Origin of the sequence: Brachybacterium hainanense, assembly GCF_042434575.1 — a bacterium.
Lineage (GTDB): Bacteria > Actinomycetota > Actinomycetes > Actinomycetales > Dermabacteraceae > Brachybacterium > Brachybacterium hainanense.
On the sequence record NZ_JBHLSV010000008.1, the window covers coordinates 1 to 55,432 of the forward strand.

Below are 55,432 nucleotides of genomic sequence, written 5' to 3' on the forward strand. Positions count from 1 at the left end.
GGGACCCGTCCGCGCCGCGAGCAGATGCACGCCGTCGACCTGCGGCAGCCCGGCGCGCAGCCGGGCGCCGTCCTGCGCCTCGAGCCGGCCCACGTCCGCCCAGGCACCGCCGCGGGAGGGCGGGGCCTCGACGAGCACGTCCAGGCCGCCTCCTGCGGGATCGGCGTCGACGAGCACGGTCGGGGCGCCTCGCCTGGCCATGGCCCCGGCCAGCGCGGCCGCGGTCGAGGAGGCGGCCGCCCCGGCGCAGCCGCCGACCACGCCGATCACGAGCGCGCCGCCGCGATCCCGCAGGGCGCGGCCCAGCAGGTCCAGCAGCGGACCGGAGTCCGCGGGCAGGCGCAGCATGGCGCGCACGCCCAGCTGGAGGCAGCGGTGCCAGTCCTCCTCGGCGAGCGGGCCATCCTCGGCGACGGCGAGCAGCGGGGCCGGTCCGGGGCGCTGACCGGCCGGCGCCCCGGACCGTCCCGGCGGTGCCAGCAGCGCCAGCGCATCGACCGTGCCGAGCAGGAGGGACGGCGGCTGCGCGGCGACCTCCTCCGGTGCGACGTCCTCGAGGCGAGCCCCGGCCGCGGCGACGTGGTCGGCGATCAGGGACCGCAGCGGCGGGGGACCGCCTGCCCATCCGACGCGGGGAAGGCGGGAGGCGGAGCTCGCGGGATCGGCGGGAGGTGCGGCGGAACGGTCCTCCCGCGGGGGCCGCAGCAGCGGGAAACGGGCGGCGGGCCGACGGCGTGCGGCATCGAGACCGGGGGACGGGGCCTGGGGAGGAGCGCTCATGCGCCACATCCTGGGCGGGCCCGGGAGGTGCGCGCATCGCCCGGGCGAGGAATGGGGAGAACCCTGCGCTGGGGAGGACAAGCGCAGCGGCCCCGCTGCGTCACCGCGCCGCGGGAGTCGTCACCCGGCGCGCCCGGGTCGAGCGCCGCGGAGAGGAAGCCCGCTCAGCGGTCGGCGGGCCTCACAGATCCACGTCGATCACGACCGGTGCATGGTCGGAGGCCCCCTTGCCCTTGCGCTCCTCCCGGTCGATGAAGGAGCCCGTCAGCGCGGCCTCGACCGCGGGGGTGCCCAGCAGGAAGTCGATCCGCATCCCCTCCCGCTTCGGGAAGCGCAGCGCCTGATAGTCCCAGTAGGTGTACACGCCGGGGCCGGGATGCTCGGGACGGACCAGATCGGCGTAACCGGCCTCGACGACCGCCCGGAAGGCCGCTCGCTCGGGCTCGGTCACGTGGGTCTTCCCCTCGAAGAACTCCATCGACCACACGTCCTCGTCCAGCGGGGCGACGTTGAAGTCGCCGCACAGGATCGCGCGGGCCTGCGGGTCCGCGGCGAGCTCGCGCGCGCCCTCGGCTCGCAGAGCCTCGAGCCAGCGCAGCTTGTATGCGTAATGCGGATGCTCCAGCTCCCGGCCGTTGGGCACGTAGAGCGACCAGATGCGCAGCCCGTCGCCGACGATCCCGCCGAGCGCCCGCGCCTCCACGACCCCGTCCTCCTCCGGCCACGTGGGCACGCCCGGCAGCTGGTCGCGGACGTCGGACAGGCCGACCCGCGAGATGAGCGCCACGCCGTTCCACTGGTTCAGGCCGTGCGCGGCGACCTCGTAGCCGGCAGCCGTCAGCGGGGCCAGGTCCAGCTGGGCCGGCTTCGCCTTGATCTCCTGCAGGGCGAGGACGTCGACGTCATGGCGCTCCAGGAACGCGACGACGCGATCCATCCGGGCTCGCAGGGAGTTGATGTTCCACGTGGCGATTCGCATGGCCCGATCCTAACGAAGGGGCACGACACGCGTCCGCCGCGGGCGCGGCGGTCCGTCGCTGGTGAAAGGCTTGTGCAGGCATCGGCAAAGGACCACCGGAGCCGCCGCGCCGGCCCGGTGCCCGTCGTAGCATCGGAGCATGACGCGCGCACTGGTCACCGGCTCCACGGCGGGTCTGGGCCTGGAGTTCGCCTGGCAGCTCGCCGGCACCGGCCACGACCTCGTCCTCGTCGCGCGCAACGAGGACCGGCTCCAGGCGATCGCCGCGCAGATCCGCGACGTGCACGGCGTCGACGTGCAGACCCTCGCCGCCGACCTCTCCGAGCGCAGCCGCCTCGAGGTCGTCGCCAAGCGGCTCACCGACCCGGTGGATCCCGTGGACCTGCTGGTCAACAACGCCGGGTACGGCCTGCGCGGCACGTTCCTCGAGGTCCCCGTCGAGGACCACGAACGGCAGATGGACACCCTCATGCGCGCGGTGCTCGTGCTCTCCCACGCCGCGGCCCGCGTCATGGTGCAGCGCCGCCGCGGCGCGATCCTCAACGTCTCCTCCCTCGCCGGGTACACCGCGACCGGCCCCTACGCGGCCTCCAAGAGCTGGGTCACCGTGTTCACCGAGTCCCTCGCGATGGAGCTCAAGGGCACGGGGGTGACGGCGACCGCGCTGCTGCCCGGCTTCGTCCAGACCGAGTTCCACGAGCGGGCGTCGATGAACGTGGAGGGGCTGCCCCGGGTGACCTGGCTGAAGGCGCCCTACGTCGTCGAGCAGGCGCTGCGGGACACCGCCCGCGGACAGGTCATCTCGATCCCCTCGGTGAAATACCGGACCGCAGGGGAGGTGGGCCGCATCGCGCCGCGGAGCATCGTGCGGGCGGTGACCTCGCCGCGCTGGCATCAGAAGCTCATGGAGAAGAAGGTGGCCCGCGCCCGTCGACAGGCCTCCCGGCGGGATCTGCGGGCGCCCTGGCGGCGGGACGCCGAGTAGGCCGATACCCTGGGCCCATGATCGATACCGTCGCCCGCGACCGCCTGCTCCAGCTCATCCGTGATCTCGCCGTGGTGCACGGCCGGGTGACCCTCTCCTCCGGTGCGGAGGCCGATCACTACGTCGACCTGCGCCGCATCACCCTCCACCACGAGGCGAGCCCGCTCGTCGGCACCGTCATGCTCGACGTGCTGCGCACGGCCGGGCTCGTGCCCGGGACCCAGGCCGTCGGCGGCCTGACGCTGGGGGCTGACCCGGTCGCCACCGCGATCCTCCACGCGAGCGCCGCCGCGGGCGAGGGCCTGGACGCCTTCGTCGTGCGCAAGGAGCAGAAGGCCCACGGGCTGCAGCGTCGCATCGAGGGCCCCGATGTCACGGGCCGCCGCGTCGTCGCCGTCGAGGACACCTCGACGACCGGCGGCAGCGTGCTCACCGCGGTCGAGGCGCTCCGCGAGGCCGGCGCCAGCATCGACGCGGTCGCCGTGATCGTGCACCGCTCGGAGGCCTCCCGCCAGGCGGTCGAGGCCGCAGGCCTGCGCTACCTCTACGCCTACGAGCTGAGCGAGCTCGGTCTCTGAGCCGATCCCGCCCCGGCGGCCCGACGCGGCCGGGGCGGCTCAGACCGGTCCTGACCGTCTGCTCTCCTCGGCACGGGCCTGCGGGACCCCTCGTGCCTCGGGGGCCTCCGGCCCGAGCCTCGTCGCTCAGACGTCGGCCGGGGAGAAGGTGTCGCAGGCCGCATAGGTGCCCTCCTCGTAGCCGCGCAGGAACCAGGTCTGCCGCTGCTGCGAGGAGCCGTGCGTCCATGTCTCCGGGCGGACCTCGCCGCCGGCGACCTCGCCCTGGATGTGGTCATCGCCCACGGCACCCGCCGCGGACAGGGCGCTGACCAGGTCCTCCTGCGTGAGCGGCTGCAGCATCGCGCGCCCCTCGTCGTCGACGGTGCTCGTCGCATGCCGGGTCCACAGCCCGGCATAGCAGTCGGCCTGCAGCTCGAGGCGCACGCCGTCGGACCGCGGCCCCGTCTGCCGGGGATCGATCCGGCGCATCGTGCCGTCGATGTTCTGGATGTGGTGGCCGTACTCGTGCGCCACGACGTACATCTTCGACAGCTGGCCGCCATCGGCCCCGTACTGCGCGGACAGCTCCCCGAAGAAGTCCGCGTCGATGTAGATGGTCCGGTCCGCCGGGCAGTAGAAGGGACCCACCGCGCTGCTCGCCGCCCCGCAGCCGGTCTGGACCTGCTGCGGGAAGAGCACGCCCTGCGGCTCCTCGAAGCGGATCCCCTCCGCGGGGGCGGCCTGCGCCCAGTACGCGTCCGCGGACTCGATCGTCGCCTGGACGAGGCAGTCGTCGCGGATGTTCGCATCGGCCCCGGTGCGGCACTCCTCGAGGGCGCCGCCGGCGACCGGGCCCTCCTGCACGGTGCCGTCCCCGCCGCCGAGCAGCTCGAGCGGGTTCCCGCCCGCGAGGGCGTAGACGAGGACGATGACCAGCAGGAGGCAGCCGCCGCCCCCGCCGAGGGCGAGCTTCCCGCCGGGGCCGCGTCCGCGCCCCGGCCCGCCGGGCAGGAGGCCGCCCCCGCCGGCCCGGGAGACGTTCCCGGAGCGGATCTCCGCGTTCGGATTGAAGGTCATGGGCACACCGTACTGCCGTCCCCGGCCCGGTGGCGGCCCTCTGCCAGGCTTCGCCCGGCGCGTGCCTCTACGATGGGCAGGACCCGCCCGCACCGAGAATGGGGAGCCGATGAACATCGTCGACTGGGCGGTGACCACGATGGACCGCTTCGGCGGCCTCGGGGTCGCCCTGCTGATCTTCCTCGAGAACGTCTTCCCGCCGATCCCCTCCGAGGTGATCCTGCCCCTTGCGGGGGTCGCCGCCGCCGGTGAGAACCACACCTACCTGGGCATGCTGGCGTTCTCCCTGCTCGGGTCGATGTGCGGGGCATGGCTGCTGTACGGGCTGGGCCGGGCCCTGGGGCCGGAGCGGCTGCGGGTGCTGTTCATCCGCCTGCCGCTCATCCACGTCGAGGACTACGACCGGACCGTCGACTGGATGGACCGCTACGGCACCAAGGGCGTGTTCTTCGGCCGGATGGTGCCGGGGGTTCGCTCGCTCGTGTCGATCCCGGCGGGCCTGTACGCCATGCCGATCGGGCGCTTCAGCCTCCTCACCCTCGCCGGCAGCGCCCTGTGGAACTCCCTGTTCCTGGCCTTCGGGTACCTGCTGGGCAGCAACTGGCACATCATCGAGCCGTACACGGACGTGATCTCGAACATCGTGTACGTGATCGTCGCCGGGATCGGTGTGTGGATCCTCGTGCAGCTGATCCGCCGCGAGATGCGACGCCGCGCCCAGGGACTCCCGGACCCGGACGCGGAGGAGATCGCGCGCCTGCGCGCGGAGCGGACCGAGCACGGCGAGCATGGCGGGGCCTGAGCCGTCGGAGGACGCGACGGCCGCAGCGCGCACGGTCGGCGTGGGTCCGCATCCGCGTCCCTGGCCGCAGGACCCGCGGCTGGACCCGGCGCTGCTGGAGGGCGGGGACCGCCGCAACGTCGTGGACCGCTACCGGTACTGGCGGCGGGAGGCGATCGTCGCGGACCTCGACCGTCGTCGCCACAGCCTGCACGTCGCGATCGAGAACCTCGAGCACGACGCGAACATCGGCTCGATCGTCCGCACCGCCAACGCCTTCGCCGTCGAGGCCTTCCACATCGTGGGCCGTCGTCGCTGGAACCGGCGTGGCGCGATGGTCACCGACCGCTACCAGCACGAGCTCCACCACCCCGATGCCGCGGACCTCGGGGACTGGGCCCGCCGGGAGGGCAGAGTCCTCATCGCGATCGACAACGTGCCCGGCTCCATGCCGCTCGAGACCGCGGTGCTGCCGGAACGGGCGGTGCTCGTGTTCGGGCAGGAGGGGCCGGGGATCAGCGCGGAGCTGCTCGCACAATGCCGTGACGTCCTCGCGATCACCCAGTACGGCTCGACGCGCTCGCTCAACGTGGCCGCCGCGGCGGCCATCGCGATGCACACCTGGGTCGGGGTGCACGCCCCCGCCCCCGGGACGGACGTCCTGTGACCTCCGTGCGTGCGCGTGAGAGAATCGGGCTTGCGTGGGCGCCCCATGGCGCCCGCACCATCTGACCCAGCGTGCAAGGAGCATCCATGCCCATCGCAACCCCTGATCAGTACGGCGAGATGATCGACCGCGCGAAGGCCGGCAAGTTCGCCTACCCCGCGGTGAACGTGTCGTCGTCGCAGACCGCCATCGCGGCGCTGCGCGGCTTCGCCGAGGCGGAGTCCGACGGCATCATCCAGGTCTCCGTGGGCGGCGCCGAGTACCTGTCCGGCTCGACCGTGAAGAACCGCGTCTCCGGCTCGATCGCCCTCGCGCAGTTCGTCACCGAGGTCGCCAAGGACTACGGGGTCACCATCGCCCTGCACACCGACCACTGCGCCAAGGAGAACCTGGCCAGCTGGGTCGAGCCCCTCATCGAGTGGGACCTCGAGAACCGTGTGAAGAAGGGCCTGGACCCGCTGTTCCAGTCGCACATGTGGGACGGCTCGGCCGTGCCGGTCGACGAGAACCTCGAGATCGCCGAGAAGCTGCTCGAGAAGTCCGTCGCCGCCAAGAAGATCCTCGAGATCGAGGTCGGCGTCGTCGGCGGCGAGGAGGACGGCTACGAGGCGGACGTCGACGAGGACAAGCTCTTCTCGACCCCCGAGGACGGCCTGAAGACCGCTGCCAAGCTGGGCCTGGGGGAGAAGGGCCGGTACATCACGGCCCTGACCTTCGGCAACGTGCACGGCGTCTACAAGCCGGGCAACGTGCGCCTGACCCCGTCGATCCTGCTCGACATCCAGAAGACGGTCGGCGACAAGTACGGCAAGGACATGCCGTTCGACCTCGTCATGCACGGCGGCTCGGGCTCGACCCTCGAGGAGATCCGCGAGGCCGTCGACAACGGCGTCATCAAGATGAACATCGACACCGACACCCAGTACGCGTTCTCGCGTCCGGCGGCGGGCCACTTCTTCACCAACTACGACGGCGTCCTCAAGGTCGACGGCGAGGTGGGCAACAAGAAGGCCTACGACCCCCGCGCCTGGGGCAAGCTCGCGGAGGCCGGCATGGCCGCTCGCGTCGTCGAGGCCTGCGAGAACCTCCGCTCGGCCGGCACCAAGGCCTGATCGACCGCTGCTCCGCCTGGAGCTCGCCCGAGGTACGAGGGTGAGCGCAGGGCGGTGCCGCCGTCGATCGGGCAGTTCGGACAGGGCCTGATCGACCGCTGCTCCGCCTGGAGCTCGTCCGAGGAGCTTCAGCAGCGAGGCCCCGCCCTGGATCATCGGATCCGGGGCGGGGCCTCTGCATCTGCCGGGCGGCGCGGGGCCCGGCTCAGTAGCGGTTGCGGCGGGCGCGGTCCATGACCTGTCGCAGGGCGGGCAGCACGTCGGCGAGGAACACGCCGGCGATCACGATCCCGACGATCACGAGCAGCATGTTGGAGCTGCCGCGACCGATCGGGTACGGCAGGGACAGGAATCCCAGGATCATGGCCGCGCCGGTCAGGACCATCCAGAAGGTCTTGCTGCGCTTCGAGGCGGCGACGTAGGCCGCGGGGGAGTAGCGCGCCGCGTTGATGAAGGCCCAGATCTCGACGCCGAAGAGCACGAGGGCGAGCACGGCGAAGATCCACGTCTGGAACAGTCCGATCATGCGGGGCAGGATATCGGCCGCGGCTGGGCGCACCTCGCGCGGTCGGCACCGCGGCCGGGCTCAGAGACGGCGGTCGGGGTCCGAGCGGTCCGCGATCAGGAGCTCGAGGGCCTCGGTCGTCGCGGGCGGTTCGATCGCCGCCATCTCGCGGGTCATCGGCCGAGGGCCGACGGTGTCGCCGTCCGCGGCGACGATGAGGCTGGGCAGGAAGCGCTTCGCGTCCCGCTGCGGCAGCCCGGTCGCCTCGAGCAGATCGATCGCGAGGGAGCGCAGCTGGATGACGAGCGTGACGCCCTCGAAGTGCCCGGCCCGCCCCGGCCGGAGCCCGTCGTCGCTGATCAGCAGGGTCTCCGGGGTGAGATAGGAGGAGAACAGGCGCAGCTGCCGCCGGGCGGTGGTGAAGTCGACCTCGTCCTCCACGCCGTCGCGGATCGCGGTGACGGCGTCGCGACCGGCCAGCAGAGCATCGGCGAGCGTCGAATGCGGCTCGCCCGCGACCACGGAGAGGAACTCGACCTCGCGCCGCGCGATGACGCGGGCGTTCCGCATCGCCCGGTCGGAGCCGATGAGCAGATGCTTCATCCGCGCCACGTCGTCGGCATGGCGCAGACCGGTGGGGGAGAAGGTCGCCATCTCGTTGGCGGCGTCGTTGGCGAGCTTCCACGCGTCGGTGTACTTCTGCGAGGTGCTGCGCAGGTTCACGAGCGCCGCCCGGGCGATGTCGGCGCTGCCCGAGCGGGCGGCCAGGGCGAGGGCGACGAGGGTGTCCTCGAGCTCCTGGAAGAAGGAGTCGGCGGCGCGGCGCTGGATCTTCCGCGGGTCCCCGGACAGCAGCAGGTGCACGAGGATCGCGATGCTCACGCCCGTGAGCGCATCCAGGATCCTCCCGCCGGGGGACATCGTGGGGGTGGCCGGCATGATCATCACCAGCAGCGACTGGATCGAGGTCTGGATGCCGAAGGTGATCCCCGAGTCCACGAGCCGCGCCAGCAGGCCTGCGCAGAAGATGACCACGAAGATCTGCCAGGTCCCGGAGCCGATGGTGGTGCGGGCCAGCTCGCCCAGCAGGATCCCCATCATGACACCGCCGGACATCTCGAAGACCTTGCGGACCTTCGCATCGGCGGAGAAGCCGATGATCACGAAGGCGGCGATCGAGGCGAAGAACGGGTGCTCGTGCCCCCACAGCAGCCCGCTGACCAGGTAGGCGACCGCGGCGGCGAAGGCGGCGCGCGCGATGATCAGCCAGTCCTTGCGGCCCCGGCCCACCCCGGCGCGGGCGCGTTCGGCGACCGCGTCGGCGAGGCGCCGCGCGAGGCTCGGCCGGTCCAGGGGGATCGCCCCGGTGCGGCTCATCCGCGCACCGGGTCGTCGAGCCGCATCCGCAGCAGATCCGGCAGGTCGAAGGACTCCCCGTCCCGGGCTCCGCGGCCCACGACGAGAGGAGCGTCGACGGGATCGGGGGTGGCGCCCAGCAGACGGGAGCGCAGGCCGCCGTCGACCCGCATCACGTAGTAGCGCGCTTCGGTGTCCACGGCCACGGTGCGGTCGGTCTTGAGGTACCAGCCGGTCAGGGCGGTGCGGATGGTGCCGCCGCCCTTGAAGGGCTTGGCGCGCAGCGGGATCGGGGGGATCCCCGCCTCCTCGAACCGGATGATCGCCTCGCGGATCAGCGCAGTGGCCTTCTCATGCTCGATGCGGCGCGCGGAGGCCAGGGCGCGCTCCTGCGCCCGGATCACCTCGGCCCGCTGCTGGGTCCATGAGGTGGTGGCTCCTGCGTCCTGTCCTGCGCTCGACGTCATGCCCCCATTCTGGCAGGTGCCGCCGGGACGGGGCTCAGAGCCGGGCGGTCCGGGGACGAGCGGCGTGGATCCGTTCGAGGACGATCGGCTCCTGCGTCGCATCGAGCCACAGCTGCGGGGCCGGCGCGTCCTCGGGCCGCGGCGTGCCCTCCCGGTCGTCCTCGAGGACCACGCCGACGCTCAGGACGGCGTCCACGGGCACGGCGCGTCGCACGACGGCGAGGGCGATGGGTCCCAGATCGGTGTGGATCGCGGCGGTCGTCACCGTCCCCACCTGTCTGCCGTCGGGTCCGCCCAGATGGACGGGGCCGCCGGCGTGGGCGGGCACGTCCTGGGAGCCGTCCAGGTGCAGCATGACCAGGCGGCGCGGCGGCTGACCCAGGTTCAGCACCTTCGCCACCGTCTCCTGGCCGCGGTAGCAGCCCTTGTCGGTGTGCACGGCGGTGCGCAGCAGGTCCAGCTCGTGGGGGATGCTGCGCTCGTCGACCTCGGTGATCAGCCGGGGCCGATGGTCCGCGATGCGCAGGGCCTCCGCCGCGTGCATGCCGGCCAGCAGCTCCGTGGTCCAGGCCATGGCCGCCAGCGGCGCCGCCGGCAGGATCGTCAGCACCCAGCCGGCGAGGTCCTCCGGATCGGGGCCGTAGGCCACATGACCGGCGGCGACCTGCGGCCACGGGTCGGTCCAGACGGCCACGGGGGCGGGCAGCCCGCGCTCGGCGAGGGCCGGGATCTCGGCGGCCGGACGGACCCCGCCGAGGGCGCGCAGGTCGTCGCGGTCGGCGATCTCGACGCGGGCGGCGAAGCGCATCATCTCCAGATAGCGTCGCAGACCCGCGCGGCGCCCGGGATCGGTGATCAGGAGCACGGAATCCGGGGCGTGCAGCGCCGCGGCGGCGAGATGCTCGACGCGGCCCTGCGGAGTCAGGACCGCGAGGGACAGGCTCGTGCCGACCTCATGCCCGGTGAGGACCTGCGAGGTGATCGTGGTCAGCCAGCTGAGGGCGTCGGCTCCGGAGACCTCGAGGATCTCGAGCTGCCCGAGGTCCACGACGGCCCGGCCGAGCAGGAGCCGACGCTGCTCGCGCAGCAGCTCGCCGTAGTGCGCGGGGACGGCGGCGTCCGCGCCCGTGCCGAGGATCGCGCCATGGCTCAGCAGCGGGCGGGACAGGGCGGGGGCTGAGGAGGGCTCAGGCACGATCCAGCTCCACGGAGAGATAGGGCGACAGCTCCCCCGGGGCGGACGGGTCCGTGGCCCGCTCCCACAGCCACATGAGCCGGCCCCCCACGTACCCGAACATCCGGGTCGCGTGCAGGGAGCCGTCGGCGGCGCGGGCATCGGGTGCGGTGCGCAGCGCGAGCTGGATGCGGGGCCCGCGCACCTCGCCGATCCACACCTCGGCGCCGTCCTCGCGGTGCACGGTCATCTCCAGGCCGTAGGAGATGATGCCGGCGGGGTCGCCGGGCTTCGCGGCGCGCGCCCGCTCGAGGTCCTGCCCCGGGAGGGGGTCCAGGACCCGCCAGGTGGCGCGCTCCTTCGCCAGGAGGGTCCGCTGGCCGGTGCCGGGGGCGGCCTCCGGCGCGCCGTCCGCGTCCTCGCGGGCGAAGGCGCTCGTCGGAGGCAGCGGAGCGGCCGTGTCGATCATCTCGGTGCGCGCGACCCAGGTCAGGGTTCCCTCGGCCGTGGGCTCGGCGCTGATGGTCTGCTCGATGCGTCGGGACTGCCCGGTGCCGTCCTCGTCGGTCAGCTGGATGGCGCCGAAGCCGTCCCAGCGGCCCACGATCCACGCGAGCGGGTAGAGGGGTTCGGGGAGCGAGGGGTCCAGCGTGATCGGCACGGCCTGATCCCGGGCCTCAGCGGTTGAACAGGCGGGCGACGACGAGGGCGGCGAAGGCGGCGGTGCCCAGGCCCACGAGGACGACCAGCGTGATGAAGAAGAGGGAGAGTGCGCTCATGCCCGCCAGTCTACAGACGCCCAGGCGGCAGCGGGGTGCTCAGGAGAGCAGGCGCACCGCCATCAGCACGACCACGCCGACCGTGCCGACCGGGGCCGCCGCGACGGCGAAGGAGGCGGTGGGCTCGCGGGCGACGAGGGTCGAGGCCAGCAGCTGGTGCACGCCGCCCGCGCCGAGGGCCAGCAGGAGCCCCAGCGCGATCGCGGGCAGCAGGGGGGCGGAGCCGAGAGCGGGGGTCACCAGGCCCGTGACGGCGGCGGCCGCGAGCATCGACAGGGGCAGGCGGAAGCGCCCGCGCAGGGGCGTCTCCTCGACCAGCAGCGCGAGGGCGAGCCCGGAGGCCGCGGCCACGGGGATCCCGGCCGCCGCGGTGCCCTCCGCCTCGCGGACCGCGAGCGTCCAGCAGCATGTCAGCACCACCAGCAGGGAGCCGCTCACGGTGCCGGTCAGCGACAGCGTGAGGGAACGGCGGTCCCGCCGCAGCATCTGCTGGACGAAGGCGGCCAGCATGCCCAGGGCCGCGACCACGGCGACGTCCCGGAGCACGGCGTCCTCCCGCGCGCTCAGCAGCGTCAGCCCCGCCCCGATGATGCCGATCGCGCCGATCACGATCCGCGAGCCGAGCGGATCGGGCAGCTCGAGCAGCTCGGTCCAGCCCACCGCCACCATGATGGACATCGCCGCGATGACGACGGCGGTCAGCTCCGGGGACAGGGATCCCGCGAGCGACGTGACCGTCAGCAGCAGGGCCAGGGCCGCTCCCAGGGGAGCCCGCTCCGGCGCGGTCATGGTGCCTCCTGGGGGTGGTCGGGAATGCCGCCCGGCTGACTGCATGGACATGCCGTGCCGGGCGCTACTGTGGCAGTCTACGAGCCGTTGCGCGTCCCGCGGCGCAGCGCTCGCCCCCGCGAGCCCGCTCGAGTGCCTCGGAAGGACCCCTGGGATGATCATCACGGATCGGCTCACACCCGCGATGCGGGACGCCGTGCTGCGCCTGCAGGACGACGCCGTGCACCATGACGAGGTCGGCCCCCTCGACGAGGCGGCGCTGCTGGCCCTCGAGCATGCCCTCGCCGAGCCGTCGGACCGCGCGGAGGAGCCGCGACCCCGGCACCTGCTGGCGCCCGCGGACGGGCCCGCGGGGGAAGCGGGCTCCTCCCTGCTCGGCTATGCGAGCATCCTTCCTGACGGCACCGTGCAGGGCATGGTCGACCCGGCGCATCGGCGCCGCGGGATCGGGTCCGCGCTCCTGGAGGCCGCCCTGCGCGAGCGGCCCGATGCCGCGGTCTGGGCCCATGGCGGGCTCACCGCGGCCCTCGCCCTGCTCTCCGCCCATGGCCTGGAGCCCGTGCGCACCCTGCTGACCCTCGGCCGTCCGCTCGCGGGCCCGGCGCTCGTGGAGGAGCCCGCCTCCCTCGCGCCGCTGGACCTGACGACCTTCGAGGCCGCGCGTGACGGCGAGGACTGGGTCGCGCTGAACGCGGTCGCCTTCGCGGACCACCCCGAGCAGGGCCGGATGACGCTCGCGGACCTGCGCGAGCGGGTCGCCCAGCCCTGGTTCCGCCCGGACGGATTCTTCCTCGCCCGGCACCTCGACGAGCTGGTGGGCTTCGTGTGGACCAAGCACGAGGCCGGCTCCGAGGACGGGGAGATCTATGCGGTGGGCACCGCGCCGTCCGCGCAGGGGCACGGCGTCGCCCGCCTGCTCATGGTCCGCGCCCTCGCCCATCTGAGCGCGATCGGCGCCCGACGCGCCGTGCTGTACGTCGAAGGGGACAACGCGCCGGCTCTGAGCGTCTATCGACGGCTGGGGTTCACGACCATCGGCCGGGACGTCCAGCTGCGTCGCGGCAGCCTGGCATGAGCATGCTCGCCGCCTCCGGGGCCCCGGCTCCCGTGCTCGCCGCCGGGGCGCTCCTGTGGCGCGAGAAGCGCGGCGGCATCGACGTCCTGCTCGTGCACCGGCCCCGCTACGACGACTGGTCCATCCCCAAGGGGAAGCTGGACCGCGGGGAGACCTTCCCCGCGGCGGCCGTCCGCGAGGTCGCCGAGGAGACCGGCTACCGGGTGCGCCTGCACCGTCCGCTGCCTGCCTCCGTCTATCTCCTGCCCGACGGTCGTACCAAGATCGTGCAGTACTGGAGCGCGACCGTCCGGGCCCGCTCGGGACCCGGCCCGCGGGACCGCCGGGAGATCGACCAGACCCGCTGGGTGCCGCTGTCGGAGGCCACGGCCCTGACCACCCGGCGCGGCGACCACGTGCAGCTCGAGGCGCTGCAGCGGTACATCGCGGACGAGGAGCTGGTCACGGCGCCGATCATCGTCCAGCGCCATGCGGCGGCCCTGTCCCGCGCGAAATGGCGCAAGGGGGAGAAGTCGCGGCCGCTGAACGGGAAGGGGAAGAAGCAGGCCAAGGCGCTGCCCGCGGTCATCGACGCCTTCGATCCGGGCACCGTGATCACCAGCCCGTGGAAGCGCTGCATCGACACCGTGGTGCCCTTCGCGAAGCTCGGCGGGCTGCGGATGGTGGAGAAGGCGGAGCTCACCGAGTCCGGCCATGCCGACCATCCCTCCCGCACCCGGGCCGTGGTCGAGCGGGTCCTGCACGAGGCGCGCCCCACGGTGCTGTGCACGCACCGGCCCGTCCTGCCGACGGTGATCGCCGCGGCCCGCGAGCTCGCCGTCCACGACGTCGCCCTCGAGCTGCCGCGCGCGGACCCGTACCTCGCCGCGGGGGAGGCGCTCATCCTCCACACCACCGCCGACGCCAGGATCGTCGCGATCGAACGTCATCAGCCCCATATCCTGTGAGCCGTCGGTCGTTCGGTAGCATGCACGGGGAGCGCGCCCGCCCGTGGCCGCCCAGGGAACGCGAGGAGCGGGGATGACGGACTCGGACGGCTACGGACGCTACAGCGCCCCAGGGCCCACGGACAGCGGATACTCCGCCTTCGGCGACGGCTCCCCGGCGGGCCAGGATCCCTACGGGGGCTACGCGGAGGGCTCCTCGTCCTCGGCGCCCGACCCGTACGCGACCTCCGCGCCGAGCGATCCGTACGCGGCGCCGTCGCCCGGCCCGCAGTCGGCTCCTCCCGGGTACACGGGCCCCGAGTTCGGCCAGGGCGCGCTGCCCTACGGCGGCCCGGTCCAGCCGGTCTACTACGCGGCTCCCCCCACGAACGGGACGGCGACCACGGCTCTGATCCTCGGGATCGTCTCGCTCGTCCTGTGCGGCGGTGTGCTGAGCCCCATCGCCCTGGTGTGCGGGATCCTGGGGATGAAGGCGACGGCGGACGGGACGCAGGGCGGCCGGGGTCTCGCCATCGCGGGGCTGGTGATGGGGATCGTCGGGACGGTGCTCCTGCTGCTGTACGTGCTCTGGTTCGTGTTCGTCATCGGCGTCGGGATCTGGGGATCGACCGCCAGCTACTGACCGCCGCCTCGCAGGTCCAGCGCCCCGGAGCTCGCCTCCGGGGCGCTTCGTCGTCCCCCGGGAGAGGGATGCCCGGCGGCGCCGGAACGGATGTGACCTGCCTGACGTAGGCCCCTGACCTGCGGTGATACCGGATGCGACGGGGTGTTCATCTGACGTTCACACCCGAGGGGGCGCTCGGTCATCTGCACTCCCTAGCGTCGCCGGCGGATGTCAGAAGACCCCATGCATCGACCGCGAGGGCCCCGGCCCCCGAAAGGACCAGCAGTGAACGCTCGCACGAACAAGCTCGTCTCGCTCGCCGCTCTCGGCCTCACCGCGGGCCTCGCCCTGACCGCCTGCGGCGGATCCGGCGACACCGGCGCGAACGGCGGCTCCGATGCCGGCGGCGCGACCGCCGCCCAGGCCTCCGGCACGCTCGCCGGCGCCGGCGCCTCCTCCGCGCAGTCCGCGCAGGACGCCTGGACCCAGAACTTCGCAGCCCTGAACCCCGATGCCCAGGTCACCTACGACCCGGTCGGCTCCGGCGCGGGCCGCGAGCAGTTCCTCGGCGGCGGCGTGAAGTTCGCCGGCTCCGATGCGGCCCTGACCGAGGAGGAGGTCGCTCAGTCGGCGCAGACCTGCCAGGGCGGCTCCGCCTTCGACGTGCCGGTCTACATCTCCCCGATCGCGGTCGTCTACAACCTCGAGGGCGTCGAGGACCTGCAGCTGTCCCCGGCGACCATCGCGGGCATCTTCGCGGGCACGATCACCACGTGGAACGACCCGGCCATCGCGGCCGACAACCCCGACGCGACCCTCCCCGCGACCGCGATCATCCCGGTGCACCGCTCGGACGACTCCGGCACCACGGAGAACTTCACCCAGTACCTGACCGAGACCGCGGGCGACGTGTGGACCCACGGCGAGGTCGAGACCTGGCCCATCGAGGGCGGCCAGTCCGGCGACGGCACCTCCGGCCTCGTCTCCGTGGTCGAGGGTGCCGACGGCACCATCGGCTACGCGGACGCCTCCAAGGCCGGCAACCTCGGCATCGCCAAGGTCAAGGTCGGCGACGAGTTCGTCACCTACAGCCCCGAGGCCGCCGCCAAGGCCGTCGAGCTGTCCCCGCGCGCCGAGGGGCGCGGCGAGAACGACATCGTCGTCGAGCTGGACCGCACCATCGACGATCCCGAGGCCTACCCGATCGTGCTGGTCTCCTACATGGTCCTGTGCGACACCTATGAGGACCAGGCCACCGCCGACCTCGTCAAGGCCTATGCCGACTACGTCGTCTCCCCCGAGGGCCAGCAGGCCGCCGGCGAGGCCGCGGGCAACGCCCCGCTGAGCGAGGCGCTGTCCTCCGACGCGCAGGCCTCGATCGCGCAGATCTCCGCCAAGGGCTGACCGGTCCCATCCGAGGGGAGTCCGGCCCGACATCGCGTCGGGGTCGGGCTCCGTCCGACGTCCCACCCGGCCACCGGGCGGAGGAGCTCCTCCGCCCGGCGGCCGGTGCCCCGACCGATCCTGAGGAAGGCCGCTCGTGAGCTCGACAGCCACGACCACCCCCGCGCCCGGCACGCCGGACGCCCCCGTCGACCCACCGGACGCCGGCGCCCCGCCTGCCGGCCCGGCCCGCACCGCGCGCCGCCCCGGGGACCTGATCTTCAGCGGACTCTCCATCGCCTCCGGACTGCTGATCTTCCTGACTCTGCTGCTGGTCGCCATCTTCCTCACGGTCCGATCGCTGCCGGCCATCAGCGCCAGCCGCGAGCTGACGGGGGATGCGGACGCGATCTCGCTCATCGAGTTCACCGCACCGCTCGTCTTCGGCACCGTCTTCGCCGCGATCCTGGCGCTGCTCATGGCCGTCCCGGTCGCCGTGGGGATCGCGCTGTTCATCTCGCACTTCGCGCCCCGCCGCTTCGCGACCCCGCTCGGCTTCATGATCGACCTGCTCGCCGCGGTGCCCTCGGTCGTCTTCGGCCTCTGGGGCGGCGTCTGGCTCGTGCCCCGCCTCGAGCCGCTGTACCTCTTCCTGAACCAGCACCTCTCGTTCATCCCCCTGTTCGGCGGCGTGGCCCAGCCGCCCATGCGCAACCTCGCGACCGCCTCGGTGGTGCTCGCCGTCATGATCCTGCCGATCATCACGGCCGTCTCCCGGGAGATCTTCCTGCAGACCCCGCGCCTGCAGGAGGAGGCCGCCCTCGCCCTCGGCGCGACCCGCTGGGAGACGATCCGCGCGGTCGTGCTGCCCTTCGGCCGCTCCGGCGTCGTCTCCGCCTCGATGCTCGGGCTGGGCCGCGCCCTGGGCGAGACCATGGCCGTGCTCATGGTGCTCTCGCCCGGCGCGTCCTTCTCGCTGAACATCCTCGTGGCGGGCCAGCACAACTCGATCGCCGCGAACATCGCCTCCCAGAGCGCGGAGGCCACCCCGGACGTCATGAGCCGCCTCATCTTCACGGGCCTCGTGCTGTTCGTGATCACCTTCGTCATCAACGCCATCGCCCGCGCGATCGTCGCGCGCAGCGCCAAGGGCTGAGAGGGAACCATGAGCACCTCCACCGTCCCCGCGGATCCGCGGTCCGCGCAGCCCGCGCTGCTGACGGGCACCGCGACCGCCGAGAGGCACCTGCCCGCCTACCATCTCCTGCTCACGGCGGCCGCGGCCGCCCTGCTGGCCGTGCTCGTGCTCGCGCTGATCGGCACGGTCACCGTGGGCGGCGTGGTCTTCCTGGGGTACCTGCTGCACCTGGGCATCGGCTACACCTATTCGCGGGTGCGCGAGGGACGGCGCTGGGCCAAGGACCGCTTCGTCACCCTCCTCGTGTACGGCGCCTTCGCCGTCGCGATGATCCCCCTGGTCTCCCTGATGTGGGAGGTGCTCTCCCGCGGCATCGGCCGGATCATCGGGCCCGTCCCGCTGCAGTTCTGGACCACGGACATGGCCGGGGTCATCGGCGGCATGGACAGCGGCGGCATCCTCCACGCGATCTGGGGGACCGTGCTGATCACCCTCGGCGCCACCCTGATCTCCGTGCCGATCGGCCTGTTCACCGCGATCTTCCTGGTCGAGTACGCCCGCTCCGGCGTCTTGCGCGTGCTGGGCCGCGGCATCACCTTCCTGGTCGACGTCATGACCGGCATCCCCTCCATCGTCGCGGGCCTGTTCGGCCTGGCCCTGTTCATCACGATCACGAACGATCCCGGCATCCGCATCGGCCTGATGGGCTCGGTCGCCCTGTCGGTGCTCATGATCCCCACGGTGGTGCGCTCGAGCGAGGAGATGCTGCGCCTGGTCCCGCTCGAGCTGCGCGAGGCCGCCTACGGCCTGGGCGTGCCCAAGTGGCTGACCATCATCAAGGTCGTGCTGCGCACCTCCATCGCGGGCCTGACCACCGCCGTGACCCTCGCCGTCGCGCGCGTGATCGGCGAGACGGCGCCGCTGCTGCTGACGGTCGGTACCGTGCTCACCGTGAACACCGACATGTTCGACGGGCGCATGCAGACCCTGCCGACCTTCATCAACACCCAGTACCGCAACGGCAATGCCGTCTGCAACTCGGAGGTCATGACCAACCCGATCACGCAGATCCAGCACGCCTGCTCGACCACCGTGAACTACGACCGGGCCTGGGCCGCCGCGCTCACCCTGATCCTCCTGGTCATGCTGCTGAACGTCTTCGCACGGCTGGTCAGCCACTACTTCTCGCCCAAGATCGGCCGCTGAGCCGCCCCGCGGCACGAAAGGACACCACCCATGGCCCAGGCCATCACTGTCGAGGACCTCAACATCTACTACGGCGACTTCCTCGCCGTCGAGGATGTCACCGTGACGATCCAGCCGCGCTCGGTGACGGCGCTCATCGGTCCTTCCGGCTGCGGGAAGTCGACGTTCCTGCGCACCCTGAACCGGATGCACGAGGTCATCCCCGGCGCGTACGCGACGGGGAAGGTCGAGATCGAGGGCGAGAACATCTACGGCAGCGGCGTGGATCCCGTGAACGTGCGCCGCCGCGTCGGGATGGTGTTCCAGAAGCCGAACCCGTTCCCGACCATGTCGATCCGCGACAACGTCCTCGCGGGCGTCAAGCTCAACAACCGGCGCATCGCACGGTCCGCGGCCGATGAGCTCGTGGAGAGCTCCCTGCGGGGCGCGAACCTGTGGGAGGAGGTCAAGGACCGCCTCGACAAGCCGGGCCTGGGCCTCTCGGGCGGGCAGCAGCAGCGCCTCTGCATCGCCCGCACGATCGCGGTGAAGCCGGAGGTCGTCCTCATGGACGAGCCCTGCTCGGCGCTCGACCCGATCTCGACCCTGGCGATCGAGGACCTCATCCACGAGATGAAGCAGGACTTCACGATCGTGATCGTCACGCACAACATGCAGCAGGCCTCGCGCGTGTCCGACCGCACCGGCTTCTTCAACATCGCCGGCACCGGCAAGCCCGGGCATCTCATCGAGATCGACGAGACCGAGAAGATGTTCACCAACCCCGAGAACACGCAGACCGAGGACTACATCTCCGGCCGCTTCGGGTGATCCGCGGGCGGTCGCCGGTCGCACGGCGCCGTCCCCCCACGGTCTGACGCCGGCCCCGGGAGTTCGATCCCGGGGCCGATGCGCGTCCCGCGGCCGGGGCGGGATCGTGGAGCCATGAACACGACGCATCCCTCCGCCATCCCGCAGAGCGCCCCCGTGCAGCCCGTCCCGCCGGCCCCGGTCGCGGGCCCCGCCCCCCAGCCGCAGGCCCTCCCAGCCGGGCCGGCGCCGGTCCTGCAGGCCCGCCGCCTGCGCCACACCTATGGGAAGTCTGCGAGCGCGACCCCTGCCCTGAACGGGATCGACCTGGACATCCAGGTCGCCGAATCGCTCGCCGTCATGGGCCCCTCCGGCTGCGGCAAGACGACCCTGCTGCACGTCCTCGCCGGCATCATCGCCCCGACCGACGGCTCCGTCCACCACGGGGGACAGCCGCTCCAGGACCTGTCCGACGCCGCGCGGACCCGACTGCGCCGCAGCGCCTTCGGCTTCGTCTTCCAGGACGGCCAGCTGCTGCCCGAGCTGACGGCGCTGGAGAACGTGATCCTGCCGCGCATGCTCGCCGGCTCCTCGCGCCGCACCGCGACCGCCGACGCCCGCGGTTGGCTGGACCGGCTGGGGCTCGCGGGTCTGCACGACCGCCGCCCCGGGCAGCTCTCCGGCGGGCAGGCGCAACGCGTCGCGATCGCCCGGGCGCTCGCCGGCCGCCCCACCGTCGTCTTCGCCGACGAGCCGACCGGTGCTCTGGACCAGGCCACCGGCCACTCCGTCCTCGAGGTCCTCACCGAGGCCTGCCGCGAGGCCGGGGCGAGCCTCGTGATGGTCACGCATGATCCGGCCGTCGCCGCCGTGTGCGAGCGCACCATCGCCATGCGCGACGGGCGCATCGAGCAGCAGTTCCGCCGTCAGGCCGCCCCGGAGGGACAGGTCCGATGACGCTCCTGAACGTCGCCCCCCTCGTCCTGCGCCGCCGCGGCGGGATCGCCGGGATCCTCCCGATCATCGGCTTCGCCGCCTCGACCGCGATCCTCGCCACCGTCCTCGGCGGTCTGGGTGCCTTCCTCGGCCGGACGGTCGCGGCCCCGGCCGGGATCGACTTCTCCGATCCGCGCGCCAACCTGCCGTTCCTGCTGACCTGCGCGGCGGTCGCGACGGCCCTGCTGGTCCCGAGCGCCATGGGCCTCGGCAGCGCGGCCGCGAAGCTGTCGCTCAGCCGCCGCGAGCGGGACCTCGCCTCGATGCGCCTGGTAGGCGGGACCTCGGCGCAGATCGGCACGATCGCCGTGCTCGACGTCGTCGTGCAGGCGCTGATCGGCTCCCTCGCGGGCATCGGCCTGCATCTCGCGGTGACCCCGGCCCTGACCGGTCTCGACTTCGGTCTGGCGCCCTTCACGGTCGGCGAGCTCATGCTCCCGGTCTGGGGCTATCCCGTGCTCGTCCTCGTGGTCGCGCTGCTGTCCGCGTTCTCCGCGGCGCTCGGTCTCCTGGGCGTGGTCATCTCCCCGCTCGGCGTGGCCCGCGATTCCCGGATCGTGCGCATGTCGGTGATCCGCCTGGCCGTCTGGGTGCTGCTCGTGATCGGCTTCGGCATCGCCTTCCAGATCGTGCCGCGCCTGGCCGGGAACGCGGACGACCCGCTGCTGGTGACGACCGTGGTGCTCGCCGTCTTCATGGCGGTCCTGGTGGGCAGCGTGAACCTGGTCGGTCCCTTCGTGGTGTGGCTGGCCGCACGCATCCTCTCCGCGGTGGCGCCCAGCCCGGCGCTGCTGGTGGGGGCCCGTCGCCTGGCCGCGGATCCCCGCGCCGGCTGGCGCAGCGTCTCCGGTGTCACGTTCGGACTGGTCATCGCCGGCTTCCTGACCCTGCTGACGATCTTCGGCCGGTCCACGGACCCGGCGGAGGCGGCGCTCATGACGGCGCTGAACACCGGCGGCTACCTGACCCTCGGCATCGCCGCGGTGCTCGCCGCCGTGTCCACCGGCGTCACCCAGACCGCGCGTGTCCTGGATCAGGCGAGCGTCTACCGCTCCCAGCACATCTCCGGCGCCCCGATCGCGGCGCTGCAGAGGGCGCGGATGGCGGAGATCGGGCTGCCGCTCGCGATCGCCGCGGTCATCGCGGGCGTGAGCGCCGCGGGGCTGATCATGCCGGTCCTGGGCGGGGCGGCCATCCTGGGCCCGCTCGTCCAGTACCTGCTGAGCGCGCTCGTCGCCCTGGGCCTGGTGGCGGTGAGCGTGCTGGTCAGCGCCCCGCTCGTGGCACGGGTCGCGCGCAGCGAGGCCTGACGCCCCGCCGAGCGGTCACCGCCGCCCCCGACGAGCGCGTGATGCGCCAAGCGCTCACTCGCCGAGTGGGGGATCTCATCCGCCTCACGAGCACGGAGGCGGACGGGATCCCCCACTCGCGGTGCAGGTCGTGGGTGTGGGGGTATGGGCGGTGCGTCGGCGTGGTGGCGGGGGCGTCCCGCGGCGACGGTCCGATCGCTACGCTGGACGGCATGAACTTCGAATCCGTGGCCCCGAACCAGGTGCCCGAGGGCGCTCAGCTCATCGACGTCCGCGAGCAGGACGAGTGGGACGCCGGGCATGCCCCGACCGCCCAGCACCTGCCCGCCAGCACCCTCCTGGAGAACCTCGACAAGCTGCCCGAAGACGGCGATCTGTACATCGTGTGCCGCAGCGGCGGGCGCAGCGCCCAGGTCTCGCAGTGGCTGAACCAGAACGGCTACGACGCGATCAACGTCGCCGGCGGCATGGACATCTGGTTCGAGTCGGACCTGCCGATGGTTTCCGACGGCGACGGCGACCCCTACGTCCTCTGATCCCCGCCGCGAGGACTGCGCGCCGGCCCGACCCGCGGTGGCCCTGTCCCGCGTGGGCCGCCCGCCAGGCTCCCGGCCCTGTTGCCATTGCCCGTCGATGAGCCAGATGCTCACGATCGCATAGCGATTGACCGTCGATGGCGCAGATCGGGGACCGTCTGCCACATCGAGGGGCAGCCGTGCGAGAAGATCAGCACGGGGGCGTTCCCGCACTCCCCGTGTGCCACATCGAGGGTCAGCCACAGAGCGAGGGGCGTCCGACCGGGCTCATCGGGGTCTCAGAGGCCCAGGACGTCCTTCAGCAGGGCGTAGCCCACGAAGGCCACCACGTCCAGCAGCGTATGCGCGATCACCAGCGGCATCACCCGGCCCGTCCGCCGGAACCAGCCGGCGAACACGACGCCCATGACCGCGTTCGCGATCCCGGGGCCGATGCCCTGGTACAGGTGATACGCGCCCCGCAGCAGGGCGGAGGCGGCGATGATCCGCCGCGGCCCCCAGCCCAGCGCCTCGAGCCGCCGCGCGAGGTAGCCGACCGCGATCACCTCCTCGATCACCGCGTTCTTCACCGCCTGCAGCACCAGCACCGGCACCGTCCACCAGTGCTCGCCGAGGGAGGCCGGCACCACCTCGAGCGTCGCCCCGAGCGCCCGGCCCGCGGCGTAGATCCCCAGCCCCGGGACTCCGATCACCGCGGCGAGCACGAACCCCCACAGCAGATCGCGTCCCGGCGCGCGCAGGTCCAGGCCGATGTCCCCGAGGGCCTGCCGCACCGATCCCGCGGTCAGCGCGAGCAGCACGATCGCGAGCGCCACCGGGGCCAGGGTGAACACGATCCCCGTCAGCTGACGGATCAGATCCATCCACGGCAGCTCCGAGGCGCTCGGGTTCAGCGCCGTGCTCTGCCCTGCGAGCGGACCGCGCGCGAAGGCCTCGGCCAGGGCGAGCACCGAGTAGACGGCGCTGCGGCCGAGCGAGAGGGCGAGCACGATCAGGACCTCGGCGCGCAGCAGGCGGGGCGGGATGGCGATGCTCACCGCCCCATCGTGCCAGCCACCCGGGTGCCGGGGCCGCATGGGGTGGAAGACTGGAGCCATGAGCGCACCGCATCCCGACCCCGCCCCTGCCTCCGATCCCGGACGCCGCCCCCTCGTCCTGGTCACCGGTGCGAGCCGCGGCATCGGCCGCGCCATCGCCGCCGAGCTCGCCGCCGATCACGACCTGATCCTGGGCGGCCGCGATCCCGAGGCGCTCCGGGAGCTCGCCGGGGAGCTCACCCCGGCGCGCACGCAGATCCTCGCCGCCGAGCTCACCGACCAGGTGGCCGTTGCCGCGGCCCTCGCGGAGCTGGACCTCGGGGAGGGCCTGGACGGCCTGGTGCACAGCGCCGGGATCCTCGTGTCCGGGACTGTCGAGGAGCTGGGCGCGGCGGACTGGGCGCGCTCCTTCGCCGTGAACGTCACCGCCGTCGCCGAGCTCACCCGCGCGCTGCTGCCGCCGCTGCGGGCGGCGCGCGGCACCGTGGTCATGATCAACTCCGGCAACGGCTTCACCGCGAGGGCCGGGGGCGCCGCCTATGCAGCCTCGAAGTTCGCGCTGCGGGCCCTCGCCGATGCGCTCCGCGAGGAGGAGCGTCCCCACGGCCTGCGCGTCGTGTCGATCCACCCGGGCCGCACCGACTCCGACATGCAGCGTCAGCTGCGTGCCTTCGAGGACGGCGCGTACCGTCCCACGGACTACCTGCGCCCGCAGTCGGTCGCCGCGACCGTGGGCCTCGCCCTGCGCATCGGCGAGGACGCCGCGGTCGAGTCCCTGTCGATCCGGCCCCGCGGCTGAGGGCGGGCGGCGCGGCCCGGACTCCGGTCAGTGGTGGAGGGTGAAGCTGTCCTCGAGCAGCTTCGCCCGGCCCGCCTCGAAGCGTGCGACCGGCACCCGGAACGGGGAGCAGGAGACGTAGTCCAGGCCCACGTGGTGGAAGAAGTGGATGGAGTCGGGGTCGCCGCCGTGCTCTCCGCACACCCCCAGCTTCAGGTCCGGCCGGGTGCCACGGCCCCGCTCGGCGCCGATCCGCACCAGCTCTCCCACCCCGTACTGGTCCAGCGACTCGAAGGGGCTGGTCAGCAGGATGCCGCGGTCCTTGTAGGTGAAGAAGAAGCCGGCCTCGACGTCATCGCGGGAGAATCCCCAGGTGGTCTGGGTGAGGTCGTTGGTGCCGAAGCTGAAGAACTCCGCGACCTCCGCGATCTCATCGGCGCGCAGGGCGGCGCGCGGCAGCTCGATCATCGTCCCGATCCGACAGGGCAGGTCCACGCCCTGTTCGGCGGAGACCTCGTCGCGCACCGCCCGGATCTCCCGCTCGATCTCCCACAGCTCGCGGATCGAGGACACCAGCGGCACCATGATCTCCACGTGCGGCGTGCCCCCGGCGCGGCGCACCTGCGCCTCCGCCTCGAGGATCGCCCGGGTCTGCATCCCGTACAGCCCCGGGATCGTCAGACCCAGGCGCACCCCGCGCAGCCCCAGCATCGGGTTCTGCTCGTGCAGGCGCCGCACCGCCCCCAGCAGGGTCACGTCCCGTTTCGACCTCTTCTTCCCGGTGGCCTCGCGCCGGGCGACCTTGACGCTCAGCTCGGTGATATCGGGGAGGAACTCGTGCAGCGGCGGATCGAGCAGGCGGATCGTCGTGGGCAGCGAGCCCATTGCCTCGAGAAGGGCGACGAAGTCTCCGCGCTGGACCTCGAGCAGCTCGTCCAGCGCCTCCTGGCGCTGCTCCTGGTCGGCGGAGAGGATGAGGTTCTCCACCAGAACCCGGCGCTCGCCGAGGAACATGTGCTCCGTGCGGGCCAGGCCGATGCCCTGCGCTCCCATCCGCCGTGCCCGGGAGGCGTCCTCGGCGGTGTCGGCGTTGGCGCGCACCTGCAGGGTGCGCAGGGAGTCGGCCGTGCCCATCAGGCGGTGCACGGAGCGGACCAGATCGCTCGCGGCCGGATCATCGGGCGCGAGGTCCCCCTCGAGGTACTGGACGACCTCGCTGGGCTCGACGGGGACCTCGCCGAGGAACACCTCGCCGCTGGTCCCGTCGATCGAGATGATGTCGCCCTCGCGAGCGATCACGTCCCCGCCCATGCGGATCTCCTTCGCCTTCTCGTCCACCTCGAGCGTCTCCGCCCCGCACACGCAGGTCTTCCCGAGGCCCCGGGCGACGACCGCGGCATGGCTGGTCTTGCCGCCGCGGGAGGTGAGGACCCCGGCGGCGGCCAGCATGCCGGCGAGGTCGTCGGGATTGGTCTCGCGGCGCACCAGGATCGTGGCGACATGGTCCCTCGCGAGCGCGGTCACGGTCTCCGAGTCGAAGGCGACCTGTCCGACGGCCGCGCCGGGCGAGGCGTTCAGCCCCTTCGTGATCGGCTGCGCCCCGGATCCCTCCGCGAAGTGCGGGAACATGAGCCGGCTCAGCTGGTCGCCGCCGACCCGGCGCAGGGCCTCCTCCTCGTCGATGACCCCCTCGTCCACGAGGGTCGTGGCGATGCGGAAGGCCGCGGCAGCGGTGCGCTTGCCGACCCGGGTCTGCAGCATCCACAGCGTCCCGGACTCGATGGTGAACTCGATGTCGCACAGGTCCCGGTAGTGCGTCTCGAGGGTCTCCATCACCTGTTCCAGCTGCGCGTAGCAGTCCGGCAGCACCTCGGCGAGCTCGGGCAGGGACCGGGTGTTGCGGATGCCGGCGACCACGTCCTCGCCCTGCGCGTTGACGAGGAAGTCCCCGTACACGCCGGCCTGCCCCGTGGCCGGGTCGCGGGTGAAGCACACCCCGGTCGCGGAGCGGTCGTCAAGGTTGCCGAACACCATCGAGCACACGTTCACGGCGGTGCCGAGGTCGTGCCGGATCCGCTCGGTGTTGCGGTAGACGACGGCGCGCGGCGCGTTCCACGAGTCGAAGACCGCGCGGATCGAGCGCCGCAGCTGCTCGCGCGGGTCCTGCGGGAACGGCTCACCGGTCTGCTCCACGAAAATCCGCTGGAAGCGGGCGACGGCCTCGGCCAGGTCCTGCGCGTCCAGCTCCAGGTCCGATGCGGCGCCGCGGCGCTCCTTGAGCTCGTCGAGCACCTCCTCGAAGCGTTCGCCGTCGATCTCCTCGACGGTGCGGCCGAACATCTGCAGCAGGCGGCGGTAGGAGTCCAGTGCGAAGCGCTCCGAGCCCGAGCGGGCGGCCAGGCCCTGCACCGTCTCGTCGTTCAGACCCACGTTCAGGACGGTTTCCATCATCCCGGGCATCGACACGGCCGCGCCGGAGCGCACCGAGACCAGAAGCGGGTTCTCGGGGTCTCCGAAGCGTCGGCCCAGCCCTGCCTCGACCTGCGCCAGAGCGGAGGCGACCTGCTCGGCCAGCTCCGGCGGGGTGTCGCCGTGGGACATGTACCAGCGGCAGGCGTCGGTGGTGATCGTGAACCCGGGCGGGACCGGCAGCCCCAGCCGCGTCATCTCCGCGAGGTTCGCCCCCTTCCCGCCCAGCAGGTCCTTCTGGTCCATCGAGCCCTCGTCGAAGGGGTGCACGTACGTGACGGTCATGGTGGGTCGGACCTTTCCGAACGGCTCCCTGGTGGGGAGCACCTGGCGGGAGGCGGCGTCGCCTGCCCGTCGCGGCGCGGATCGCCGGTGGCGCCACTGTAGGAACGCCGCCCGGGCCGGGGCCAGGGTTTCGCGGTGACCGGCCGATCGGTCGACCAGAGCGGCGGAATGCTGCCCGGGACAGCGTTGGACCGCGCAGGATCAGCCGGGAACGTCCGGGCCGGTATGACCCGGAACACGTCGGGGCGGTTGGGGCCGGCGGTGCGGGGCCGTCCGGACGGGAGGTCCCGGAGGCCACGATCCACGTCGGCTGCCTCCGTCGTGCCGGACCGTCGCCTCGGGAGCGGTCCCCGACCGGTGGTGAGCCGGACGGACGTCCCAGTCCGGTCTCTGCCCGGCGATGAGCCAGACGGGAGCATCGTCTCGATCGCTGACCGCCGACGTGCCTGATCGCCCGACAGCTGTGCCGTTCCCGGTCAACCATCCGCCCATGACGCTGCAGGCGCAGCTCGGGCCCTGCGGGAGGGCCGCCTCGCACGGTGCGCTGAGCTCATGGGCGCACAGCGCCCGCTCGATCGGAGGCTGCGGACGATGCCGCCTCGTTCAGCCCCGGTTGAGCTTCGCGGGCCCGGAGACCGTGGGGTCTCCCGCGACGCGGAAGCGCCAGGGGAACAGGTCCGGGTCGCTGGCCTCCTCGCGCAGGCCGATGCGGGGTCCGGCGGCGACGAGGGGCTCGGGCAGCGACGGATCGCGAGGCAGCAGCTGCAGGGGAGCGCGGCCGGAGGCATCGGGGGCGCACAGGTCCAAGCCGTCGTCGTCCCAGCTGACACCGCAGGCGACGGTCGCGCGGCCCGGCCCCTGGGCGAGATCGCGGTCGCGTCGGGTGACCCCGCGGGCGCTGCGGCGCTGCCGGGCGAGCTCGGCTCCGGCGACGACCTCGCCCGCGCGGATCAGGCAGCCGGTGCCGATGCCCTCCGCATCGGCGACGATGTTCATGCAGGTGTGCAGGCCCATGTGCCGGTACACGTACAGATGCCCGGGCGGGCCGAACATGCTCGCGTTGCGGGCCGTGAGTCCGCGGAAGGCGTGGGAGCCCGGATCCTCGGAGCCGACGTAGGCCTCGACCTCCGTGATCCGCAGCCGGATCCCGCGCCCCGCGAGCTCGCAGCCCAGCAGCACCGGGGCGAGCTCCAGCACCGGCCGATCGAAGAAGGCACGGGGCAGGGGTGCTCGCTCCGCCCGGACGGGCAGGTCAGCTTCCGGATCCGTCACCGCGCCCCGGTCACTTCAGCAGCCGCTTCACGACCGTCATGACCTCGTCCATCTTCGTGTCGATCACGGCCGGGTCGCCGGAGCGGGCGGCCTCCTGCACGCAGTGATGGATGTGGTCGTCGACCAGCCCTGTCGCGACGGACTCGAGGGCCTTCTGCACGGCGGAGACCTGGGTGAGCACGTCGATGCAGTACGTGTCCTCCTCGATCATCCGCTGCAGCCCGCGGACCTGTCCCTCCACGCGCCGCAGCCGCCGCAGGTAGGCGGCCTTGTCGTCGTGGTACCCGTGTACGCCCGCGACGTGGCTTCCCGGGGCGGCCGCCTCGCCGGGCACTGCGCCGCCGTCGCCTGCCGCGTCATCCGCGGCAGCGGCGGGAGGTGCTGCGGGGAGCTCCGAGCCGGTCACGACCGATCCTCGTCCGTGAGGTGCCGCAGCAGCCGCGGCCCGTAGCCGACGTAGGTCGCCGGGCTCAGGGCCAGCAGACGCTCCGCCTCCGTCTGAGGCAGGCCCAGCCCCTCGATGAACTCGCGCATGCCCTCGCCGGTGACGCGCTGGCCGCGGGTGAGGTCCTTGAGGCGCTCGTAGGGGTTGTCCATGCCCTGGGCGCCCTGCACGCCGAGGGTGCGCATGACGGACTGGACGGCCTCGCCGAGCACCTCCCAGTTGGCGTCGAGGTCCGCGGCCATCGCCTCGACGTCCACGTCCAGGCCGGCGAGGCCCTTGCGGAGGTTCGCGATCGCCAGCAGCGAATGGCCGATCGCGGGGCCGACGTTGCGCTGGGTGGTGGAGTCGGTGAGGTCGCGCTGCAGGCGGGAGGTGACGAGGGTCTGGCCGAGCACGTCCAGCAGGGCGCCGGAGATCTCGAGGTTCGCCTCGGCGTTCTCGAAGCGGATCGGGTTGACCTTATGGGGCATCGTCGAGGAGCCGGTGCCGCCTTGCGCGGACAGGCGCTGGCGGAAGTAGCCCATCGAGATGTAGGTCCACACGTCGGTGGCGAGGTTGTGCAGGATGCGACCGGCGCGGGCCACGTCGGCGTACAGCTCCGCCTGCCAGTCGTGGGATTCGATCTGCGTGGTCAGCGGGTTCCAGGTCAGGCCCAGGTGCTCGACGAAGGTGCGCGAGACCTCCTCCCAGTCGGTGCCGGGGACGGAGATCGCGTGCGCGGCATAGGTGCCGGTTGCGCCGTTGATCTTGCCGAGGTACTCGTCGGCGGCGATGCGGCGGGCCTGGCGCGAGAGCCGGTGCGCGAAGACGCCGATCTCCTTGCCGAGGGTCGTCGGCGTCGCCGGCTGGCCATGGGTCCGCGAGAGCATCGGCACCTCGGCCGTCTCGCGGGCGAGGGCGGCGAGGTCCGCGATCACGCCCTGCAGCGCGGGCAGCCACACCTGCTCGATCGCGCCCTTGACCATGAGGGCGTAGGAGAGGTTGTTGACGTCCTCGCTGGTGCAGTAGATGTGCACGATCTCCGCGAGGGGCTCGAGGGAGGTTCCGGCGAGACGGCGCTTGATGTAGTACTCGACGGCCTTGACGTCGTGCACGGTCTCGCGCTCGATCGCGGCGTGCTCGGCGATGCCCTCGGCGCCGAAGTCCTCCGGGATGGCGCGCAGCAGGGCGCGCTCGTCCTCGGTGAGGGAGCGCAGGCCCGGGATGGCGCCGTGGTCGAGGAGGTGGATGACCCACTCGACCTCGACGATGATCCGGCAGCGGTTCAGGGCGGCTTCGGAGAGGTGATCGACGAGCGGGGCGACCTGGGCACGGTACCGGCCGTCCAGCGGGGTGAGCGCGATCGGCGGGGTGAGGTCGGCGAAGGTATGGGCCATGGGGTCCATTGTTCCATCACCCCCGGGGCCCGGGGGAGCGGGGTCCGTCACGGGCCGAGGTCCCGCGCCCGGCGGTGGGCCGATGGCCTGCGCCCGACCGGGGGCCGATGCGTTCAGCCGCGCGGTCGCACCTCCAGCCACAGCACGCCGTGCGCGGGGATCACCGCACCCTCGCGCAGGTCGACCTCGACATCGGCGATGAGCTCGCGGGCCTGCGGATCGAGGCCGGACAGGGTCACCGGATCCACGGGGACGCCCCCGTCGCCGACGTTCGCGAGCACCAGGAAGCTCGTGACCTCGCCGGGGCGCTGGAAGCCGATGACGCTGCGGTGGGGGACGTGGAAGGGCACGAGGTCGTTCCCGGCCAGCTGCGGGGCGTCGCGGCGGACGGCGAGCAGGCGCCGCAGCCGCTGGTGGACGCGCCCGGCGACGGTGCGCTCGTCCTCGCGCACCGCATAGGCCTCGGCGGGGCGGTGCGGGCGGCCCACCCAGCGGCTGTCCTCCGCCTCGGCGGGACGGTTGCGGTAGCCGTAGTCGTTCATCTGCGCGACCTCGTCGCCGAGGTAGAGCACCGGGATCCCGCCGGTGGACAGGGCGATCGCGTGGGCCAGGACGACGCGGTCCTCGCCGCCGGCGTCGCCCTTCTCGATCCCCGCGAGGGACGCGGTGGTGCCGGCGACGCGGGCGTCCCCGGTGCGGGGGTTCTCCTGGAACGCGGCCCCGCGCGCGAAGCTGCCCACCGTGCGGCCCACGTAGTAGTCGTTGAGGAAGCGCCGGTGCGCATAGCCGTCGATGCCGAGCTGGGCGGCGTCCTCGTCGGCGAAGGTCCAGCCGATGTCGTCGTGGCTGCGCACGTAGTTCACCCAGGCTGTGCCGGCGGGCAGGGCGTGGCGCCGCTCGAGGGCCAGGTTCAGCAGCCGCGCATCGCGGGTGGCGAGGGCCTCCCAGGTCAGCGCCATCTGCAACGGGTTGTAGGAGATCTGGCACTCGCCGGGGGAGATGTACTCGATCACCTCGTCGGGGTGGACGATCGCCTCGGACGTGAACAGCAGGCTGGGCGCGGCCATGCGCAGCACCTCGACGCCCTGCGCGGCGAGGAACAGCATCTCCCCGGCCATGGCGCGGAACACCGCCGGGTTCGCGTAGTTCAGGTCCCACTGGAAGTGGTAGAAGGTCGACCAGATCCAGCGGCCGTCCTCGAGCTGCACGAAGGAGCCGCGGTGGTCGTCGGGGAAGATCTCGCGCGTGGTGCGCTCGTAGGCGTCGGGCATCGCCCGGTCCTCGAAGATGAGGTAGAAGTCCTCGTGCTCCGGGTCGCCGGCCACCGCCTTGCGGGCCCATTCGTGCTCGTCGCTGGTGTGGTTGAAGATGACGTCGACCACCAGGGAGATGCCGGCCTCGCGCAGGGCCGCAGCGAGGTCCGCGAGGTCCTCCATCGTGCCCAGGCGCGGGTCGACGCGGCGGTAGCTGCTCACGGCGTAGCCGCCGTCGTTGTTGCCCTCGGGCACCGCGAACAGGGGCATCAGGTGCAGGTAGATCAGCCCCAGCTCCTGGAAGTAGCCGATGTGCTCGTGCATGCCGCGCAGCGTCCCGGCGAAGCGGTCGACGTAGCAGACCCCGCCGAGCATCCGCTCGGAGGCGAACCAGCCAGGATCCGCGGCGCGCTCGGCATCGCGTCGCTTCAGCTCCTCGGGCCGCTCCCGCCAGGACGTCGCGGCCAGGACGAGGACCTCGACGAGGGCGTCGTCCCGGTCCGCGCGCTCGCCGTAGATGCGGCCGAACAGATCGCGCAGGCGCGGGAAGTGCTCCGCGAACCGCGCCGCGAACTCCGGGTCGAAGGGGCCCACGCGGGACTCGGCGAGGTCGCGCGCCCGCTGGATCGCAGGATCGGGGGCGGCCGGTGAAGTGGTCACCGTCACATGATCGGGGCGACGCTCGATCCCCGGGCTGATCAGGGCAGGTCGTAGGACCCGCTCGCCGGCGCGAGGGACATGCGGTCCTCGCCGGCGGTGCAGTCGACGGTGCCCTCCGCGGGCACCGCGCAGACCACGCCATAGGCGTAGATGCTCGAGCCCACGGGCAGCTGCGGCAGGTCCTCCTCGAATCCGCTGCCGTCCAGGCGGAACGGGATGAAGGCGGGGTCCCCGTACCAGTGCAGGCCGCTCGCCTCCTCGTCCCCCTCGACGAGGGCCGCGCCGTTGGGCTCGACCTGCTCGCCGGGGCCCTCGACGGGGTCGGCGCCGGGGAAGGCGCCCATGCAGCCGACCAGGCCGCGCCCGCCCTCGGGCGAGGGCTGGATCGAGCACACCAGATCGGTGCCGGGGACGGTGAAGGCGTACCAGTTCCCGCCGTCGGACTGCGTGAAGGCCCAGTCGCCGACGGGCTCGACGCCCACGCCCGGGAGCGGCACGGTGCCCGGTGCCCCGGCGCGCACCCGCTGGTCGTCCTTCGTGCACCGCACCGAGTCGGTGAACAGGTCCTGGCCGATGGGGGAGGGCCACATCTCCCAGCCGCAGGTCCAGCCGGCGACCTCGACCGGCCGGAGCACATCGTCGGCGGGCTCGTAGGCCGCGTACATGTCCTGCACCTCCGCGCAGTCGACCTCGCCCTCGAGCACGAGGATCACGAGCTCGTTCTCGCCCGTGGTGCCGCACTCCAGGGGCGGGGCCGCCGAGGAGGGGGATGCGGAACCGTCGGTGCCCGCGGCGCTCGGCTCCGGGGCGGGCGTCTGCGCACCGCCGTCGGATGCTCCTGCCGGGGCCGATGCGGTCTCCTCGGGGTCGGTCGGGCTCGAGCAGGCGCCGAGCAGCAGCACGCCCAGCGCGAGCACCGCCCCCGCGGCGCGGAGCGATCGACGTCGCGGCGCGTCGGGGGCGTGCCGGGGCGAGGCCGCGAGCGGCGAGGACGCCGGGGACGAGGAGGAGGAAGGACGCATGGGGGTGCTCCAGGGGAGGATCGGGGCGGGTTCTCCCCGGGTCAGCCGTCCTCGCGGTCCACGCCGATGATCCCCTCGACGATCGCGCTCAGGATGCCGATGATGATGCCGGCCAGCAGCGCCCACCAGAAGGAGTCGAAGTGCAGGGTGAGCCCGAAGAGGCCGGAGAGCCAGCTGGTCAGCAGCAGCATGAGCGTGTTGACGACCAGCTGGAACAGGCCCAGGGTCACACAGGTGATGGGCAGCGCGAGCAGGGAGGCGATCGGCTTGACGATCGCGTCCACCAGGGCGAAGACGAGGGCGATCGCGAGGATCGTGAGGATCTCGGTCAGGGCCGAGGTGCCGCCGCCTCCGAGGTGCATCCCCGGAAGGATGAGGGCGGTCAGCCACAGCGCGAGGCCGGTGACGATGAGGTGCACGAGGAATCGCATGTCCCTATCCTGGCACGCGGGACCGGAGAGGTGCGGGACGGGGCGTCCCGTCCGCCGACGATCGACCTACCCTGGGTGCATGTCCGATCCCGATGCTCTTGCCCTCGATGCCGCGCCCGTGCGCGAGCAGATCCGCCTGCGCTCCGCCCTCGACGCGCTGCCCGCCTACGTGCCCGGCCGCCCGGCGGCTGATGACGGCATCATGCGCTTCAAGGTCTCCTCGAACGAGTCGCCCTTCGCGCCCCTGCCCGCGGTACAGGAGGCGGTGGTCGCCGCTCTCGCCGGGGCGAACCGGTACCCGGACATGGCCGCTCTGGATCTGCGCGCGGCGCTCGGCGAGATGCATGGTGTGGCTCCGGAGCAGATCGCGGTGTCCACCGGGTCGGTCGCCGTGAGCGGCGACCTGGTGCGCGCCCTGGTGGACGAGGGCGACGAGGTCGTCTTCGCCTGGCGGTCCTTCGAGGCCTACCCGATCCTGGTGGGCAGCCACGGCGGCAGGTCGGTGACGGTCCCGCTCACGGAGACCTTCGAGCACGACCTGTCGGCGATGGCGGCCGCGATCACCGAGCGCACCCGGCTGGTGATCCTGTGCACGCCCAACAATCCCACCGGCCCGGCGCTCACGACGCAGGCGGTCCGGGAGTTCCTCGCCGCGGTGCCCGAGCACGTCGTGGTCGCGATCGACGAGGCCTACCGCGAGTTCCACGATCCCGGGACGGTGCTGGACTCGGCGGGGCTGTTCCGGGAGCACGGGAACGTGGTGCTGCTGCGCACCTTCTCGAAGATGCAGGCGCTCGCGGGGCTGCGGATCGGCTACGCGGTTGCGCACCCCCGGCTCGCCCGTGCCCTGGGCCAGGTGACGGTGCCCTTCGGGGCGAGCCTGCTCGCCCAGGCCGCGGCGCTGGCGACGCTCGAGCCCGCGGCCGCCGCCCAGCTCGAGGAGCGCGCCGCGCTCATCCGGAGCGAGAGGAGCCGGGTCCTCGCCGTCCTGCGCGCGCAGGGATGGCAGCTGCCGGACTCGCAGGGGAACTTCGTCTTCCTGCCGCTCGGGGAGCGCAGCGCCGAGTTCGCGGCCTTCGCCGATGCCCGTGGTCTGGTCGTACGCGCCTACGGCGTGGACGGCGTCCGCATCACGATCGCGGAGGTCGCGGCGAACGACCGCAGCATCGAGGTCGCCGGGGAGTTCCTCCGCGCCTGAGGCGGGATCAGCGGCGTTCGATCCTCCGGACCAGCTGCGCGGTCTCGTCGGGATCGAGGACCGCGGCCGGGTGCGGCCCGGCCGCGATCCATGCCGCCTGCTGGGCGGCGGGCTCGGCGACGGCGAGCCCGTTCCCGATCCCTACCACGAGGTTCCCCTCGGTGCGCAGGTCCAGCAGAGCCTCGGCGCAGAGGGTCCAGGCACCGCCGACTCCCGCGCGCTCGGCGGCCGTCTCGAGCTGCCGCGCCTGCCGTGCGAAGAAGCGCAGCCCTGCGTCGTCGCCGATGTTCACCAGCAGCGCCCCGCCCGGGGAGAGGTGCGCGATCGCCTCGTCGTAGAAGTCGCTGCAGGCCAGATGCGTCGGGGACTCCTCGCCGGTGAAGACGTCCAGGACGATGAGGTCGAAGCGGAGGCTCTCCATCCGGGCCAGCTGCTCGCGGGCGTCTCCGATCACGACCCGGAGGTCGGTGCCGGGCGGCAGCGGGAGCCGGTCCATGACGAAGCCCGGCAGCTCGCGTTCGATCTCGACGACGACCTGCGACGAGCCGGGGCGCGTGACCTGGAGGTAGCGGGCCAGGGTGAGCGCCCCGGCGCCCAGGTGGAGCGTCGTGAGCGGGGCGCCGACGGGACGGAGGGCATCGACCATGCAGGTCATCCGGGCGAGGTACTCGTGCCGGACGGTGCGGGGGTCCTCGAGGTCGACGTGGGACTGCTCGCGCCCGTCCAGCGCGAGGACCCAGCCGTGCTCGCTGTACCCGTCCCGGGCGATGCGGGCGGCGGTCCCCGACCAGCCGAGGTGGATCTCGCGGGGGCGGGAGGAGGCGGGGCTCATCCGGGCATTCTCCCAGCCGAGGATGGACGACCGCGGTGTCTTGCACGGCGCGGCGGGGTGACGTAGCGTTTCCCCGTCACTTAGTTTCAAGGAGGAAATATGTCGTTCACCCTCGGCATCATCGGCATCGGACAGTTCGGCACGCACTTCGCGGAGCTGTTCTCCGCGCACCCGGACATCTCGGCCGTCTATGCCGTCGACGCGGTCCCGGAGCGCATCGACGCCCTCGAGGAGCGCGGCCTGTCCTTCGCCGGCCGCTTCGACACCGTCGAGGACCTGCTCGCCTCCGACGTGGACGCCGTCGCGATCTTCACCCAGCGCTGGACCCACGGGCAGATCGCGATCCAGGCGCTGCAGGCCGGCAAGCACGTCTACTCCGCAGTGCCGATGGCGATCGAGGAGGAGGAGATCCGCGGGATCTGCGCCGAGGTCGAGCGCACCGGCCTCGTCTACATGATGGGAGAGACCAGCCAGTACAACGCCGCGGTCGTCCTCGCGCGCCGACTCCATCAGCAGGGCGTGTTCGGCGAGGTCTTCTACGCGGAGGGCGACTACGTCCACGACATGGACCTCGGCTTCTACGACGCGTACAAGTACTCCGGCGGCGAGGCCTGGAAGTCCACCGCCTCCTACCCGCCCATGCTGTACCCGACCCATGCCGTGGGCGGCGTGCTGGGCGTCCTCGGGGACCGCCACGCCGTGTCCGTCTCCTGCATCGGCCGTCCGGACACGCGCGGGGACGGCGTCTTCGACAAGGACGTGTCCATGTTCGGCAACGACGTCTCCAACGCCTTCGCGCTGTTCGAGATGGACAACGGCGGCGCCTTCCGCACCAACGAGCTGCGCCGCGTAGGCTACCCCAGCCACAAGCGCGAGTCCCGCTTCCGCTTCTTCGGCGAGGAGTCCAGCTTCGAGGAGACCATCGACGTCACCTACTGGCACGACAAGCGCGACGCCCTCGAGGTCACCGACCTGATCCGCACCGAGAGCACGATGAGCCTGGACGATCCGCGCCTCGCGGACGTCTCGCCGACCCTGCGCGACGCCTTCGTCGCCGGTGCCGCCCGTTCCCACCACCAGGCCCGCCTCCCGCAGGAGTTCCAGGGCATGCCCAACGGGCACGAGGGCGCCCATCACTTCCTGGTGGACGACTTCGCGCGCGCCGTCGAGGCCGGAGCCCAGCCCGTCGTCAACGCCTGGCGGGCCGCGCGCTACACCCTGCCCGGCATCATCGCGCACCGGTCGATGAACGAGGGCGGCGCGCGCCTGCCCATCCCGGACCTGGGCGAATGCCCGCTGCCGGTGCAGGATCTCGACGTCGACCAGGCGCCGCTGGACCTGGCGGCGTTGACGGCTGAGGTCGAGGCCGCCAAGATCGAGGGATGACCGCCGCGAGGACGCCCAGCTCGACGCCGAAGCTCTGGGCCTGGCAGGCGCGCCTGCTGCGCCTGGGGGCCTCTCTGCTCCTGCTGGGCGTCCTCGCCCTCGTCCTCGCCGGGATCGTCGTGGCATCGGGCGTGCGCGATGCGGGTACGCCATCGGCCGACGGCAGCACGTATCCGCAGGTCGTGGGACCCATGGAGATCACCCTCGAGTCGCCGGGGCTGATCGGCGTCTTCTACCCCGCGGGAGGGCCCTTCCCCGACGGGACGTGCACGCTGACCGACCCGCAGGGCGCCGACGTGCCGATGCGCACCGGGACCGATCCCCTCGAGACGATGCGGATCGACGGCGTGGATCACTACGGGGTGGAGAGCTTCGAGGCACCCGCCGGGACCTCGACGATCACCTGCGAGAACGAGGGCTGGCGGGCCGGGCCCGCCTTCTCGATCGATCATCCCGATCCCGGCGCCGCCTTCCGCTCGGAGCTCACCGCCTATGCGAGCCTCAGCGCCCTGGGGCCGATCCTCGCCTCCGGGCTCGGCGTTCCGGTCCTCCTGGCCGGCGCGATCCTCGCGATCCTCGCCGCCCCCGGGGCGCCCGTGCCCTCGCGCACGCGACGCCGTGCCGGCCGCGCCGCGGCGGTGTCGCTCGCCGCAGGCGTCCTCGCACTCGGCGGAGCCGTCGCGATCCTCCTCGTCGGGATCCTGGGGGCCGTGCAGATCGCCACGGGCGGATCGACACGGCCGCTCACGCTGCTCGCCGTGATCGGGCTCGTCGTCCTGATCGTGGTCGCACCGTTCGTCCTGGTCGCCGTGGCGGCGCTGCTCGTGCGCCGCCGTGCCCTGCGGGCCGCGGGCACCGAGGCGCCGGAGGAGCCCGATGCGGCAGAATCGGAGCCGATGGAGCCCGCGGCCGCCCCCGCCCGCGCGCCGCATGCTGAGGCAGGATCCCCACCGGAGCCGCCCGCGTCGTGACCGGGGCGGCCGCCCGGGCATCGGCCGGACAGGAGAGGCGGCAGCGCGCGTGAGGCCCTCTATCGTCTGGGGTGCGGGTCTGCTGGCCTACACCTCCGCCGTCCTGCAGCGCACGACCCTCGGGGTCTCCGGCCTCGAGGCCGCCGACCGCTTCGGCACCTCCGCCTCGATCGTCGCCACCTTCGTCGTGGTCCAGCTGCTCGTCTATGCGCTCGCGCAGATACCGGGCGGCGTGCTGCTGGACGCCTATGGTGCCCGGGCCACCCTCACCGCGGGCGCCCTGCTCATGGCGGGAGGGCAGATGGTGCTCGCCGTCTCCGACCAGGTGGGGATCGCGATCCTCGCCCGCGTGATCGTCGGCGCGGGGGACGCACTGACCTTCACCAGCGCGATCCGCCTCGTGCCCGCCTGGTTCCCGGCCTCGCGCGTGCCCGTGCTCACGCAGCTGACCGGGATCGTCGGACAGCTGGGGCAGGTGCTCTCCGCGGTGCCCTTCGTCCTGGTGCTCAGCCGCTTCGGCTGGACCCCGGCGTTCTCCGCGGCCGCGGGCGTCGCCGTGCTCGCCGCGGCGATCGCGCTCGCCGTCGTGCGGGACGCACCGCCCGGCACCGGGGACGCGCGCCGCCGACCCAGCGTGCGGCGCCTGCCCGCGGACATCGCCGCGATCGTCCGCCACCCCGCCACGCAGCTGGGCTTCTTCACCCACTTCGCCTCCGGATTCCCCGGCATCGCCTTCGCCATGATGTGGGGGTATCCGTACCTGACCGCCGGAGAGGGCCTCAGCCAGGGCCTCGCCGGGACGGTGATGACCGTGTACGTGCTCGTGGGCATCGCGGCGGGGCCGCTGATCGGGGCGCTCACCCAGCGGCATCCGCTGCGTCGCTCCACGCTCGTGATCCTGGTGATCCTCGCGAGCTCCGTGCCGCTGGTGGCCCTGCTCCTGTGGCCCGGGCCCGCCCCGCTGTGGCTGCTCCTGCTGCTGGTGATCGGCTTCTCCGTGGGCGGCCCCGGCTCCTCCGTCGGCTTCGACTTCCCGCGCACCTCCCTGCCCGGCAACCGTCTGGGCACCGCGACGGGCCTGGTGCTGACCGGCGGGTTCCTGGGCGGCCTGATCTGCATCCTGCTGATCGGCGTCGTGCTCGATGCGCTGCGCCCGGACGGGAACTACGACCTGCAGGCCTTCCGTCTCGCCTTCGCCGTGCAGCTGCCCTTCCTCGTCGCCGGGATCGCCGGGATGCTCGTGACCCGCCGCGCCCTGCGCCATCGCATGGCCGAGCACGGCATCCGCGTCCCCGCCTGGCGCGAGGTGTGGCGGGAGCGGCACCGGCGGCGAATCTGATTCAGCGCGCCCGCTCCCGCGCGGCCCGGATCCGTCCCCACGGCATGACCAGCACGCCCAGGCACGCGATGACGATCGCGCCGATCAGGCCGAGGGCGGTGTCCAGGAACAGGTTCAGCTGCGCCGCGGTCGCCTGTGTCGAGAAGATCCCGAGCATGGTGCCGAGGCCCGCGTTCAGCGCGGCGTGCGCGAAGGCCGCGGGGATCGGGTTCCCCTTCGCACGCTCGGTGATCGCCCCGAACAGCAGGTTCATCGCGATGCAGGGCACGAGGAACATGGCGATCGCCGCCGCGCGCGGTGCGCCGGGGTAGTTGTAGCCGATGAGCATGATCGGCAGGTGCCACAGCGACCAGATGATGCCGCCGAGCGCCACCGCGCGCGGCAGGCCCAGGGGCTTCAAGGCCGGCCACAGCCAGCCCCGCCAGCCGATCTCCTCGCCGAGGGCGGGCACCGCCGTGATGAGGATCCCGACCAGCATCGAGACGAGCATGACCGTGACCGCGGCGCCCGCGCCGATCTCCGTCCCGGCGGCCTCGCTCAGCTGCGCCGCCCCCAGCTGCGCCCAGCTGCGGCCCGTGAGATCCCCGGGCACGCCGCGCAGCACCATGATCACGGCCGCGATCGCATGGGCGGCGAGGACCAGCAGCGCCGCGAGCGGGGTCCACACCAGCAGGGCCTTCCATCGGCCGCGGAAGCGCAGCCCCACCCGGGTGCGCCAGGACGTCCTCTCGATCGCCTTCGCGACGATCAGCGAGGCGATCGCGGGGGAGAGCATGCCGACCGCGATCACGGGGGTGAACAGCGGATCGGCGATCCCGCGGGGCAGCCACCAGAACGGGAGCGCGAACACCCACAGCATGCCCCAGGAGATCGCGACGTAGATGCCGACGGCCTTCCAGGGGACGCGGCCGGCGATGTACGGCGGGACCGGGGTGCGGGGGAGGGGCGGGGGCGTGGCGGCGGCAGGACCGGTGATCGGCGAGGAGGTGTCCATGCCCCGATGCTCCTCCTGCCGTCAGCGCGGGACAACGAGCGCGCGCAGGCTCTGGACGATGGTCCCCGTCCGCCTCCGACCTTCGTCGCGGAGCGCCGCCGGTAGGCTCGCGACGTGATCACCGAAGGTCGAGGTCCCGGTCCTCTCCGCACGGTCCTGCGCGCCCTGCGCGAGGCCCCCTCCGGGGTGCTCGTCGCCCAGCCCTCGCTCGCGCTGGGGCACCAGCTCACCCTGTCCGCATGCCTCGCGATCGGGCTGCTGCTGATCGGGCGCGCCGATGTGGACCGGCCCGCCCTGTTCTACAGCGGCGACGTGATCGTGCACGCGCTGACCGTGCTGCTCGTGATCGGCGTGCTGATGGTGCGAGGACGATCGGCGGTAGCCGACCGAGCCGGTCGCTGGATCCTGGTGCTCGTGCCCGTGCTGGACCTGCTCGCGATCGGGGTCACCCGCTGGGGCTACCTCGACGCGCCGGTTCTGCGCGGCAGCCTCATGACGCTGCCCGCGGTGTGGCTCGCCGCCCAGATGCGCTACCGGGGCGTCGCCCTCGGAGCCGCGGCGTGCCTCCTGTCGATCCTGGCCGGGCTCCTGCTCGTCGAGCCCGAGCGCGCTGTGTCGGTCCTCGCCCGCGGCGTCTCCTCCCTCCTGCTCGTCCTCGCGCTGGGCATGGTGGTCGCCTCGATCGTCTCCCGGCTCGAGGAGACGAGCCGGCGCAACGCCCTGATCGCCGATGCCATCGGCGCCGTCGAGGTGGTCGTGGAGACCGACGGGAGCCTGCGCACCCGTGGTCGGCTGACCGGTCCCGGTCGCGGCGTGCCCATCGAGGCGCTCCTGGCCGACCCCGTGTTCTCCGAGAACGGCCGCAGCCCGGTGCGCCCGGAGCGCAATCCGCTGCGCCGGGTGCGGGAGGGGGTCGAGCTCGACGGCCAGGCCGTATGGACCCGTGCGGGCGGCGATCGGATCGCCCTGTCGGTCTCCTCGACACGCCTCGACGACGGGAGGATGCTCATGGTCGTCCACGATGTGACGACCTCGCTCGCCGCGGTGCTGCAGGAGGAGCAGTTCCTCGCCGGGATCTCCCACGAGCTGAAGACGCCGCTCACCTCGATCGCCGGATACGTCGAGCTGCTCGAGGACGAGGCGGAGGAGAGCGCGGAGCAGGGGCGGGGGATGCTCGATGCGGAGCTCGTCCGCAGCCATCTGGCGGTGATCTCCCGCAATGTGGTGCGTCTGCGGAGCCTCATCATGGGTCTGCTCGAGACGGCGCGCACGAGCACCGACCACATCGGATCGGCGAGCGCCCCCGAGATGCGCACGAGCCTCACCCGGCTGGTCGACGAGCAGCTGCAGGCGATCGCCCCGCGCGCCGCGGCCCGGCACCTGCGCATCGAGCGCCGCGGCTTCGAGGAAGAGGTCGAGCTGGTCAACGTCGACCCCGAACGGCTGGGTCAGGCGGTCGACAACCTGCTCTCCAACGCGGTCACCTACTCCCATGAGGGCGGCACGATCACCCTGAGCCTCGCGATCGAGGAGGGTCAGGCGCGTCTGCGCGTGGCCGACGCCGGCATCGGCATCGACTCCGCAGACCTCGACTCCCTGTTCACCCCGTACTTCCGTGCCCGCAGCGCGACCCGTGCAGGGATCTCCGGCAACGGGCTGGGCCTCATGATCACCCGTCGCATCCTCCGCGCCCACGGCGGAGAGGTCGAGGTCAGCTCCGTCCTCGGCGAGGGCACGACCGTCTCCCTCGTCCTGCCGCTCGCCCGCACCTGAGCCGTCGCGGCTCAGGGCGTCGATGTGAAGCCGGTGCGCGTCATCTCGCCCCACGACGGCGCCGAGCCGCGCAGCGCCTGCCACCATCCCTGCAGGCGCCACAGCGCGGTGAGCTGGCGGTAGCCCAGGTTCTCCAGGACGGCGCAGGCGAACAGGACCGCGAGGTCCCTCCCGCGGGTGCTGCGTCGGTGCGCGGCCTCCTCGATCAGCACCGCCGCGACGCTCACGAGGATACCGGCGCCCAGCGAGATCCCGAGCGTGACCAGGGTCAGGACCGGGTCGATCGCGGAGACGGCGAGGGCGAGGACGATCAGGAGCAGGCCCACCAGCTCGAACAGCGGCGCCAGCAGCTCGAAGAGCCAGAACACGGGCAGCCCCAGCATGCCGATCCGCCCGTAGCGCGGGTTCAGCAGCATCCCCCGATGCTTCCAGAGCACCTCCCACAGGCCCCGATGCCAGCGTGAGCGCTGCCGCTTCAGCACGGCGCGCGTGTCGGGCACCTCGGTCCAGCAGGTGGGCTCGGCCACGAAGACCATGCGGTAGGGGCGCCGCCGGCTCCGGCAGCGGCGATGGATCGCGAGGGTCAGCTCGAAGTCCTCCCCGATGGTGTCCGCGTCGAACCCGCCGACCTCGAGGAGCACATCCCGGCGGTACACGCCGAAAGCCCCGGAGATCAGCATGAGCGCTCCCATCCGCGACCAGCCGGCGCGCCCCAGGGAGAAGGCGCGGAGGTACTCGAGCACCTGCAGCCGGGCGAGCCAGGATCGCGGCATGCCCTGCGCGGTCACGCGCCCGGCCACGACGCGGCAGCCGTTGACGGCGCGGATGTTCCCTCCCGTGCACACCATGCGCAGCGGATCGTCGAGGAAGGGCTGGACCGCGAGCAGCAGCGCATCGGCGTCCAGGACGGAGTCGGCGTCGAAGAAGACGACGAGGTCCTTGGTGCTCGCGGCGAGCCCGGCGTTGGAGGCATCGGCCCGCCCCGAGTTCTCGGTGTCGAGGACGATCAGCGGGATCGAGGGGTCGCGGGCCTCGAGCACACCGCGGATCGCGCCGCGCACCGCCAGGCTGCCGCCCGGGCTGACCTGGCGCTGACTGGGCACCAGGTCGTAGGTGCGCCGCAGCACCTCGAGGGTGTCGTCGCGGGAGCCGTCGTTGACGACGATCACCTCGTGATCGGGATAGTCGAGCGCGAGCACCGAGCGGACCGATTCGGCGATCACGGCGGATTCGTTGTACGCGGCCATGACGACGCTCAGCCCCAGCGACACGGGAGCGGTCGCCGTCTGACCGATGTCGAGCACCTCGCGGCGCGCGGTCGAGGAGCGCATGTCCCGCCAGCCGGCGAGGACCAGGGCCCCGTGCAGCACGCTGATCGCGAGGAAGTACAGCAGGGTGGGGACGGCGGTCCACAGCAGGACGGCGCGGACGATCGCGGCGGCGTCGAGGTCCGAAGGGCCCATCGGTTCAGCTCCTGTCCTGATCATCCCGCTCGGCGCGGCCCGGCAGCAGCGGGGCGAGCAGCGGGTCCTGTCGCCGGGCGAGCTCGGCCAGCGGCGCCTCGGTGAGATCGCGGGGGAGGGCCAGCAGCGCGAGCGCGGACTGCAGACGGACGGGGCCGAGGCGGGAGCGGGTGCCGCCGACCAGAGCGGGCACCGAGCTCGCCCGGCCCACGCGGCGCAGCGCGGTCGCCGCGGCGAGCTGGACGTCCCCGGCGGGGTCCACACGCAGCAGCTGCCCGAGCTCGGGGGCATCGGCCGTGCTGGTCAGCTCGCCGAGCGCCTGCGCGCAGGCGGCGCGCACCCGGGTGGTCGGGTCGGAGAGCCCGGAGCGGATCAGGGCCAGCGCCGCGGCGTCACCGGCTCCCTGGTCGATGAGCGCGTTGACCAGCACCAGGTGCGGGATCGCGCCGCCGGTGCGCAGCAGCTCGAGCACGACCTCGGTCGAGGCCGGGGAGGGATGGGCTCCGAGCGCCCGCACGGCCACGGCGGAGACGACGGGGGAGGGATCCCGGGCGGCGCGCCGGAGCTCCTCGCGGTCCGCGGGCAGGGCGAGGGCCCCGAGGGCGCGGATCGCGGACGCGCGCACGAGGTGTCGGGAGGAGCGGGCGCGCCGGCGCAGCCGCTGCGGATGCCCGCGGTCCACGAGCAGGGTGACGATGCGCTCGCGGGCGTCGCCGGTGAGCGTGCCGAGCAGTGACAGGAGCCTCTCGTCGATCCGGTCGCCCAGGGCACCCTCGGCGCCTCGCAGGGTCGCGCGCAGCTCCGGGTCCTCGGCATCTCCCTCGGCGAGGACGAAACGGGTCACGAGCGGCCGGGCCTGGCCGTCGAGGCGGTCCCTCCGGCTCTCGGCGCGCCGCTGCAGCAGATGCACGGTGAACGCCGCCAGGGCTGCGAGGAGGACGAGGGCCCAGACGGCGGCGAGGACCGTCCACAGCAGGGCGGGCGAGAGCAGCGCGGAGATCATCGGCGTCCGAGCAGCGCCTGCACGCGGACGGCGAGCTCGCGAGGGGAGAAGGGCTTGGTGAGGTAGTCGTCGACGCCCGCGCTGAAGCCGCTCACGAGGTCGCGCTCCTGGCTGCGGGCCGTGAGCATGAGGACTCGCAGCGTCGAGCCCTCGGCGCGCAGCGCGCGGACGAGGTCGGTTCCCGTCATGCCCGGGAGCATCAGGTCCACGACGGCGAGCTCGATGTCGGGATGGGCTGCGAGGGCGTCGCGGGCGAGCTCCCCGGAGGCGGCGGCGGTGACGCTGTGGCCGGCCGAGCGGAGCTTGAGCGTGACGAGCTCGAGGATGTCGGGGTCATCGTCGACGACGAGTATGTGGGCCATATCGCCATCGTGGCATGGGAGCGCGGAGGGTCGAGGCTTCGCCTCGCAGGTTTCGCGATCGTTTCGGGAATCCGCGGAGCCGCTCCGCGGCGTCGGAGCCTCCGGATGTGATCGCGGCGGCTCGCGCGGCGTCGCCCTTGACGTTACGGTCCCGTAAGTTACGCTACCGTCGTGAGCGTCTTCCGAACCACGATCCCCGCCGTCGCGGCCGATGAGCCCATGGTCCAGCTCCTCGCCCCGGACGGCACCCGCAGCCGGCACGAGGAGTTCGACGCCGTCCTGGAGGCGGGCTCCCTGGCGACTGACGAGGCCCTGCGCGGCTACTACCGCGACATGGTCATGATCCGCGCCGCGGACCTCGAGGCGACCAGCCTGCAGCGCCAGGGCCAGCTGGGGCTCTGGGCCAGCGCACTGGGCCAGGAGGCCGCTCAGATCGGTGCCGGCCATGCGGCCAGGACTCAGGACTATCTCGTCCCCACCTACCGGGAGCATGGCATCGCCTGGGCCCGCGGGATCGAGCCCTGGCGCCTGCTGGAGATGTTCCGCGGCATCAGCCACGGCGGCTGGGACCCGCACGAGCTGCGCACCCATCCGTACATGATCGTGCTCGGGGCGCAGGCGCCGCATGCCGTCGGCTACGGCATGGGCCTGCAGCGCGACGGGCTCGTCGGCACCGGGGACGCCGAGCAGGACACGGCCGTGCTCGCCCTGTTCGGCGACGGCGCCTCGAGCGAGGGCGAGGTCTCCGAGTCCTTCACCTTCGCCGCCTCCTTCCAGGCCCCGGTCGTCTTCTACACGCAGAACAACCAGTGGGCGATCTCCGTGCCGACCGAGGTCCAGTCCCGGGTGCCGCTGGCCCAGCGCTCGCGCGGCTGGGGCATCCCCTCGGTGCGGGTTGACGGCAACGACGTCCTCGCCGTCATGGGCGCCGTGCGCATCGCGCTGGACGCGGCGCGCGCAGGGGAGGGGCCGCGCTTCATCGAGGCCCTCACCTACCGCATGGCCGCCCACACCACGAGCGACGACGCCTCCCGCTACCGTCCCGGCTCCGAGGAGGAGGCGTGGGCCGCGAAGGACCCGATCCTCCGCCTGCGCCGCCACCTCGAGCAGCTGGACGCGATCGACGAGGACTACGTCGCGACCTGCGACGAGGAGGCCCACGACCTCGCCATGCAGCTGCACCACCACATCCATGGCATGGAGGATCCGGATCCGATGGTCCTGTTCGACAACGTCTACACCGAGCCGCATCCCGTGGTGGAGGCCGAGCGCGAGGCCTACGCCCAGCACCTGGCCCAGTTCGAGGACGAGACCGAGGAGGTCGGCCGATGAGCATCGTCCAGCTCCCCATCGCCAAGGCCATCACCGCGGGCCTGCGCGATGCGATGCGCGCCGACGAGCACGTGATGATCATGGGCGAGGACGTGGGCGTCCTCGGCGGCGTCTTCCGCGTCACCGACGGCCTGCACGCCGAGTTCGGCTCCCAGCGCGTCGTGGACACCCCGCTGGCCGAGGCCGGGATCGTCGGCACCGCGGTCGGCCTCGCCTTCCGCGGCTACCGCCCCGTGGTCGAGATCCAGTTCGACGGCTTCGTCTTCCCCGCCTTCAACCAGATCACCACCCAGGTCGCGAAGATGCACTATCGCACCGGCGGGCGCGTGCGGATGCCGATGGTCATCCGGATCCCGCACGGCGGCGGGATCGGCGCGGTCGAGCACCATTCCGAGAGCCCCGAGGCGCTGTTCGCGCACACCGCGGGCCTGCGGATCCTCGCCCCGGCGACCGCGCACGACGCCTACTGGATGACCCGACAGGCCATCGAGTCCGACGACCCGGTGATCGTCCTCGAGCCCAAGCGCCGGTACTGGATGAAGGGCGACGTCGACACCGATGCCCGCCCGGAGCTCTCCCCGTGGCAGGCGCGCGTCGCCCGTCCCGGCACGGACCTCACGCTGCTCGCCTGGGGACCCAGCATGCCGCTGGCCCTGGAGGCCGCCTCGGCCGCGTCCGAGGACGGCACCGACGTCGAGGTGATCGACGCGCGCTCCCTCGCCCCCGTCGACATGGAGACCATCACCGCCTCGGTGCGCCGCACCGGCCGCCTGCTGATCGTGCACGAGGCCCCGGTCCTCGGCGGGATCGGCGGGGAGATCGCCGCGCGCGTCGCGGAGGAGTGCTTCTACCATCTGGAGGCACCGGTGCTCCGGGTCGGCGGGTTCCACACCCCGTACCCGCCTGCGCGCACCGAGCATGCCTACCTGCCCGACCTCGATCGCGTCCTGGACGGGGTCGACCGGGTCCTCGCCCACTGACGGTCCGCCGTCCTCGCACATGAAAGGATCCGCACCATGACCACTCTCGTGCTGATCACGCTGACCGATCCCGGCGAGGGCCTCACCGAGGCGGAGATCATCGACGTCAAGGTGAAGGTCGGCGACTCGATCGCCATCAACGATCCGGTGATCGAGGTCGAGACCGCGAAGAGCGCCGTCGAGCTGCCGAGCCACGTCGCCGGCACCGTCACCCGGATCCTGGTCGCCGTCGGCGACGAGGTGCCTGTGGGCGCGCCGCTGATCGAGGTCGACACGGACGGGGGTCCCGCTCCGGACGGCCCCGCCCCCGCGTCCGAGGCGGCAGGTGCCACCGTGCCCGCCGAGGCCCCCGGGAGCCCCGCGCGCTCGGCATCGGCGCCGCCCGCTGCTGAGCCCTCTCCTGCTGAGCCCTCTCCTGCTGAGCCCTCTGCCGCCGCGCCCGCCCGCGGCGAGGACGAGCCGAAGATGCTGGTCGGCTACGGCGCCTCGAGCACCCCGCAGCGACGCCGCCGCAGGCAGGTCCAGCCCGCCGCGGACACGCAGGTCCCCATCGACCGGATCCTCGCCAAGCCGCCCGTGCGCAAGCTCGCCCGCGACCTCGGCATCGCGCTCGCCGACGTCTTCGCGACCGGCCCCGACGGCACCGTCACCCGGGAGGACGTGCTGGCCGCGCAGCAGCGCGCGATCGGCGGGGACGTCGTGCACGGGCACGACGGGGACTACTTCCCCGATGAGTCCCCGCAGGCGCCCGAGCACCTCGCGGGCGCCATGAAGTCGAGCTCCTCGCAGCCGTTCTCCGGGGTGACCAGCGACGAGCGCACGACCCGCGTGCCGATCCGCTCCGTCCGCAAGCGCACCGCCGAGGCGATGGTCTCCTCCGCCTTCACCGCCCCGCACGTGACGGTCTTCAACGAGATCGACATGACGGCGACGATGGCGCTCGTGACGCGGCTGCGGGCCTCGCGCGAATGGGCCGATGTGAAGATCTCGCCGCTCGTCGTGGTCGCGAAGGCGCTGCTCGTCGCGATCCGTCGCAATCCCGAGGTCAACGCCTCCTGGGACGAGGCCGCCCAGGAGATCGTCTACAAGCACTTCGTGAACCTCGGCATCGCGGCGGCGACCCCGCGCGGGCTCATCGTCCCCAACATCAAGGATGCGCACCTGCTGACGCTGCGGGAGCTCGCGGTCGGGATCAACGACCTGGCCAAGACCGCGCGGGCCGGTCGGACCCCGCTCTCGGCGACCCGCGAGGGCACGATCACGATCACGAACTTCGGCGTGTTCGGCATCGACTCCGGCACCCCGATCCTCAACCCGGGAGAATCCGTGATCCTCGGCATGGGAGCGGTCAAGGAGAAGCCCTGGGTGGTGGGAGGCCAGATCGTCCCCCGCCAGGTCGCCCAGCTCGCCCTGAGCTTCGACCATCGCCTGATCGACGGGGCCCTCGGCGCGGAGCTCCTGCGCGACGTCTCCGCCGTCCTCGAGCAGCCCGAGCTGGGTCTGGTCTGGGGCTGATCGACGAAGGCTCCGGCCGGAGGTCGCGCGAGGTACGAGCGGGCCCGGAGACCGGTGGTGAGGAGATCAGCGGGGCTGGGAGAGGCGGGGGAGAGGCTGGGTACCCTGGTCCGGTGACCTCTCCGCCCACGCCGCGCCGCCGTGACGACCCGCGCATGCAGACCGTCGAGATGGCGGCGCTGAGCATCGCGGACGCCTCCGCGGTCCTGGGGCCGGAGCAGGCCCGCTCGCCGCTGCCGCGCTGGCAGGTCGCCCTGCTCGTGACCGGCGGCGGAGCGGTCGGCAGCCTGCTCCGCTTCGTGCTGGACCTGCTCATGCCCTCGACCGCGACCCCCACGCTGTTCGAGCTGCCCTGGTCGACCCTGGTCGCGAACGTGGTGGGCGCTCTGGGGCTGGGGCTGCTCGCCGGCGGCCTCGAGGTGCGCCGCGATGCCCCGGACTGGCTGCGCCCCGCACTGGGCATCGGGGTGCTCGGAGGGTTCACAACCTTCTCGACGGTCGTGCTCGAGGGCTCGGCGATGGTCGGAGCCGGCTTCCCGCGTCTGGCCTTCCTGTACGCGAGCACGACGATGCTCGCCGCGCTGGTGGGCATCCTCCTCGGGCTGATGATCGGGCGGGTGGCGGCGCGTGCCCGCGGCTGGGCGCGGATGGGCCCGCACATGCGCCCGTCGAGCAGCCGCCCGGCGCGCGTTCCCCGCCCCACGGTCGCACGCCCGCGCCGGCGCACGGGCGGACGCACCAGCCCGTCCTCCGGCGAGGACGAGACCCCCGTCGACGACTCCTCGAAGGATGTGCGATGAACCCCGCGCTCGCCCTGCTCCTGGTCTGCATCGGCGGAGGTGCCGGAGCCCTGGCCCGCTGGGGCATCGCGGAGGGCTGGAGATCGCTGCGCGCACGCGATGAGCGCCCCTCGATCCTGCGGGACCTGGTCCCCTGGCCCACCTTCCTCGCCAATATCCTCGCGACCTTCCTGCTGGGCGTGTTCGTCACCCAGCTCGGCGCCGCGAGCGAGGGCATCGCCCGCTACGCGTACCTGCTGCTGGGCACGGGGCTGTGCGCCTCCATGTCCACCCTCAGCACCGTCGCCTTCGAGGTCGTCGACCTGGCTCGCGGACGGATGCCGGTGATCGGCGTCGGATACCTCGTCCTGAGCATCGGCTCGGGCATGGCGGCCCTGTGGCTCGGCCTGGTCCTCGCCTCATGAGCGCCCCGTCCCGTCCCGTCCCGCCCCGCCCCGCCCTGATCCTCGGGGTCGTCCTCGCGATCGGACTGCTCTGCGCGCTGTCCGCCGTCACCGCCTCACGCGCCGCGGGCGCGAACATCGTCCTCGTCGACGCGGGCGTCCTGGCCCGGTACGGGGCGCCGGCCGCGGCGGTCGTCGCGGACCTGTCCGCCGCTCTCGCCCTCGGCGGCAGCCTCATCGGCGGCTGGATCGTGCGCGGGGACGCCGCCCGTGCCCGCGCCCTGCTCGTCGCAGCGATCTGCGCGGGGGTGTGGACGGTCAGCCAGTCGCTCGCGCTCGGCTTCTCCTACGCGATCGCGACCGGACAGCCGCTGGGCTCCGAGCGCTTCGGCTCCGACGCGGCCGTGTTCCTGGGGACCGACCTCGGGGTGTGGCTCATCGCCGGCGTCGCGATCGCCGCGCTGACCACCTCCGTCGCGCTGCTCGGCTCCTCCCGGCCGCTCGCCCGTACGGTCGCGGTCCTCACCGCTGCGGGACTGTTCGCCAAGGCGATGACCGGCCACGCCTCCGGGGACGCGAACCACGAGGTCGCGACGTCGACGATGCTCGTGCACCTGCTCGCCATGGGCATGTGGATCGGCGCGCTCGCCGTCCTGCAGCTGCTCCCCGCGGACGAGGAGCGGGACTCCGCCGCCGTGATCCGCCGCTTCTCCCACCTCGCGCTGATCGCCTGGACGGCGCTGCTGCTCAGCGGGGTATGGGCGCTCGCGGTCCGCATGACCGGTCCGGGGGACCTTCTGACCAGCATGTACGTGCAGATCGGGGTCGCGAAGGCCGTCCTGCTCGGACTGCTGGGCCTGTTCGGGCTCCGCCAGCGCCGCGTGCTCGCGGACCGGGTCCGGGCCGATGCCGCCGCGCCCGCGGCCGCTCTGCGACGCGGCGGGGAGCGGGACGGGGCGGAGCGGGCCGGCATCGCCGAGTACCGGCGTCTCGCGGTGATCGAGCTGGGACTGATGGGCCTCGCCGTCGCCCTGGCCGCCGCCATGTCCAGCTCGCCTCCTCCCGCCCAGGACGCCCCGCCCCTGACCAGCCCCGCGGGCATCCTCAGCGGGTATCCGCTGCCGGGCGCGCCGACCGTCCCGACGCTGCTCGCGACCTGGCGGCCGGACGCCTTCGCCCTCGCCGCGGCCGCGGCGCTGCTGCTCATCTGGTGGCGCCCCTCGGGGCCGGTGCGGCCGATGCGTTCGACCCGGCTGCTCCTGGGGGCGTGCGCCGCGATGGTGCTCATCACCTCGAGCGCCGTGGCGGTCTACGCGAAGGTGCTGTTCTCGGCGCATCTGCTCGAGCACGTGCTGCTGCTCCTGCTGGTGGGGCCGCCGCTCGGCGCCCTCCTCACGCTCCCCGAGACGCTGCGGTCCCGATGGGCCCCGGTGCCCGGCGCGCAGCCGTCATGGCCGCGGGTCCTCGTGACCGCGGGCCTCGGGACCGCGCCGCTGCTGGTGCTCGCCGGGATCTACGCCACGCCGCGGCTGCTGCGGCCTGCGCTCGAGGGGCATGCCCCGCATCTGATGCTCTTGCTGCTGGCCACGATCGCGGGAGCCGCGCCCGTGCTCGCGCTCCGCCTGATCTCGGGCGGAGGCGCACCCGCCGGGGCGGGGCCCGTTGCCTCCCCGGTGCCGGACCGCGGGCGCGCGCTGCTGATCCTGGGCCTGCCGCCGATGGTGCTGATCATCGGAGGGAGCCTGCTCGCCGTGGGCGGGGACCTGATCCTCGCCAGCTGGTTCGGCGCCATGGGCCGCACCTGGCGGACCGATGCCCTCGCCGACCAGCATCAGGGCGGCGCGATCGCCGCGGCCCTCGGGGTGCTCGCCCTGGCCGGGACGGTGATCGCGACCCGGCGGCGCCGTCCCGTCCTCAGCTGAGGACGGAGCGGGCGGCGCGCAGGCGCTCGAGCAGCTCGTCGCGGTCCACGAAGGGCACGAGCCCTTCGGCGACCCCGGAATCGGGGGCCGGAATGCGACGCCGCGCCTCGGAGGCCGTGTCCAGGGCGCCGCGCAGGCGCCCCAGCAGACCCTGATCGGGCACGGTGCGGCGGCGCACAGAGGCATCGGCTCCGCTGCGAAGGCGGCGGAAGGCCTCGGCCGCAGGGGCGTCGTCCCGGACGGCGCGCAGGAACAGGGCGGCCACGTCGGCCTGCTCGACGAGCACCGGCAGCACACCGCCGGTCACCCGGACCTGGCCCAGCAGCACGAGGTCGTCGCGCGAGCGGGGGAAGGCGCCCAGGAAGAGGTCCGGACTGCCCGAGGCGGTGCGGGGCAGGAGGTCATCGGACAGATAGTCGGCGCCCAGCTCGTAGCCGGTCGCGAGGATGACCACATCGGCCGCGAGCACGGACCCGTCGGCGAGGCGGAGCCGGCCCTCCTCGTCCACGCCGACCACGTCCGCGGCCGGGGTGATGCGGCCCTCGCGGATCCGGTCGGCGACGTCGTCGGAGACGATGGCGCGGTCGTCGAGGACATCGGCCGCCGGGCGCGGCAGGCCCAGGTCCGCCGGATCGCCCACGGCGCGCTCCGCCACGAGATCCGCGATCCGGGCGTTCACGCGGCCCAGCAGGGCGGGCTCGCGGGAGGCGAGGACGTCGCCGGGGACCGGGCCGATGCGACGCGGGAGGATCCAGTGGCCGCTGCGCACGGACCAGTGCACCCATCCGGCGCGGCGGGCCGCGTCGACCGCGATGTCGGCGGCGGACTGGCCCGAGCCGACCACGACGACGCGCAGGCCCTCCAGGCCGTCGCCCCCGGTCCAGTCGCGGGCGTCGAGCACCCGGGTGGTGCGCGGCAGCTCGCGGGCCCACGCGGGACGGTGGGGCCGCTGGGAGATGCCATGGGCCGCGATCAGGGCCCGGTACACGTGGACCTGGCCGTTCGACAGCTCGACCTGCCAGGTCCCCTCCCCGAAGGGGCGCGCGTAGCGCACCTCGGTGCGCGGCTGGAAGTGCTCGGTCAGACGATGCTTCGCGGCATAGGCGCGCAGGTACTTCGCCATCCGGACCGGGTCGAGGAAGCTCGGATAGGAGGCGGGCTGGATCATGTCCTCGAACTGCGTGAAGTCCCGCGAGGACACCATCTCCAGGGCGGGCCACACCGGGGAGTCCTCCCGGTCCGGGTTCCAGATCCCGCCCACGTGCGCGGCCCGGTCGACCAGGTCGAAGGGGACCTCGAGGGCCTGCAGGGCGGCGGCGGCGGCGAGTCCGGCCGGGCCGGCGCCGACGATCAGGACCTTCTCGCGCGAGGGGATCTGCTCGTCGTGGAGCGTGGACATTCGACGACCTTCCGACACGGGGAGTTCTCCGCCGCGCGCACGCGCACGGCACACCACGTCATCCTAGTGCGGGACGTTCAGGTGAGAGCGGTCAGCACCACGGACACGGCCAGCGAGATGATCACGGTGCTCATCACATGGGCGAGCACCGACTGGGCGCGCACGGCCCGCCGCGCACGCCGGGTGAGGCCGACCGGACCCGTCGGCCCCGAGGTCGTCTGCACGAGCACCGCCATGTCGAGGTACTCCTCGTAGCCGCGCTCGGCCGCGGGGATCTCCGGGAGCAGCAGGGCCGTGCCGTCGCCGTCCTCGGCGGCGTACTCCTCCGCGAAGCCGACCACGCAGCTGATCCAGGTGGCGACCACCGCGCCCGCCGTGATGACGAGGGGAAGGGCGACCGGGATCTGCGGGGGGCGCAGCAGCAGCACGATCACGGCGATGGCGCAGGTCGCGAGCATCTGCTGCGCCTCCGAGCGGGCGCCTGCGCGGCCGTAGGCCCACCGGTACCAGCGCACGGCGAGCTGCGCTCGGCGCAGCCGCACGAGCACGACGAACTCCCGGCGGTCCAGATGCGAGTACACCCAGTGCGCCAGTCCCGTGCTGATGAGCGTGTACAGGGTGATCACGCTGATGACGAGGGTCCCGATGGTCGCGAGGACCTCGGTGCGGGGAGCCTCGACGCCCCCGCGCACGCGCAGCGTCTCGAAACCGGGCAGGGGCAGCAGCAGGAAGTAGGCGAGCAGCCCGCCGAGCATGGCGACGACGGTGCGCCGTGACTCCGGCAGGAACCAGGCCCACAGCCCGCGCTCGCGGACCGAGAACCGGCGACCGCGGGCGGAGGCACGACGCGCGCGGGAGCGCGCGATCCACCCCGACCGGAGGGCGAGGGCCTGCTCCGCGAGATGGGCGGCAGCGCGTCGGGCGGCCGCCCCGGCCGCCCGCGCCCACGTCACCGGTGCGCTCAAAGGCCCAGCGTCCTCTGCACAGCGCGCAGCGCCTCGGCGGACGCCTCGAGCTTGCGCAGCTCGGCCGCGTCCATCGGCGCGTGCAGCTGGCGGATCACACCGGCGCGTCCCACCACGCTGGGCACGCTCATGGCGACGTCGTCGATGCCGAGGTGGCCGTCCAGCGGCGTCGAGACCGGCAGCACCGCGTGCTCGTCGCTCAGGATCGCCTCGACGATCCGGGCCGCGGACACGCCGATCGCGAGACTCGTCGCGCCCTTGCCCTCGATCACCGGGTACGCGGCGTGCGCGACCTCGTGCTCGAGCCGGGCGAGGTCCTCCTCCGACAGGGCGCGCTCACCGTCCGCGTCGACCCATTCGCGCAGCGGCACCTCCCCGATCGAGGCGCGGGACCACAGGGCGAACTCGCTGTCGCCGTGCTCGCCGATGATGCTCGCGTGCACGGAGCGGGAGGAGACGCCGAGCCGCTCCGCCAGCCGCCGCCGCAGGCGCGAGGTGTCCAGCACCGTGCCGGAGGACATGACCCGGCCCGCGGGCAGGCCCGCGATCCGGTCGGCCGCGAGGGCGAGGACATCGGCCGGATTGGTGACCAGCACGAAGACCGCCTCCGGCGCCTGCTCGAGCAGCGGCGGCAGGATGCTGCGCAGGATCGCCACGTTGGTGCCGGCGAGATCCAGACGGGTCTGGCCCGGCTTCTGCTTCGCGCCCGCGGTGATGACGACGACGTCCGCGCCGGCGACGCAGGAGATGTCGTCCCCGCCGATGATCCGGGCGGGGGAGGTGTGCGGGGAGGCGAGGGAGGAGCCGTGGGCGAGGTCCAGGACCTCCGCGTCCACTTTGGCCGTGGCGATGTCGTACAGGGCGATCGTGTGCGCGCTCCCGCGGAGCATCGCGGCATAGGCGACGGAGGCGCCGACGGCGCCCGCTCCGATCACGGCGAGCTTCGAGGTGCGGGGCGCGGAGGCGGGGGAGGACGGAGTGCTCATGCCCCCAGTCTGGCCGATCCCCGGCCCGCCGCCCAGGACCTTCGTCGGCAGAATCCGATATTCGCTGGTCGGGGCACGCACGATCCCGTACGGTGGGGGCCATGTCGAGCTGATCAGCGTCCCGCTGCCCGCATCCCGCGATCCTTCAGGAGCTGATCCATGCCCTCGACCCCTCTGCACCTGCGCGCCGACGGCGTCTCCCTGTCCTTCGGCGACCGCCGTGTGCTCACCGACATCACCCTCACGGTCCCCGCGGAGCGTCCCACCGGGCTGCTCGGCGAGAACGGGAGCGGGAAGTCGACCCTGCTGCGCATCCTCGCCGGGCGTCTCGCGCCTGATGCGGGGAGCGTCCTCGTGCCCGGCCCGATCGGTCTGCTTGATCAGGAGATCCCCTTCTCCCCGGGGACCCGGATCGAGGAGGTCGTGGCCGATGCGCTCGCGGCCGCCCAGCGCCTCGAGGCGGAGCTCGCCGCCGCCGGGGAGGCGCTCGCCGCCGATGCCGGTCCCGCGGCCACCGCCGCCTATGACGACGCGCTCGCCGCCGCGGTGCTCGCCGACGTCTGGGGCGCCCCGGCCCGCGCCGAGCAGGTCATGACCGGGCTGGGCCTCGCGGGTGTGGACCGCACCCGCACGATCGCGGAGATCTCCGGCGGGCAGCGCGGACGGCTCGCCCTGGCCCGCCTGCTCATCGCCCGTCCCGCGACCCTGCTGCTGGACGAGCCGACCAACCACCTCGACGACGACGCCGCCGGCTTCCTCGCGCAGATGCTCGCCGAGCATCCCGGACCGGTCCTCGTCGCCAGCCA

Annotated in this window: 53 protein-coding genes (1 of these 53 cut by a window edge); 28 read left to right on the forward strand and 25 right to left on the reverse strand. The window is 72.9% G+C overall.

Annotated features, from left to right (window positions below; genetic code table 11):
* Window positions 1–780 (reverse strand): CpaE-like family protein (locus ACFFF6_RS08140; protein ID WP_512700204.1); only part of this gene is annotated, 780 nt, incomplete at its 3' end.
* 181 nt (window positions 781–961) lie between these two features.
* A complete protein-coding gene (locus tag ACFFF6_RS08145; RefSeq protein WP_376979862.1) occupies window positions 962–1,759 on the reverse strand; it encodes an exodeoxyribonuclease III in 798 nt (265 codons plus the stop codon).
* A 139-nt stretch (window positions 1,760–1,898) separates the two neighbouring features.
* Between ACFFF6_RS08145 and ACFFF6_RS08150 the strand changes: the two genes are divergently transcribed.
* Window positions 1,899–2,744, forward strand: coding sequence for an SDR family NAD(P)-dependent oxidoreductase (locus tag ACFFF6_RS08150; RefSeq protein ID WP_376979863.1), 846 nt, complete (start codon window positions 1,899–1,901; stop codon window positions 2,742–2,744).
* 17 nt (window positions 2,745–2,761) lie between these two features.
* Window positions 2,762–3,322 (forward strand): orotate phosphoribosyltransferase, encoded by a 561-nt coding sequence (gene pyrE / locus ACFFF6_RS08155; RefSeq protein WP_376979864.1) that lies wholly within the window; start codon window positions 2,762–2,764, stop codon window positions 3,320–3,322.
* A 126-nt stretch (window positions 3,323–3,448) separates the two neighbouring features.
* Here the strand turns inward: pyrE and ypfJ are convergent, their stop codons facing one another.
* Entirely contained in the window at window positions 3,449–4,381 is a 933-nt protein-coding gene (gene ypfJ, locus ACFFF6_RS08160; protein ID WP_376979865.1) for a KPN_02809 family neutral zinc metallopeptidase, read from the reverse strand.
* A 109-nt stretch (window positions 4,382–4,490) separates the two neighbouring features.
* Between ypfJ and ACFFF6_RS08165 the strand changes: the two genes are divergently transcribed.
* The 3 genes from ACFFF6_RS08165 to fbaA all read left to right on the forward strand — a co-directional run bounded on the left by ACFFF6_RS08165 (window position 4,491) and on the right by fbaA (window position 6,941).
* The gene (locus ACFFF6_RS08165) at window positions 4,491–5,183 is read left to right on the forward strand and encodes a DedA family protein (RefSeq protein ID WP_376979866.1); all 693 of its coding nucleotides are present in this window, start codon (window positions 4,491–4,493) and stop codon (window positions 5,181–5,183) included.
* Window positions 5,170–5,829: a TrmH family RNA methyltransferase gene (locus ACFFF6_RS08170; protein WP_376979867.1), complete on the forward strand. Its 660-nt coding sequence runs from the start codon at window positions 5,170–5,172 to the stop codon at window positions 5,827–5,829. Before ACFFF6_RS08165 ends, ACFFF6_RS08170 begins: the two co-directional genes overlap by 14 nt.
* Before the next feature lie 86 nt (window positions 5,830–5,915).
* On the forward strand, window positions 5,916–6,941 hold the full coding sequence (fbaA, locus tag ACFFF6_RS08175; RefSeq protein WP_376979868.1) for a class II fructose-bisphosphate aldolase: 1,026 nt from the start codon (window positions 5,916–5,918) through the stop codon (window positions 6,939–6,941).
* Window positions 6,942–7,146: 205 nt separating this feature from the next.
* Here the strand turns inward: fbaA and ACFFF6_RS08180 are convergent, their stop codons facing one another.
* The 6 genes from ACFFF6_RS08180 to ACFFF6_RS08205 form a co-directional block, all read right to left on the reverse strand.
* Window positions 7,147–7,467, reverse strand: coding sequence for a DUF2516 family protein (locus ACFFF6_RS08180; RefSeq protein WP_376979869.1), 321 nt, complete (start codon window positions 7,465–7,467; stop codon window positions 7,147–7,149).
* Window positions 7,468–7,527: 60 nt separating this feature from the next.
* The gene (locus ACFFF6_RS08185; protein ID WP_376979870.1) at window positions 7,528–8,823 is read right to left on the reverse strand and encodes an FUSC family protein; all 1,296 of its coding nucleotides are present in this window, start codon (window positions 8,821–8,823) and stop codon (window positions 7,528–7,530) included.
* Window positions 8,820–9,269, reverse strand: coding sequence for a hypothetical protein (locus tag ACFFF6_RS08190; protein ID WP_376979871.1), 450 nt, complete (start codon window positions 9,267–9,269; stop codon window positions 8,820–8,822). Before ACFFF6_RS08190 ends, ACFFF6_RS08185 begins: the two co-directional genes overlap by 4 nt.
* 34 nt (window positions 9,270–9,303) lie before the next feature.
* On the reverse strand, window positions 9,304–10,464 hold the full coding sequence (ygfZ, locus tag ACFFF6_RS08195) for a CAF17-like 4Fe-4S cluster assembly/insertion protein YgfZ (protein ID WP_376979872.1): 1,161 nt from the start codon (window positions 10,462–10,464) through the stop codon (window positions 9,304–9,306).
* Window positions 10,457–11,104, reverse strand: a complete 648-nt coding sequence (locus ACFFF6_RS08200) for a heme-binding beta-barrel domain-containing protein (RefSeq protein WP_376979873.1) — start codon at window positions 11,102–11,104, stop codon at window positions 10,457–10,459. Before ACFFF6_RS08200 ends, ygfZ begins: the two co-directional genes overlap by 8 nt.
* 157 nt (window positions 11,105–11,261) lie before the next feature.
* Window positions 11,262–12,011: a hypothetical protein gene (locus ACFFF6_RS08205; RefSeq protein WP_376979874.1), complete on the reverse strand. Its 750-nt coding sequence runs from the start codon at window positions 12,009–12,011 to the stop codon at window positions 11,262–11,264.
* A gap of 154 nt (window positions 12,012–12,165) precedes the next feature.
* On the opposite strand from ACFFF6_RS08205, the gene mshD reads away from it, so the two are divergent.
* From mshD to ACFFF6_RS08255, 10 genes are all read left to right on the forward strand, one after another.
* Complete coding sequence (gene mshD, locus ACFFF6_RS08210; protein WP_376979875.1) at window positions 12,166–13,086, forward strand: mycothiol synthase; 921 nt, start codon at window positions 12,166–12,168, stop codon at window positions 13,084–13,086.
* Window positions 13,083–14,033, forward strand: a complete 951-nt coding sequence (locus ACFFF6_RS08215) for an NUDIX hydrolase (RefSeq protein ID WP_376979876.1) — start codon at window positions 13,083–13,085, stop codon at window positions 14,031–14,033. The genes mshD and ACFFF6_RS08215 overlap by 4 nt, the downstream gene beginning before the upstream one ends.
* A 73-nt stretch (window positions 14,034–14,106) precedes the next feature.
* On the forward strand, window positions 14,107–14,655 hold the full coding sequence (locus tag ACFFF6_RS08220) for a DUF4190 domain-containing protein (protein ID WP_376979877.1): 549 nt from the start codon (window positions 14,107–14,109) through the stop codon (window positions 14,653–14,655).
* A gap of 267 nt (window positions 14,656–14,922) precedes the next feature.
* Entirely contained in the window at window positions 14,923–16,041 is a 1,119-nt protein-coding gene (gene pstS, locus ACFFF6_RS08225; RefSeq protein ID WP_376979878.1) for a phosphate ABC transporter substrate-binding protein PstS, read from the forward strand.
* 136 nt (window positions 16,042–16,177) lie between these two features.
* Window positions 16,178–17,176 (forward strand): phosphate ABC transporter permease subunit PstC, encoded by a 999-nt coding sequence (gene pstC, locus ACFFF6_RS08230; protein WP_376979879.1) that lies wholly within the window; start codon window positions 16,178–16,180, stop codon window positions 17,174–17,176.
* A 9-nt stretch (window positions 17,177–17,185) separates the two neighbouring features.
* Complete coding sequence (pstA, locus tag ACFFF6_RS08235; protein WP_376979880.1) at window positions 17,186–18,364, forward strand: phosphate ABC transporter permease PstA; 1,179 nt, start codon at window positions 17,186–17,188, stop codon at window positions 18,362–18,364.
* Between the two features lie 30 nt (window positions 18,365–18,394).
* Complete coding sequence (gene pstB, locus ACFFF6_RS08240; protein WP_376979881.1) at window positions 18,395–19,174, forward strand: phosphate ABC transporter ATP-binding protein PstB; 780 nt, start codon at window positions 18,395–18,397, stop codon at window positions 19,172–19,174.
* A 114-nt stretch (window positions 19,175–19,288) separates the two neighbouring features.
* Entirely contained in the window at window positions 19,289–20,110 is an 822-nt protein-coding gene (locus ACFFF6_RS08245; protein ID WP_376979882.1) for an ABC transporter ATP-binding protein, read from the forward strand.
* Window positions 20,107–21,459 carry an FtsX-like permease family protein gene (locus ACFFF6_RS08250; protein WP_376979883.1) on the forward strand — a complete coding sequence of 451 codons (1,353 nt, stop codon included), beginning with the start codon at window positions 20,107–20,109 and terminating at the stop codon, window positions 21,457–21,459. The genes ACFFF6_RS08245 and ACFFF6_RS08250 overlap by 4 nt, the downstream gene beginning before the upstream one ends.
* Before the next feature lie 212 nt (window positions 21,460–21,671).
* On the forward strand, window positions 21,672–21,995 hold the full coding sequence (locus ACFFF6_RS08255; protein WP_376979884.1) for a rhodanese-like domain-containing protein: 324 nt from the start codon (window positions 21,672–21,674) through the stop codon (window positions 21,993–21,995).
* Window positions 21,996–22,273: 278 nt separating this feature from the next.
* Here the strand turns inward: ACFFF6_RS08255 and ACFFF6_RS08260 are convergent, their stop codons facing one another.
* Window positions 22,274–23,071: a CPBP family intramembrane glutamic endopeptidase gene (locus tag ACFFF6_RS08260; RefSeq protein ID WP_376979996.1), complete on the reverse strand. Its 798-nt coding sequence runs from the start codon at window positions 23,069–23,071 to the stop codon at window positions 22,274–22,276.
* A gap of 19 nt (window positions 23,072–23,090) precedes the next feature.
* On the opposite strand from ACFFF6_RS08260, the gene ACFFF6_RS08265 reads away from it, so the two are divergent.
* Entirely contained in the window at window positions 23,091–23,831 is a 741-nt protein-coding gene (locus ACFFF6_RS08265) for an SDR family oxidoreductase (RefSeq protein ID WP_376979885.1), read from the forward strand.
* A gap of 27 nt (window positions 23,832–23,858) precedes the next feature.
* On the opposite strand, the gene ppdK is transcribed toward ACFFF6_RS08265, so the two are convergent.
* From ppdK to ACFFF6_RS08300, 7 genes are all read right to left on the reverse strand, one after another.
* Entirely contained in the window at window positions 23,859–26,564 is a 2,706-nt protein-coding gene (gene ppdK / locus ACFFF6_RS08270) for a pyruvate, phosphate dikinase (protein ID WP_376979886.1), read from the reverse strand.
* A 603-nt stretch (window positions 26,565–27,167) separates the two neighbouring features.
* The gene (locus ACFFF6_RS08275; RefSeq protein WP_376979887.1) at window positions 27,168–27,836 is read right to left on the reverse strand and encodes a DNA-3-methyladenine glycosylase; all 669 of its coding nucleotides are present in this window, start codon (window positions 27,834–27,836) and stop codon (window positions 27,168–27,170) included.
* Window positions 27,837–27,846: 10 nt separating this feature from the next.
* Entirely contained in the window at window positions 27,847–28,242 is a 396-nt protein-coding gene (locus ACFFF6_RS08280) for a metal-sensitive transcriptional regulator (protein ID WP_376979888.1), read from the reverse strand.
* Window positions 28,239–29,657 (reverse strand): adenylosuccinate lyase, encoded by a 1,419-nt coding sequence (gene purB / locus ACFFF6_RS08285; protein ID WP_376979889.1) that lies wholly within the window; start codon window positions 29,655–29,657, stop codon window positions 28,239–28,241. The genes ACFFF6_RS08280 and purB overlap by 4 nt, the downstream gene beginning before the upstream one ends.
* A gap of 113 nt (window positions 29,658–29,770) precedes the next feature.
* Window positions 29,771–31,576 (reverse strand): alpha-amylase family protein, encoded by a 1,806-nt coding sequence (locus ACFFF6_RS08290; protein WP_376979890.1) that lies wholly within the window; start codon window positions 31,574–31,576, stop codon window positions 29,771–29,773.
* Between the two features lie 32 nt (window positions 31,577–31,608).
* Complete coding sequence (locus ACFFF6_RS08295) at window positions 31,609–32,592, reverse strand: hypothetical protein (RefSeq protein WP_376979891.1); 984 nt, start codon at window positions 32,590–32,592, stop codon at window positions 31,609–31,611.
* A gap of 41 nt (window positions 32,593–32,633) precedes the next feature.
* On the reverse strand, window positions 32,634–33,023 hold the full coding sequence (locus ACFFF6_RS08300; RefSeq protein WP_376979892.1) for a phage holin family protein: 390 nt from the start codon (window positions 33,021–33,023) through the stop codon (window positions 32,634–32,636).
* A gap of 79 nt (window positions 33,024–33,102) precedes the next feature.
* Here ACFFF6_RS08300 and ACFFF6_RS08305 point away from each other — a divergent pair, with 79 nt between their 5' ends.
* Window positions 33,103–34,221, forward strand: a complete 1,119-nt coding sequence (locus ACFFF6_RS08305) for a histidinol-phosphate transaminase (protein WP_376979893.1) — start codon at window positions 33,103–33,105, stop codon at window positions 34,219–34,221.
* A gap of 7 nt (window positions 34,222–34,228) precedes the next feature.
* On the opposite strand, the gene ACFFF6_RS08310 is transcribed toward ACFFF6_RS08305, so the two are convergent.
* On the reverse strand, window positions 34,229–35,053 hold the full coding sequence (locus tag ACFFF6_RS08310; RefSeq protein WP_376979894.1) for a spermidine synthase: 825 nt from the start codon (window positions 35,051–35,053) through the stop codon (window positions 34,229–34,231).
* Between the two features lie 99 nt (window positions 35,054–35,152).
* Here ACFFF6_RS08310 and ACFFF6_RS08315 point away from each other — a divergent pair, with 99 nt between their 5' ends.
* From ACFFF6_RS08315 to ACFFF6_RS08325, 3 genes are read left to right on the forward strand one after another with little or no spacing between them, the layout of a single operon-like run.
* Window positions 35,153–36,439: a Gfo/Idh/MocA family protein gene (locus tag ACFFF6_RS08315; protein WP_376979895.1), complete on the forward strand. Its 1,287-nt coding sequence runs from the start codon at window positions 35,153–35,155 to the stop codon at window positions 36,437–36,439.
* Window positions 36,436–37,410 (forward strand): hypothetical protein, encoded by a 975-nt coding sequence (locus tag ACFFF6_RS08320; RefSeq protein ID WP_376979896.1) that lies wholly within the window; start codon window positions 36,436–36,438, stop codon window positions 37,408–37,410. Before ACFFF6_RS08315 ends, ACFFF6_RS08320 begins: the two co-directional genes overlap by 4 nt.
* 49 nt (window positions 37,411–37,459) lie before the next feature.
* Complete coding sequence (locus ACFFF6_RS08325; protein ID WP_376979897.1) at window positions 37,460–38,749, forward strand: MFS transporter; 1,290 nt, start codon at window positions 37,460–37,462, stop codon at window positions 38,747–38,749.
* A gap of 1 nt (window position 38,750) precedes the next feature.
* Here ACFFF6_RS08325 and ACFFF6_RS08330 read toward each other — a convergent pair whose 3' ends face one another.
* Window positions 38,751–39,743 (reverse strand): CPBP family intramembrane glutamic endopeptidase, encoded by a 993-nt coding sequence (locus ACFFF6_RS08330; protein WP_376979898.1) that lies wholly within the window; start codon window positions 39,741–39,743, stop codon window positions 38,751–38,753.
* Window positions 39,744–39,857: 114 nt separating this feature from the next.
* On the opposite strand from ACFFF6_RS08330, the gene ACFFF6_RS08335 reads away from it, so the two are divergent.
* Complete coding sequence (locus ACFFF6_RS08335) at window positions 39,858–41,516, forward strand: sensor histidine kinase (RefSeq protein ID WP_376979899.1); 1,659 nt, start codon at window positions 39,858–39,860, stop codon at window positions 41,514–41,516.
* A gap of 11 nt (window positions 41,517–41,527) precedes the next feature.
* On the opposite strand, the gene ACFFF6_RS08340 is transcribed toward ACFFF6_RS08335, so the two are convergent.
* From ACFFF6_RS08340 to ACFFF6_RS08350, 3 genes are read right to left on the reverse strand one after another with little or no spacing between them, the layout of a single operon-like run.
* The gene (locus ACFFF6_RS08340) at window positions 41,528–42,979 is read right to left on the reverse strand and encodes a glycosyltransferase family 2 protein (protein WP_376979900.1); all 1,452 of its coding nucleotides are present in this window, start codon (window positions 42,977–42,979) and stop codon (window positions 41,528–41,530) included.
* A gap of 4 nt (window positions 42,980–42,983) precedes the next feature.
* On the reverse strand, window positions 42,984–43,982 hold the full coding sequence (locus ACFFF6_RS08345) for a HEAT repeat domain-containing protein (RefSeq protein ID WP_376979901.1): 999 nt from the start codon (window positions 43,980–43,982) through the stop codon (window positions 42,984–42,986).
* A complete protein-coding gene (locus ACFFF6_RS08350; protein ID WP_376979902.1) occupies window positions 43,979–44,344 on the reverse strand; it encodes a response regulator transcription factor in 366 nt (121 codons plus the stop codon). Before ACFFF6_RS08350 ends, ACFFF6_RS08345 begins: the two co-directional genes overlap by 4 nt.
* A gap of 219 nt (window positions 44,345–44,563) precedes the next feature.
* On the opposite strand from ACFFF6_RS08350, the gene ACFFF6_RS08355 reads away from it, so the two are divergent.
* The 6 genes from ACFFF6_RS08355 (at window position 44,564) to ACFFF6_RS08380 (ending at window position 51,276) form a co-directional block, all read left to right on the forward strand.
* Window positions 44,564–45,676, forward strand: a complete 1,113-nt coding sequence (locus ACFFF6_RS08355) for a thiamine pyrophosphate-dependent enzyme (RefSeq protein ID WP_376979997.1) — start codon at window positions 44,564–44,566, stop codon at window positions 45,674–45,676.
* Window positions 45,673–46,656 (forward strand): alpha-ketoacid dehydrogenase subunit beta, encoded by a 984-nt coding sequence (locus ACFFF6_RS08360; protein WP_376979903.1) that lies wholly within the window; start codon window positions 45,673–45,675, stop codon window positions 46,654–46,656. The genes ACFFF6_RS08355 and ACFFF6_RS08360 overlap by 4 nt, the downstream gene beginning before the upstream one ends.
* Before the next feature lie 36 nt (window positions 46,657–46,692).
* A complete protein-coding gene (locus ACFFF6_RS08365; RefSeq protein ID WP_376979904.1) occupies window positions 46,693–48,171 on the forward strand; it encodes a dihydrolipoamide acetyltransferase family protein in 1,479 nt (492 codons plus the stop codon).
* A gap of 113 nt (window positions 48,172–48,284) precedes the next feature.
* The gene (locus ACFFF6_RS08370) at window positions 48,285–48,971 is read left to right on the forward strand and encodes a fluoride efflux transporter FluC (RefSeq protein WP_376979905.1); all 687 of its coding nucleotides are present in this window, start codon (window positions 48,285–48,287) and stop codon (window positions 48,969–48,971) included.
* Complete coding sequence (locus ACFFF6_RS08375) at window positions 48,968–49,375, forward strand: fluoride efflux transporter FluC (RefSeq protein ID WP_376979906.1); 408 nt, start codon at window positions 48,968–48,970, stop codon at window positions 49,373–49,375. Before ACFFF6_RS08370 ends, ACFFF6_RS08375 begins: the two co-directional genes overlap by 4 nt.
* Window positions 49,372–51,276: a CopD family protein gene (locus ACFFF6_RS08380; RefSeq protein WP_376979907.1), complete on the forward strand. Its 1,905-nt coding sequence runs from the start codon at window positions 49,372–49,374 to the stop codon at window positions 51,274–51,276. The genes ACFFF6_RS08375 and ACFFF6_RS08380 overlap by 4 nt, the downstream gene beginning before the upstream one ends.
* On the opposite strand, the gene ACFFF6_RS08385 is transcribed toward ACFFF6_RS08380, so the two are convergent.
* From ACFFF6_RS08385 to ACFFF6_RS08395, 3 genes are all read right to left on the reverse strand, one after another.
* Window positions 51,269–52,675: a flavin-containing monooxygenase gene (locus ACFFF6_RS08385; RefSeq protein WP_376979908.1), complete on the reverse strand. Its 1,407-nt coding sequence runs from the start codon at window positions 52,673–52,675 to the stop codon at window positions 51,269–51,271. The two genes, ACFFF6_RS08380 and ACFFF6_RS08385, sit on opposite strands and share 8 nt — an antisense overlap.
* 77 nt (window positions 52,676–52,752) lie before the next feature.
* Window positions 52,753–53,640 (reverse strand): hypothetical protein, encoded by an 888-nt coding sequence (locus tag ACFFF6_RS08390; protein WP_376979909.1) that lies wholly within the window; start codon window positions 53,638–53,640, stop codon window positions 52,753–52,755.
* A complete protein-coding gene (locus ACFFF6_RS08395) occupies window positions 53,637–54,626 on the reverse strand; it encodes an L-lactate dehydrogenase (protein WP_376979910.1) in 990 nt (329 codons plus the stop codon). Before ACFFF6_RS08395 ends, ACFFF6_RS08390 begins: the two co-directional genes overlap by 4 nt.
* Before the next feature lie 159 nt (window positions 54,627–54,785).
* Between ACFFF6_RS08395 and ACFFF6_RS08400 the strand changes: the two genes are divergently transcribed.
* On the forward strand, window positions 54,786–55,432 hold the 5' portion of the coding sequence (locus tag ACFFF6_RS08400) for an ATP-binding cassette domain-containing protein (protein ID WP_376979911.1). 976 nt of this gene lie beyond the right edge of the window; only the first 647 of its 1,623 coding nucleotides appear in the window; the start codon lies at window positions 54,786–54,788; its stop codon lies beyond the right edge, outside the window.

What these genes read in the sequence shown, in the direction of transcription:
- ACFFF6_RS08245 (WP_376979882.1), top strand. Translation starts at nt 19,289, where the DNA reads ATGAACACGACGCATCCCTCCGCCATCCCGCAGAGCGCCCCCGTGCAG.
- ACFFF6_RS08180 (WP_376979869.1), bottom strand. Translation starts at nt 7,467, where the DNA reads ATGATCGGACTGTTCCAGACGTGGATCTTCGCCGTGCTCGCCCTCGTG.
- ACFFF6_RS08355 (WP_376979997.1), top strand. Translation starts at nt 44,564, where the DNA reads ATGGTCCAGCTCCTCGCCCCGGACGGCACCCGCAGCCGGCACGAGGAG.
- ACFFF6_RS08320 (WP_376979896.1), top strand. Translation starts at nt 36,436, where the DNA reads ATGACCGCCGCGAGGACGCCCAGCTCGACGCCGAAGCTCTGGGCCTGG.
- ACFFF6_RS08315 (WP_376979895.1), top strand. Translation starts at nt 35,153, where the DNA reads ATGTCGTTCACCCTCGGCATCATCGGCATCGGACAGTTCGGCACGCAC.
- mshD (WP_376979875.1), top strand. Translation starts at nt 12,166, where the DNA reads ATGATCATCACGGATCGGCTCACACCCGCGATGCGGGACGCCGTGCTG.
- pstB (WP_376979881.1), top strand. Translation starts at nt 18,395, where the DNA reads ATGGCCCAGGCCATCACTGTCGAGGACCTCAACATCTACTACGGCGAC.
- fbaA (WP_376979868.1), top strand. Translation starts at nt 5,916, where the DNA reads ATGCCCATCGCAACCCCTGATCAGTACGGCGAGATGATCGACCGCGCG.
- ACFFF6_RS08310 (WP_376979894.1), bottom strand. Translation starts at nt 35,053, where the DNA reads ATGAGCCCCGCCTCCTCCCGCCCCCGCGAGATCCACCTCGGCTGGTCG.
- ACFFF6_RS08170 (WP_376979867.1), top strand. Translation starts at nt 5,170, where the DNA reads ATGGCGGGGCCTGAGCCGTCGGAGGACGCGACGGCCGCAGCGCGCACG.
- ACFFF6_RS08305 (WP_376979893.1), top strand. Translation starts at nt 33,103, where the DNA reads ATGTCCGATCCCGATGCTCTTGCCCTCGATGCCGCGCCCGTGCGCGAG.
- ACFFF6_RS08150 (WP_376979863.1), top strand. Translation starts at nt 1,899, where the DNA reads ATGACGCGCGCACTGGTCACCGGCTCCACGGCGGGTCTGGGCCTGGAG.
- ACFFF6_RS08205 (WP_376979874.1), bottom strand. Translation starts at nt 12,011, where the DNA reads ATGACCGCGCCGGAGCGGGCTCCCCTGGGAGCGGCCCTGGCCCTGCTG.
- ACFFF6_RS08340 (WP_376979900.1), bottom strand. Translation starts at nt 42,979, where the DNA reads ATGGGCCCTTCGGACCTCGACGCCGCCGCGATCGTCCGCGCCGTCCTG.
- ACFFF6_RS08360 (WP_376979903.1), top strand. Translation starts at nt 45,673, where the DNA reads ATGAGCATCGTCCAGCTCCCCATCGCCAAGGCCATCACCGCGGGCCTG.
- ACFFF6_RS08395 (WP_376979910.1), bottom strand. Translation starts at nt 54,626, where the DNA reads ATGAGCACTCCGTCCTCCCCCGCCTCCGCGCCCCGCACCTCGAAGCTC.
- ACFFF6_RS08375 (WP_376979906.1), top strand. Translation starts at nt 48,968, where the DNA reads ATGAACCCCGCGCTCGCCCTGCTCCTGGTCTGCATCGGCGGAGGTGCC.
- ACFFF6_RS08250 (WP_376979883.1), top strand. Translation starts at nt 20,107, where the DNA reads ATGACGCTCCTGAACGTCGCCCCCCTCGTCCTGCGCCGCCGCGGCGGG.
- ACFFF6_RS08220 (WP_376979877.1), top strand. Translation starts at nt 14,107, where the DNA reads ATGACGGACTCGGACGGCTACGGACGCTACAGCGCCCCAGGGCCCACG.
- ACFFF6_RS08330 (WP_376979898.1), bottom strand. Translation starts at nt 39,743, where the DNA reads ATGGACACCTCCTCGCCGATCACCGGTCCTGCCGCCGCCACGCCCCCG.
- ACFFF6_RS08385 (WP_376979908.1), bottom strand. Translation starts at nt 52,675, where the DNA reads ATGTCCACGCTCCACGACGAGCAGATCCCCTCGCGCGAGAAGGTCCTG.
- purB (WP_376979889.1), bottom strand. Translation starts at nt 29,657, where the DNA reads ATGGCCCATACCTTCGCCGACCTCACCCCGCCGATCGCGCTCACCCCG.
- ACFFF6_RS08190 (WP_376979871.1), bottom strand. Translation starts at nt 9,269, where the DNA reads ATGACGTCGAGCGCAGGACAGGACGCAGGAGCCACCACCTCATGGACC.
- ACFFF6_RS08265 (WP_376979885.1), top strand. Translation starts at nt 23,091, where the DNA reads ATGAGCGCACCGCATCCCGACCCCGCCCCTGCCTCCGATCCCGGACGC.
- ACFFF6_RS08215 (WP_376979876.1), top strand. Translation starts at nt 13,083, where the DNA reads ATGAGCATGCTCGCCGCCTCCGGGGCCCCGGCTCCCGTGCTCGCCGCC.
- ACFFF6_RS08260 (WP_376979996.1), bottom strand. Translation starts at nt 23,071, where the DNA reads ATGCGGCCCCGGCACCCGGGTGGCTGGCACGATGGGGCGGTGAGCATC.
- ACFFF6_RS08185 (WP_376979870.1), bottom strand. Translation starts at nt 8,823, where the DNA reads ATGAGCCGCACCGGGGCGATCCCCCTGGACCGGCCGAGCCTCGCGCGG.
- ACFFF6_RS08345 (WP_376979901.1), bottom strand. Translation starts at nt 43,982, where the DNA reads ATGATCTCCGCGCTGCTCTCGCCCGCCCTGCTGTGGACGGTCCTCGCC.
- pyrE (WP_376979864.1), top strand. Translation starts at nt 2,762, where the DNA reads ATGATCGATACCGTCGCCCGCGACCGCCTGCTCCAGCTCATCCGTGAT.
- ACFFF6_RS08165 (WP_376979866.1), top strand. Translation starts at nt 4,491, where the DNA reads ATGAACATCGTCGACTGGGCGGTGACCACGATGGACCGCTTCGGCGGC.
- ACFFF6_RS08295 (WP_376979891.1), bottom strand. Translation starts at nt 32,592, where the DNA reads ATGCGTCCTTCCTCCTCCTCGTCCCCGGCGTCCTCGCCGCTCGCGGCC.
- ppdK (WP_376979886.1), bottom strand. Translation starts at nt 26,564, where the DNA reads ATGACCGTCACGTACGTGCACCCCTTCGACGAGGGCTCGATGGACCAG.
- ACFFF6_RS08350 (WP_376979902.1), bottom strand. Translation starts at nt 44,344, where the DNA reads ATGGCCCACATACTCGTCGTCGACGATGACCCCGACATCCTCGAGCTC.
- ACFFF6_RS08365 (WP_376979904.1), top strand. Translation starts at nt 46,693, where the DNA reads ATGACCACTCTCGTGCTGATCACGCTGACCGATCCCGGCGAGGGCCTC.
- ACFFF6_RS08300 (WP_376979892.1), bottom strand. Translation starts at nt 33,023, where the DNA reads ATGCGATTCCTCGTGCACCTCATCGTCACCGGCCTCGCGCTGTGGCTG.
- pstA (WP_376979880.1), top strand. Translation starts at nt 17,186, where the DNA reads ATGAGCACCTCCACCGTCCCCGCGGATCCGCGGTCCGCGCAGCCCGCG.
- ypfJ (WP_376979865.1), bottom strand. Translation starts at nt 4,381, where the DNA reads ATGACCTTCAATCCGAACGCGGAGATCCGCTCCGGGAACGTCTCCCGG.
- ACFFF6_RS08380 (WP_376979907.1), top strand. Translation starts at nt 49,372, where the DNA reads ATGAGCGCCCCGTCCCGTCCCGTCCCGCCCCGCCCCGCCCTGATCCTC.
- ACFFF6_RS08255 (WP_376979884.1), top strand. Translation starts at nt 21,672, where the DNA reads ATGAACTTCGAATCCGTGGCCCCGAACCAGGTGCCCGAGGGCGCTCAG.
- ACFFF6_RS08145 (WP_376979862.1), bottom strand. Translation starts at nt 1,759, where the DNA reads ATGCGAATCGCCACGTGGAACATCAACTCCCTGCGAGCCCGGATGGAT.